Annotated in this window: 42 protein-coding genes and 1 pseudogene; 23 read left to right on the forward strand and 20 right to left on the reverse strand. The window is 67.0% G+C overall.

The window, feature by feature from the left end; translation table 11 throughout:
* Positions 1-1,322 (forward strand): excinuclease ABC subunit UvrA (uvrA, locus tag ACFE77_RS08090; protein ID WP_375421123.1); only part of this gene is annotated, 1,322 nt, incomplete at its 5' end.
* 8 nt (positions 1,323-1,330) lie between these two features.
* On the opposite strand, the gene ACFE77_RS08095 is transcribed toward uvrA, so the two are convergent.
* Positions 1,331-2,698, reverse strand: coding sequence for a hypothetical protein (locus ACFE77_RS08095; RefSeq protein ID WP_375421124.1), 1,368 nt, complete (start codon positions 2,696-2,698; stop codon positions 1,331-1,333).
* A 251-nt stretch (positions 2,699-2,949) separates the two neighbouring features.
* Here ACFE77_RS08095 and ACFE77_RS08100 point away from each other — a divergent pair, with 251 nt between their 5' ends.
* Positions 2,950-3,588, forward strand: coding sequence for an SOS response-associated peptidase family protein (locus ACFE77_RS08100; protein WP_375421125.1), 639 nt, complete (start codon positions 2,950-2,952; stop codon positions 3,586-3,588).
* 409 nt (positions 3,589-3,997) lie between these two features.
* On the opposite strand, the gene ACFE77_RS08105 is transcribed toward ACFE77_RS08100, so the two are convergent.
* The 4 genes from ACFE77_RS08105 to ACFE77_RS08120 form a co-directional block, all read right to left on the reverse strand.
* The gene (locus ACFE77_RS08105) at positions 3,998-4,297 is read right to left on the reverse strand and encodes a BrnA antitoxin family protein (RefSeq protein ID WP_375421126.1); all 300 of its coding nucleotides are present in this window, start codon (positions 4,295-4,297) and stop codon (positions 3,998-4,000) included.
* Positions 4,257-4,529: a BrnT family toxin gene (locus ACFE77_RS08110; protein ID WP_375421127.1), complete on the reverse strand. Its 273-nt coding sequence runs from the start codon at positions 4,527-4,529 to the stop codon at positions 4,257-4,259. Before ACFE77_RS08110 ends, ACFE77_RS08105 begins: the two co-directional genes overlap by 41 nt.
* A 77-nt stretch (positions 4,530-4,606) precedes the next feature.
* On the reverse strand, positions 4,607-5,623 hold the full coding sequence (locus tag ACFE77_RS08115; protein ID WP_375421128.1) for an LLM class flavin-dependent oxidoreductase: 1,017 nt from the start codon (positions 5,621-5,623) through the stop codon (positions 4,607-4,609).
* The gene (locus tag ACFE77_RS08120) at positions 5,624-6,529 is read right to left on the reverse strand and encodes a RimK family alpha-L-glutamate ligase (protein WP_375421129.1); all 906 of its coding nucleotides are present in this window, start codon (positions 6,527-6,529) and stop codon (positions 5,624-5,626) included.
* 57 nt (positions 6,530-6,586) lie between these two features.
* Here ACFE77_RS08120 and ACFE77_RS08125 point away from each other — a divergent pair, with 57 nt between their 5' ends.
* From ACFE77_RS08125 to ACFE77_RS08140, 4 genes are read left to right on the forward strand one after another with little or no spacing between them, the layout of a single operon-like run.
* Positions 6,587-7,699 carry a glycosidase gene (locus ACFE77_RS08125; RefSeq protein WP_375421130.1) on the forward strand — a complete coding sequence of 371 codons (1,113 nt, stop codon included), beginning with the start codon at positions 6,587-6,589 and terminating at the stop codon, positions 7,697-7,699.
* A complete protein-coding gene (locus ACFE77_RS08130) occupies positions 7,696-9,276 on the forward strand; it encodes an alpha-amylase family glycosyl hydrolase (protein ID WP_375421131.1) in 1,581 nt (526 codons plus the stop codon). Before ACFE77_RS08125 ends, ACFE77_RS08130 begins: the two co-directional genes overlap by 4 nt.
* Before the next feature lie 9 nt (positions 9,277-9,285).
* Positions 9,286-10,296, forward strand: coding sequence for a glycosyltransferase family 4 protein (locus tag ACFE77_RS08135; RefSeq protein WP_375421132.1), 1,011 nt, complete (start codon positions 9,286-9,288; stop codon positions 10,294-10,296).
* A 27-nt stretch (positions 10,297-10,323) separates the two neighbouring features.
* A complete protein-coding gene (locus ACFE77_RS08140) occupies positions 10,324-12,426 on the forward strand; it encodes an ATP-binding protein (protein ID WP_375421133.1) in 2,103 nt (700 codons plus the stop codon).
* Between the two features lie 105 nt (positions 12,427-12,531).
* Here the strand turns inward: ACFE77_RS08140 and ACFE77_RS08145 are convergent, their stop codons facing one another.
* From ACFE77_RS08145 to ACFE77_RS08160, 4 genes are read right to left on the reverse strand one after another with little or no spacing between them, the layout of a single operon-like run.
* The gene (locus tag ACFE77_RS08145; protein WP_375421134.1) at positions 12,532-13,368 is read right to left on the reverse strand and encodes an HpcH/HpaI aldolase/citrate lyase family protein; all 837 of its coding nucleotides are present in this window, start codon (positions 13,366-13,368) and stop codon (positions 12,532-12,534) included.
* Entirely contained in the window at positions 13,365-14,981 is a 1,617-nt protein-coding gene (locus ACFE77_RS08150; RefSeq protein WP_375421135.1) for a choline dehydrogenase, read from the reverse strand. Before ACFE77_RS08150 ends, ACFE77_RS08145 begins: the two co-directional genes overlap by 4 nt.
* An 8-nt stretch (positions 14,982-14,989) precedes the next feature.
* Positions 14,990-15,937: an NADPH:quinone oxidoreductase family protein gene (locus ACFE77_RS08155; protein WP_375421136.1), complete on the reverse strand. Its 948-nt coding sequence runs from the start codon at positions 15,935-15,937 to the stop codon at positions 14,990-14,992.
* 11 nt (positions 15,938-15,948) lie between these two features.
* On the reverse strand, positions 15,949-16,527 hold the full coding sequence (locus tag ACFE77_RS08160) for a TetR/AcrR family transcriptional regulator (RefSeq protein ID WP_375421137.1): 579 nt from the start codon (positions 16,525-16,527) through the stop codon (positions 15,949-15,951).
* A gap of 68 nt (positions 16,528-16,595) precedes the next feature.
* Between ACFE77_RS08160 and ACFE77_RS08165 the strand changes: the two genes are divergently transcribed.
* The gene (locus tag ACFE77_RS08165) at positions 16,596-18,128 is read left to right on the forward strand and encodes an acyl-CoA synthetase (protein ID WP_375421138.1); all 1,533 of its coding nucleotides are present in this window, start codon (positions 16,596-16,598) and stop codon (positions 18,126-18,128) included.
* Here the strand turns inward: ACFE77_RS08165 and ACFE77_RS08170 are convergent.
* The 8 genes from ACFE77_RS08170 to coxB form a co-directional block, all read right to left on the reverse strand.
* Complete coding sequence (locus tag ACFE77_RS08170; protein ID WP_375421139.1) at positions 18,125-19,963, reverse strand: glycogen debranching protein; 1,839 nt, start codon at positions 19,961-19,963, stop codon at positions 18,125-18,127. The two genes, ACFE77_RS08165 and ACFE77_RS08170, sit on opposite strands and share 4 nt — an antisense overlap.
* On the reverse strand, positions 19,960-21,573 hold the full coding sequence (locus ACFE77_RS08175; RefSeq protein WP_375421140.1) for an alpha-D-glucose phosphate-specific phosphoglucomutase: 1,614 nt from the start codon (positions 21,571-21,573) through the stop codon (positions 19,960-19,962). The genes ACFE77_RS08170 and ACFE77_RS08175 overlap by 4 nt, the downstream gene beginning before the upstream one ends.
* Positions 21,570-23,000, reverse strand: coding sequence for a glycogen synthase GlgA (gene glgA, locus ACFE77_RS08180; protein WP_375421141.1), 1,431 nt, complete (start codon positions 22,998-23,000; stop codon positions 21,570-21,572). The genes ACFE77_RS08175 and glgA overlap by 4 nt, the downstream gene beginning before the upstream one ends.
* Positions 23,001-23,121: 121 nt before the next feature.
* Positions 23,122-24,384, reverse strand: coding sequence for a glucose-1-phosphate adenylyltransferase (glgC, locus tag ACFE77_RS08185; RefSeq protein ID WP_375421142.1), 1,263 nt, complete (start codon positions 24,382-24,384; stop codon positions 23,122-23,124).
* A gap of 61 nt (positions 24,385-24,445) precedes the next feature.
* The gene (gene glgB, locus ACFE77_RS08190) at positions 24,446-26,599 is read right to left on the reverse strand and encodes a 1,4-alpha-glucan branching protein GlgB (RefSeq protein WP_375421143.1); all 2,154 of its coding nucleotides are present in this window, start codon (positions 26,597-26,599) and stop codon (positions 24,446-24,448) included.
* A complete protein-coding gene (locus ACFE77_RS08195; protein WP_375421144.1) occupies positions 26,596-29,022 on the reverse strand; it encodes a glycogen/starch/alpha-glucan phosphorylase in 2,427 nt (808 codons plus the stop codon). The genes glgB and ACFE77_RS08195 overlap by 4 nt, the downstream gene beginning before the upstream one ends.
* A 606-nt stretch (positions 29,023-29,628) precedes the next feature.
* Positions 29,629-31,290 (reverse strand): cytochrome c oxidase subunit I, encoded by a 1,662-nt coding sequence (gene ctaD, locus ACFE77_RS08200; protein WP_375421145.1) that lies wholly within the window; start codon positions 31,288-31,290, stop codon positions 29,629-29,631.
* A gap of 3 nt (positions 31,291-31,293) precedes the next feature.
* Entirely contained in the window at positions 31,294-32,442 is a 1,149-nt protein-coding gene (coxB, locus tag ACFE77_RS08205; protein ID WP_375421146.1) for a cytochrome c oxidase subunit II, read from the reverse strand.
* Positions 32,443-32,648: 206 nt separating this feature from the next.
* Between coxB and pyrE the strand changes: the two genes are divergently transcribed.
* The 5 genes from pyrE to ACFE77_RS08230 are packed head-to-tail and all read left to right on the forward strand — an operon-like array spanning position 32,649 to position 36,454.
* Entirely contained in the window at positions 32,649-33,227 is a 579-nt protein-coding gene (gene pyrE / locus ACFE77_RS08210) for an orotate phosphoribosyltransferase (RefSeq protein ID WP_375421147.1), read from the forward strand.
* On the forward strand, positions 33,224-33,955 hold the full coding sequence (locus ACFE77_RS08215; RefSeq protein WP_375421148.1) for a pyridoxine 5'-phosphate synthase: 732 nt from the start codon (positions 33,224-33,226) through the stop codon (positions 33,953-33,955). Before pyrE ends, ACFE77_RS08215 begins: the two co-directional genes overlap by 4 nt.
* A 36-nt stretch (positions 33,956-33,991) precedes the next feature.
* On the forward strand, positions 33,992-34,411 hold the full coding sequence (acpS, locus tag ACFE77_RS08220; RefSeq protein ID WP_375421149.1) for a holo-ACP synthase: 420 nt from the start codon (positions 33,992-33,994) through the stop codon (positions 34,409-34,411).
* Positions 34,408-35,367 carry a signal peptidase I gene (gene lepB / locus ACFE77_RS08225; RefSeq protein ID WP_375421150.1) on the forward strand — a complete coding sequence of 320 codons (960 nt, stop codon included), beginning with the start codon at positions 34,408-34,410 and terminating at the stop codon, positions 35,365-35,367. The genes acpS and lepB overlap by 4 nt, the downstream gene beginning before the upstream one ends.
* 1 nt (position 35,368) lies before the next feature.
* Positions 35,369-36,454: an AI-2E family transporter gene (locus tag ACFE77_RS08230; RefSeq protein ID WP_375421151.1), complete on the forward strand. Its 1,086-nt coding sequence runs from the start codon at positions 35,369-35,371 to the stop codon at positions 36,452-36,454.
* Here ACFE77_RS08230 and ACFE77_RS08235 read toward each other — a convergent pair.
* Positions 36,428-37,477: a glycosyltransferase gene (locus tag ACFE77_RS08235; protein WP_375421152.1), complete on the reverse strand. Its 1,050-nt coding sequence runs from the start codon at positions 37,475-37,477 to the stop codon at positions 36,428-36,430. The two genes, ACFE77_RS08230 and ACFE77_RS08235, sit on opposite strands and share 27 nt — an antisense overlap.
* A 115-nt stretch (positions 37,478-37,592) precedes the next feature.
* Here ACFE77_RS08235 and ACFE77_RS08240 point away from each other — a divergent pair, with 115 nt between their 5' ends.
* The 3 genes from ACFE77_RS08240 to ACFE77_RS08250 are packed head-to-tail and all read left to right on the forward strand — an operon-like array spanning position 37,593 to position 40,261.
* Entirely contained in the window at positions 37,593-38,534 is a 942-nt protein-coding gene (locus ACFE77_RS08240; RefSeq protein WP_375421153.1) for a hypothetical protein, read from the forward strand.
* Positions 38,531-39,049, forward strand: coding sequence for a DUF2141 domain-containing protein (locus tag ACFE77_RS08245; RefSeq protein ID WP_375421154.1), 519 nt, complete (start codon positions 38,531-38,533; stop codon positions 39,047-39,049). The genes ACFE77_RS08240 and ACFE77_RS08245 overlap by 4 nt, the downstream gene beginning before the upstream one ends.
* A gap of 9 nt (positions 39,050-39,058) precedes the next feature.
* The gene (locus tag ACFE77_RS08250; protein ID WP_375421155.1) at positions 39,059-40,261 is read left to right on the forward strand and encodes a glycosyltransferase; all 1,203 of its coding nucleotides are present in this window, start codon (positions 39,059-39,061) and stop codon (positions 40,259-40,261) included.
* Here the strand turns inward: ACFE77_RS08250 and ACFE77_RS08255 are convergent.
* Positions 40,243-41,688 (reverse strand): hypothetical protein, encoded by a 1,446-nt coding sequence (locus ACFE77_RS08255; protein ID WP_375421156.1) that lies wholly within the window; start codon positions 41,686-41,688, stop codon positions 40,243-40,245. The genes ACFE77_RS08250 and ACFE77_RS08255 overlap by 19 nt on opposite strands.
* Positions 41,689-41,852: 164 nt before the next feature.
* On the opposite strand from ACFE77_RS08255, the gene ACFE77_RS08260 reads away from it, so the two are divergent.
* Positions 41,853-43,472 (forward strand): alkaline phosphatase D family protein, encoded by a 1,620-nt coding sequence (locus ACFE77_RS08260; protein WP_375421157.1) that lies wholly within the window; start codon positions 41,853-41,855, stop codon positions 43,470-43,472.
* A 233-nt stretch (positions 43,473-43,705) separates the two neighbouring features.
* On the opposite strand, the gene ubiG is transcribed toward ACFE77_RS08260, so the two are convergent.
* Positions 43,706-44,431: a bifunctional 2-polyprenyl-6-hydroxyphenol methylase/3-demethylubiquinol 3-O-methyltransferase UbiG gene (gene ubiG, locus ACFE77_RS08265; protein WP_375421158.1), complete on the reverse strand. Its 726-nt coding sequence runs from the start codon at positions 44,429-44,431 to the stop codon at positions 43,706-43,708.
* Positions 44,432-44,483: 52 nt separating this feature from the next.
* Between ubiG and ACFE77_RS08270 the strand changes: the two genes are divergently transcribed.
* The 7 genes and pseudogenes from ACFE77_RS08270 to tolB all read left to right on the forward strand — a co-directional run.
* Positions 44,484-45,761 (forward strand): aspartate kinase, encoded by a 1,278-nt coding sequence (locus ACFE77_RS08270; RefSeq protein WP_375421159.1) that lies wholly within the window; start codon positions 44,484-44,486, stop codon positions 45,759-45,761.
* Positions 45,762-45,790: 29 nt separating this feature from the next.
* Positions 45,791-46,780, forward strand: coding sequence for an NAD(P)H-dependent flavin oxidoreductase (locus ACFE77_RS08275; RefSeq protein WP_375421164.1), 990 nt, complete (start codon positions 45,791-45,793; stop codon positions 46,778-46,780).
* Positions 46,781-46,834: 54 nt separating this feature from the next.
* Positions 46,835-47,296 carry a YbgC/FadM family acyl-CoA thioesterase gene (locus ACFE77_RS08280; protein WP_375421160.1) on the forward strand — a complete coding sequence of 154 codons (462 nt, stop codon included), beginning with the start codon at positions 46,835-46,837 and terminating at the stop codon, positions 47,294-47,296.
* On the forward strand, positions 47,293-47,985 hold the full coding sequence (tolQ, locus tag ACFE77_RS08285; RefSeq protein ID WP_375421161.1) for a protein TolQ: 693 nt from the start codon (positions 47,293-47,295) through the stop codon (positions 47,983-47,985). Before ACFE77_RS08280 ends, tolQ begins: the two co-directional genes overlap by 4 nt.
* A gap of 10 nt (positions 47,986-47,995) precedes the next feature.
* Positions 47,996-48,433 carry a protein TolR gene (gene tolR / locus ACFE77_RS08290; RefSeq protein ID WP_375421162.1) on the forward strand — a complete coding sequence of 146 codons (438 nt, stop codon included), beginning with the start codon at positions 47,996-47,998 and terminating at the stop codon, positions 48,431-48,433.
* A complete protein-coding gene (locus ACFE77_RS08295; protein ID WP_375421163.1) occupies positions 48,433-49,365 on the forward strand; it encodes a cell envelope biogenesis protein TolA in 933 nt (310 codons plus the stop codon). Before tolR ends, ACFE77_RS08295 begins: the two co-directional genes overlap by 1 nt.
* A gap of 190 nt (positions 49,366-49,555) precedes the next feature.
* Positions 49,556-49,977: pseudogene (tolB, locus tag ACFE77_RS08300) on the forward strand (Tol-Pal system protein TolB); the annotation flags it as partial.

The following is a 49,977-nucleotide window of genomic DNA, read 5'->3' on the forward strand; positions in this document are numbered from 1 at the left end:
ACGTCCTCGACGAACCCTCGATCGGGCTCCACCAGCGCGACAACGACATGCTGCTGAAGACGCTGCGCCGCCTCCGCGATCTCGGCAATACCGTGCTCGTCGTCGAACATGACGAGGACGCGATCCGCACCGCCGACTATATCATCGACATGGGCCCGGGCGCTGGCGTCCGCGGCGGCCAGGTCGTCGCGCAGGGCACGCTGAAGCAGCTCCTGAAGTCGAAGGGCAGCATCACCGCCGATTACCTAAACGGCACCCGCGAGGTGCCCGTCCCGAAGGTTCGCCGCAAGGGCAACGGCAAGAAGCTCACCGTCCACAACGCCACCGCCAACAACCTGACCGGGGTCACCGCCAGCATCCCGCTCGGCACCTTCACCTGCGTCACCGGGGTGTCGGGCAGCGGCAAATCGAGCTTCACGATCGACACGCTCTACGCCGCCGCCGCGCGCGAGCTGAACGGCGCCCGCATCCAGCAGGGCAAGCACGACAAGATCACCGGCCTGCAATATCTCGACAAGGTCATCGACATCGATCAGTCGCCGATCGGCCGCACCCCGCGCAGCAACCCCGCGACCTATACCGGCAGCTTCACCCAGATCCGCGACTGGTTCGCCGGCCTGCCCGAAAGCGCCGCGCGGGGCTACAAGCCCGGCCGCTTCAGCTTCAACGTGAAGGGCGGCCGCTGCGAAGCGTGCCAGGGCGACGGCGTGCTCAAGATCGAGATGCACTTCCTCCCCGACGTCTACGTCACCTGCGACGTCTGCCACGGCGCCCGCTACAACCGCGAGACGCTGGAGGTGAAGTTCAAGGGCCACAGCATCGCCGACGTGCTCGACATGACCGTCGAGGATGCCGCCGAATTCTTCAAGGCGGTCCCCCCGATCCGCGACAAGATGGCGATGCTGGTCGAGGTCGGCCTGGGCTACGTAAAGGTCGGACAGCAGGCGACCACGCTCTCGGGCGGCGAGGCGCAGCGCGTCAAGCTCGCCAAGGAATTCGCCCGCAGAGCCACCGGCAACACGCTGTATATATTGGACGAACCCACCACCGGCCTCCACTTCGAGGACGTCCGCAAGCTCCTCGAAGTCCTCCACGCGCTGGTCGAACAGGGCAACACCGTGGTGGTGATCGAACACAACCTGGACGTCATCAAGACCGCCGACTGGATCCTCGACCTCGGCCCCGAAGGCGGCGTGAAGGGCGGCGAGATCGTCGCCGAGGGCGTGCCGGAAACGGTCGCGAAGGCGAAGGGGAGTTTTACGGGGCGGTACTTGGCGCCGCTGTTGAAGGGCAGGGGGGTGGAGATTGTAGCGGCGGAGTGAACAATTATTCAAACAGTTTCCAAGCTGTCTTTGCCCGGATCAGCTAACTTAGCGGAGACTTTTTCAGTACCGAATGGTACAACACCTAGCAACCTTCGGGGTAATTCGATCTTGAAATCTTTGGAAATGTAGTCCTTCAAGTGATCTCTCAATAACTGCATCTTGAGATCCGTCCTCAATCTATATATGTCTTCATCGTTAATATTGCGATCGAACTCGGCCGCATTTGATATATCTTTGGCTATGATGCTTAACTTGGTTAGGCTTAGTCGCTGATTATTGATGTTGATGATCTCAGAGATAAATACACGTGCGATCTTGTAGCTTGCTGTAACCCTGGCGACAGCGATAGCGACATACGGTAAGCGCGATAGCATGATAGCTTGAATATTTATCTTCGGGTTTTCACTGATGATTATACTCAGGTCAGCCGAGCCACGCACAAGAAGAATAAACATTACCACGATAACTAAAATCGGTAATCCAGCAATTAGTGTATACTGAAATATATTCTTACTGCCTTGATTGACGAAGCCGACGATCTCAGACGGGAATAGATTAATATTTTCTCTTAGACCCTTGAGTTCTAAGGTCGATTTTTGAATGTTCGTTATCAAATTTGATTGGTTATCAGTGAGCGCTAAAGATTTAGCGTCAAGATCCGAGATGCGTGCCTTGTTAGACCTCAAGGTGTCCTCTGCGGCGCTATTCTCAGTGATTAACTGGTTCCGCTTATCGGACAGGTCGTCAATCACCTTTTTCGTTCTGCTCACAGTGGATTTGAGCGCTTGAATTTCCCTATCAATCGCCGCATGGTTTGATTCAGCGGCGTTGGCCGCAAGGGTCTTCCGGCCAGCATCTGCAACAGCGGCATCTGTAATGCCTATGATCTTTGATTTGTAAGACTCCAAATCGGAAAGAACATCTAGGGCATCTGAAATTGCGCCGTCTGGCAAGCCATATACACGAACCGAAATTATCGAGGGATCTGAGAAGAAGGCCGACGGCGGCCTGAATGAAACCTTGCGACATATTCCGTTGATTGTAGCTCGAAAAGTGTTGTTGACAGGCTTGAGCGATAACGATCGCTCATTTCCATTGGCATCCTGCCACTTAAATTCGAACTCATGAAACTCAGTGTACCCGTTAGTTGAAACAGCGATCTCGCTTATCAGAGCTGGATCTATGAACTTATATTCAAACCAGCGATGTCGCCCCTCGATTGGGGCAGATTTTCCCGATTCAGCGATAAGCTGAGTAGTTTTGTTTGTTTGTTTATCAAATAACTCAAATGGAAGCTCGACAATGTGGTCGGAGTCAACCAACTTAATTGCATCGCCCATCTTCTGAACCGTGGTAGGGTCAACCTGTGGCACCGCCGCGTCTCCTCACCTCGATATGCCCGCCTCCGTTTTGTCTTGCAACGAAGATATCAACCTATGGTAGTGCTGCTATGCCATCTTGGAAAGCATCACTGAGAGCTTCGTAAGCAGGTGAGCAGGATCTACTATCTAAATCGTCGAGGATAGGTGACGCTGCTTTTGTTGCTTCCCGCTAGTGGCAGAAGGTGGGTAGCACGAGTGGCTTCTAGGTAGCGTCGGCCACGGAGGCCAATTAACCTCTATCCATGTGCAACGAAGTCGCCCGCCGCATAGCCCTAGGCCAACTCCGCGAGGACTGGTCGCAGCTGAAGATCCCGCTGCTATTCCCCGAGGGGCTGCCGAACCTCGCGCCGCTCGATAGCATCCGCATCACCGACACCACGCTCGTCATCCGCGCCGCCGACCCGCTCGGTGTAAACGAGCCGTCCGCCGAAGCCGTCCAGCGCAGCTGGAGCTGGCCGGGGCAGGGCGGCAAGCCGGTCTACAACTACCGGTCCGACGGCCGCGACCTGCGGACCGGGCGGTGCCTGATCCCGGTCGACGCCTTCTACGAATTCACCACCCCCGTCGCCGAACCCGGCGCGCCCAAGGCGAAGCGCAAGCATAAATGGGCCTTCACCCACGCCACCGACGCGTGGTTCTGCATCGCCGGCCTGTGGCGCAGCGGTGTCGCGGGCAAGGACGGCGCCCCCGTCGATGGGCATGGCGAGGCGTTCACCCTGCTCACCACCGAACCCGGCCCCGATATCGCGCCCTATCATTCGCGGCAGGTCGTCGTGCTCCCCCGCAGCGACTGGACGGCCTGGCTCGACGGATCGGGCGACAGCCGCGCCCTCTGCCGCCCCGCCCCCGCGGGGACGTTCCGGGTCGCCCCAGCAGGGTGAGGGCGCGACCGGGCTGAAGCCGGTGGGTGATCGGCGGCAGGCGCCGTGCGCGGTTCGCGCCACCGACGGTTCGCGGCACCTGCGCCCCGCCACCGCGCGACCCGCGCCACTGGAATGGCTCACGCCGCCCAAACCCTCACGCCACCCGAAGTGCATACGCCACCCGACCGCTCACGCCACTCGGACCCTCACGCCACCCCGGCGAAGGCCGGGGCCCAGTTGGGAGACGATCGTAACGGCGCGATGCCCTCCGTTACCGCCACCTGCGTAACTGGGCCCCGGCCTTCGCCGGGGTGGCGCTTGCGCTGTCCGAGCGCCGCAGTGACGCTGAGATGCGCGCTGCCACGGGAGCGCTGCACCGAACTCGCGCAGGTTGCCGGCAACCGTTTAGTCCCAGCCTCCCCCGATCCTAAAGTCCCACCGCCTTGCGCAGCGCTTCGTTGACGCGGCTCTGCCAACCGGGGCCGCCCTCGCGGAACTTCTCGATCACGTCACCGTCGAGCCGCAGCGTCACCTGCCGCTTCGCCTCGCCGCGCGACGGCGGTCGTCCGCGCACCACCCCGTTAGGTCCGAGATAGCCCGTCGCCGGCCGGATCACCTTACCGGCGATCGAGAACTCTGCGATGTCGAACATTTCGTCGGTCCATTCCGGCGCTTCGTCCGCGGGATCAAGCCAGGCGGTGCCGGAATTTGGTTTGCTCTCGCTCATTGGCCTTCCTCATCGAAATGATCCGTCGTCCGTCATCGGAGTCTGTCCAGATGACCACAACCATGCGGGCTTCCAGCATGCCAATCGTCGAGTATCGCGGCTCGGTATAGGTGAACCGATCATCCTCGAACTCAAACACCGGTCCGGCGAACACGCGGGCCGCATCAGCGAAATCCAGTCCGCGGTCCGCAAGTGTCATTGCGCGTTTCTCAGGATCGAAGCTGACTTCCATCCGTGAACGATACCGCAGCCTCCGATTTATGTAACTACGTAATTACCGAAGTCAACGACGAAAACCTGCACGAACCCTCACGCCGTCCCCATCACCTGCACCGCGAACCGCTCCATTTCCTCGGCCTGCGGGCTCATCTGCAACAGCAGCAGGTCTAACCCCGCGGCCTCATATTCCGCGATCCGCTCGCGCAATTGCTCCGGGGTGCCGACCAGGTTCGGCCGCAGCCCGCGGTTGGAGACCGAATATTCTTGCAGCTTCATCTCGCGTTCCAGCTGCGTGCCCGACAGCCACTGGTCGAAATTGGCATAGCCCGCGGGCAGCTCGGCGACCGTCGTGATCCGCTCCAGCTCGCGCTTCGCCTCCGCCTCGCTGTCGCGGACGATCGCATAGGCCGCCATGCCGAACTGCATCGGCGCGCCCCCCCCGCGCTCGCGGCGCTCGGCCATGTCGGCGATCTTGGGCGCGATCGCCGCGGCGGGGTCGCCGTGCATGACATAGGCGTCGCACTGCGCCGCGATCATCGCCTTGGCCTGCTCGCTCTCGCCGCCCGCATAGACGGTGGGGCGCTTAGCGGGCTTGGGCGAACAGATCGCCTGGTCGGTCTGGTAGAATTGCCCGGTGAAGCTGAACCGTTCCTCGCTCCACAGCCCGTCGACCACGTCGAGCCATTCGCGGGTGCGGGCATAGCGATCGTCATGCTGGTCGAACTGCAGGCCATATTGCTTGGCCTCGTCCGCCCACCACGACGACACGACGTTGAGCGCGAGCCGCCCGCCCGATATCCGGTCGATGTTCGCGGCGGCCTTGGCGAACAGGGCGGGGTGGTGGAAATTGGGCCGCACCGCGACCATCAGCTCGACCGTCTCGGTCACCGCCGCCAGCGCCGCCGCGGTCGACCAGGCGTCGAGCGCGGGCTGTTCGACGCCCTTGATGTCGTTGAGGTTCAATTCGGCGATCAGCGTCAGGTCATAGCCCCAGCGCTCCGCATCCTGCGTCAGCCGCTTGGTATAGTCCCACGTCGCCTCCATCCCCTCGTCGGGCACGTTGCGCAGCCACCCGCCGAACACCGGAGTCCAGTAACCGTACCGCATTCAACGAGCCTTCCCGATGGTGTCGACGAGGAAATCGACGAGCCGGTCATGCGGATCCCACCCCAGTATCTCGAGCGGCCGCGCGACGAAATTGGACAGCGCATTGATGTCGTAGAACCGCGCCACCCCGTCGCGGTCGTCGATCATCACCTCGACCCCGCCGACGTCCATCCCCACCGCCTCGGCGATCCGCTCCGCCGCATCCCGCAGTTCCGCAGCAGGCTCCACCGCCGCCATCGAAATGCCCGACCCCGGCACGACGCAGGCATCCGCCGGGCACAGGTCGAACGCCCCGCCGCCCGCGACGTCGATGGCGTAGAGGAACCGCTTGTCGAGCGTCTCGATCCGCGTGATCGCGCCGCCCCTCACCGGCACATATTCCTGCACCAGCAACACGCCGTCGATGCTCCCCGGCAATCCGCCATCCGCGATCCCGGCGCGCAGCTCGTCCACCGTGTCGAACCGCACGATCCCGGCGCCCGAACCGCCGATGTTCGCCTTCACCACGATCGGAAAGCGCAAGCTCTCCGCCGCACCGAGCACGTCCGCCGCCCGGTGCACCACCCGCGTCTCCGGGATCGCCAGCCCCAGCGAGGCGATCAGCGCCAACTGCCGCGCCTTCGACGCATCGATCGTCATCGCCTCCGCGCCGTTCACCACCCGCGCGCCGAGCCGCCGCCAATGATCGAGCATCGCGATGGTGTGGAAGATCGGATGCTCGTCGGCGCGCAGGAAGCTCGACATCGCGATCCGGTTGAACATCACCGGCGCCGGCGCCCGCGTCGCCGCCGGGTTCCAGTCGCCATCGGGTGCCATCGTCACGAAGTCGACGCCGCGCCGCTCCAATGCGGCGAACAAGGGTGCGAACCACGCGGGATGCTCGTACAGAATGGCAAGATCGGTCATCGCGCCGACATGCGGCAACCACCCCGCGGCGCGCAAGCGGATGATGAACGGAACCCGATGATCGACAAGCTTATCTTCACGCCCGACGACGTCGACCTCGCCCGCTCCCCGCTCCGCCGCGGCATTACCGAGCCGACCTACGTCCTCGGCGCGTTCAACCCCGGCTTCACCCGGCTCGCAAACGGCAACCTGCTGATGATGGTTCGCATCGCCGAGGCGCTGGTGGACCCCGTCCGCGGCGACAGCGTCCATGCGATCCGCTGGACCGCGGCGGGCTACGTCCTCGACCCGCATCCGCTCGCCCAGGTCGACATGACCGACCCGCGCCAATTCCAGATCCGCGGCGGCAACCACCGCGTCCTAGCGCTGACCTCGCTGTCGTGGCTCCTCCCGGTCGAACTCGATCCCACCGGCGAGCGCATCCTCGCAGTCCACTACGATCGCGCGATCGAGCCCGCCGCCAGCTATCAGGATTACGGCGTCGAGGACGCACGGATCAGCCGCATCGGCGACACCTGGTACATGACGACCTGCTCGGTCAGCGCCGAACGCCACTGCACCACGCTCCACACCTCGCGCGACGGCCTCAACTACCGGCTGGAGGGCATCGTCCTCGATCACCAGAACAAGGACATGATCCTGTTCGAAGGGCTGGTCGGCGGCCGCTTCATGGCGCTCACCCGCCCGCTCGGCAAAGTCTATTTCGCCTATTCCGCGGACAGCCCCCATGTCGCCGGCCCCTCCATCAACTACGCCCAATCGCCCGACGCCCTCCACTGGCGCCCGCTGGACACACCCGGCATCCGCCCCCGCAAGGGCTCGACCTCGGCGATGAAGATCGGCGGCGGCACCCAGCCGATCCTCACCGATGCCGGCTGGCTGCTGATCTATCACGGCGTCAAGGCGCGCGAGAGCGTCGGCATCTATCGCAGCTTCTGGGCGCTGCTCGACCGCGACGATCCCTCGCGCATCCTGCGGATCGAGGACACCACGCCCTTGCTCGAAGCCGATCCCGCCCTGACAGCTCCGATCGCGCACCAGATGTACCTGCCGACCCCCGTGGTTTTCACCACCGGGCTGGTCGATGCAGGCGATCACTACGTCGTCGTCAGCGGCGAGGCCGATCTCGCCTGCCGGATCACCCATCTGTCGAAGGACCTGTTCGCATGACCCAGTGGTGGCAGTCCGGCACGATCTACCAGGTCTATCCGCGCTCGTACCAGGACAGCGACGGCGACGGCATCGGCGACCTGAAGGGCATCGAGGCACGGCTCGATCATCTCGTCGCGCTCGGCGTCGATGCGGTGTGGATCTCGCCGATCTTCCCGTCGCCGATGGCCGATTTCGGCTATGATGTCGCCGATTATACCGGCATCGACCCGTGCTTCGGCACGCTCGCCGACTTCGACGACCTGCTCGCCGCCGCGCATGCCCGCGGGCTGAAGCTGCTGCTCGATTTCGTTCCCAACCACAGCTCGAGCGAGCACCCCTGGTTCCAGGCAAGCCGCAGCGCGCGTACCGACCCGAAGCGCGATTGGTACATCTGGCGCGACCCGGCCCCCGGCGGCGGTCCGCCCAACAATTGGCAGAGCTTCTTCGGCGGCAGCGCGTGGGAATATGACGACGCCAGCGGCCAATATTACCTGCACCTGTTCCTGAAGGAGCAGCCCGACCTCAACTGGCGCAACCCAGCGGTGCAAGCGGCGATGCTCGACGCGATGCGCTTCTGGTTTGATCGCGGCGTCGACGGCTTCCGCATCGATGTGCTGTGGCTGGCGATCAAGCATGCCGACTTCCCCGACAATCCGCCGAACCCCGCCTGGCGCGAGGGCATGCAGGACATCGACCGCCTGCTGCCGATGTACTCCGCCGACCAGCCCGAGATCACCAAGGTGGTCACCGCGATGCGCGCGCTCGCCGACGGCTATGATGCGCGGGTGTTGATCGGCGAGATCTACCTGCCGTTCGATCGGCTCGTCACCTATTACGGGCCCGACGGCGGCGGCGTGCATCTGCCCTTCAACTTCGAACTGCTGCAGACGCCCTGGACCGCGCAAGCGATCGCCAAGCTGATCACCGATTACGAAGCCGCGCTGCCCCCCGGCGCCTGGCCCAATTGGGTGCTCGGCAACCACGACAAGCCGCGCATCGCCGCGCGGGTCGGGCAGGCGCAGGCGCGTGTCGCCGCGGTCCTGCTGCTCACCCTGCGCGGCACGCCGACCCTCTACGCCGGCGACGAGATCGGGCTCACCGGCGAGCCGATCCCGCCCGACCGCATCCGCGATCCGCAAGCGCTGCGCGAACCCGGCATCGCCTTCAACCGCGACGAGGTGCGGATGCCAATGCCGTGGAAGGACGGCCCACAGGCGGGCTTCACCACCGGCGAGCCCTGGCTCCCGCTCCAAAGCGACTGGCCCACCCGCAACGTCGCCGCCCAGGCAGCCGATCCGGCGTCGCTGCTCGCGCTGCATCGCGATCTGCTCCACCTCCGCCGCAAGCATGCCGCACTCGCGATCGGGGACATCGCGCTGATCGCGGTGGAGGGCGACGTGCTCGCGTACGAACGGACCTTCGGCGACGAACGCCTGGTCATTGCGCTCAATCTCGGCGCGCTCGACCAGCACGTGACCCTTCCCGAAGGCGAATTGCTGCTGTCGACGTTGAACGAACCCGTGCCCGAATCCGACCGCGGCGGAGAGATCACGCTGGCCTCCGACGAAGCTATCATCCTGCGCGTCAGCCGCTAAGCCCGCCCCATGAAGATCGCGATGCTCGCCCCGATCGCCTGGCGCACCCCGCCGCGGCATTACGGGCCCTGGGAACTCGTCACCAGCCTCCTCACCGAGGCACTCGTCGCGCGCGGCATTGACGTGACGCTGTTCGCCACGCTGGACAGCCGCACGTCGGGCACGCTCGCCGGCGTCGTCCCCGCGCCCTATTCGGAAGATCCGTCGATCGACGCCAAGGTATGGGAGTTTCGCCACCTCGCGCACCTGTTCGATCGCGCCGGCGAGTTCGACCTGATCCACAATCAGGCCGATTTCCCCGCCCACGCCTTTTCCGGGCTGGTCGACACGCCGATGGTGACGACGATCCACGGCTTCTCGTCGGACCGGATCATGCCGATGTACGCGCCGTACCAGCACCGCGTGAACTATGTCGCGATCAGCGACGCCGATCGCGCGCCCGGCCTGCGCTATGCCGCGACCATCCACCACGGCATCGTCCTCGACGATTTCCCCTTCGACGCGGCCGGCAGCGACGACCTGCTCTTCTTCGGCCGGATCCACCCCGACAAGGGCGCGAAGGAGGCGATCGCGGTCGCCCACGCCACCGGCCGGCGACTGCACATGGCGGGCATCGTCCAGGACCAGGGCTATCACGAACGCGAGGTCGCGCCCCATGTCGACGGTCACCGCGTCGTCTATGACGGCCCCGTCGGCGGCGACGCGCGCACCCAAATGCTCGGCAGCGCCGCCGCGCTCCTCCACCTGATCGGTTTCGACGAACCCTTCGGCCTGTCGGTGATCGAGGCGATGGCCTGCGGCACGCCGGTCATCGCGATCGATCGCGGATCGATGCCCGAGCTGATCGACGACGGCGTCACCGGCTTCCTCGTCCGCGATGTCGACGAGGCGATCGCAGCGGTCGCGCGGATCGGGGAAATCGATCGCGCCGCCTGCCGCGCGGCGGTCGCGGCGCGCTTCACGGTCGATCGCATGGCAGACCGCTACATAGCGCTTTACCGCGACATCCTTGGTCGTTAGCCGCGCTCATCAAATGAGGGACGATGCGTGGCGGAGGATGAGGGGACGAGCCACGATGGCGCCGACAGCGTCGGCAGCTGGCTATGGGACATCGTCGGCAACCGCCTGACCGCTGACCCCGCCTGCGCCGAACTCTACGGCTTCGACCTCCAGCTCGCGCGCGCCGGCGCCCCGCTCGAGGTGTTCTTCGCGAAAGTGCATCCCGACGATCTGCCGCGCGTCCGTGAACAGGTCGCGGCCGCGGTCGCTGCAGTCGGCATCTTCGCCGCCGAATACCGGATCGTCGGTGCCGATGGTCGTCCGCACTGGGTCGCCGTGCGCGGCCGCTGCGTCGTAGATGGCGAAGGCAAGCCGGTGCGCATGCCCGGCGTCAGCTACGACATCGACGAACGCCGCGGGCAGGAGGCGCGGCTGTCGGCGCTGGTCGAGCTCCACGACCGGCTGCGGCTGCCTGGCGACCCAGCCGATCTCGCCTACGCATCCTGCGAGATCCTCGGCCTTACCCTCGGCGTCAGCCGCGCTGGCTACGGCACGATCGATCCGGTCGACGAGACGATCCTGATCGAACGCGACTGGAACGCACCAGGCATCACCACGCTCGCCGGCACGCTCCATTTCCGCGATTACGGCTCGTATATCGAAGATCTCAAGCGCGGCGACACCGTCGCGGTCGTCGATGCCTATCGCGATCCCCGCACCAGCGACACCGCCGACGCGCTGAAGGCGATCGCCGCGCAATCCTTCATCAACATGCCGGTCACCGAACAGGTCGGCTTCGTCGCGCTCATCTACGTCAACCACGCCGAAGCGCGCGATTGGACCGCGGCGGAGATCGCGTTCGTCCGTGATGTCGCCGAACGGACCCGCGATGCGGTCGAGCGCCGCCGTGCCGAGATCGAGCTCGCCGCTCTCAACGCGTCGCTCGAACAACAGGTCGAACAGCGTACCCGCGATCTCCTGGTCGCCGAGGATTATCTCCGCCAGGCGCAGAAGATGGAGGCGGTTGGCCAGCTCACCGGCGGCCTCGCGCATGATTTCAACAACTTGCTCACCGGCATCTCCGGTGCGCTGGAGATGATCCAGATCCGCGTCGCGCAAGGACGCTTCAACGAACTCGATCGCTACGCCTCGGCGGCGCAGGGTGCGGCCAAGCGCGCCGCCGCACTCACCCATCGCCTGCTCGCCTTCTCGCGGCGGCAGACGCTTGATCCCAGGCCGACCGACGTTAATCGGCTGGTTCACGGGATCCAGGACCTGATCCAGCGCACTGTCGGCCCCGGCACCAGCATCGAGGTGGTCGGCGCCGCGGGGCTCTGGCCCGCGATGGTCGATCCCAACCAGCTCGAGAACGCGCTGCTCAACCTGTGTATCAACGCGCGCGACGCGATGCCTGATGGCGGGCGGATCACGATCGAGACCGCCAACAAATGGCTCGACGAGCGGGCCGGCCGCGAACGCGATCTGCCGCCCGGCCAATATCTGTCGCTGTGCGTCACCGACACCGGCACCGGCATGCCCCCGGAAGTGCAGGAACGTGCCTTCGACCCGTTCTACACCACCAAGCCGATGGGCGAGGGCACCGGTCTCGGCCTGTCGATGATCTATGGCTTCGCCCGCCAGTCGGGCGGACAGGTGCGGATCTATTCCGAAGTCGGGGAGGGCACGACGATGTGCATCTACCTGCCGCGCCACTACGGCGACGCCGCGTCGGAAACCGGCGCCGCGCTGCTCGCGGCCGTGCCGCAGGACAGCGACGGCAAGACCTGCACCGTGCTGGTCGTCGACGACGAACCGACCATCCGCATGCTCGTGATCGAGGTGCTCGAGGAACTCGGCCACACCGTGCTGGAGGCCGGCGATGGCGCCGCCGCGATGCGCGTGCTCGCGACCGGCGCACGGATCGACCTGCTGGTGACCGATGTCGGCCTGCCCGGCCAGATGAACGGCCGTCAGGTCGCCGACGCCGCGGTTGCGCAGCTACCAGACCTGAAAGTGCTCTTCATCACCGGCTATGCCGAGAACGCGGTGATCGGTAACGGCCAACTCGCGCCCAATATGGCGCTGGTCACCAAACCCTTCGCGATGGACGTCATCGCCGCCCGCATCACCGCGATGCTGCACCGGGGCTAAGGTGCCGAGGTTAGGGTGCCGTGCTCCTGCGCACGCAGGAGCCCAGGGTATCGAACAGTACCGCCGGTGGCTCTGGGCTCCTGCGTGCGCAGGAGCACGGACTCATCAACCTAGACCTACAACCCGCTCCGCCTCCGCTAAATGCAGTCGCTCGACCATCTCCCCATCTAGCCTGATCGCGCCCAAACCAGCATTCGCCGGATCGGCGAACGCCGCGATCACCCGTTCGGCCCAGACGATTTCGGCCGCCGACGGCCCGAACGCCCGGTTCGCCGCGTCGATCTGCGACGGGTGGATCAGCGTCTTGCCGTCGAACCCGAACATCGCGCCCTGATCGCACTCCGCCGCATAGCGCGCCGGATCGTCGATCGCGTTGCACACCCCGTCCAGCGCGACGATGCCGGCCCCGCGCGCCGCGGTGACGATTGCCGCCAGCGCCGGCAGCATCGGTTGCCGATCCGCCCCCGGGCGGCATCGCATGTCCTTGGCGAGGTCGTTGGTCCCCGCGATCAGCAGCTCGGTCCGTGTCGCCCTTGCGGCCGCGACGATCGTCGGCAGCGCCAGCACCGCGGCACAGGTCTCGATCATTGCCCAGATCGGCGGCCCGTCCTCGCCCAGCAGCCCGCGCGCCGCGACCAGATCATCGGCGGAGGAGACCTTCGGCACCACCGCCGCCTCTGCCCGGCTGCCCCGCACCGCCACGGCGTCCGCGACGCTCCACTCGGTGTCGAGCCCGTTGATCCGGATCGCCTGCCGCCGCCCACCGAAGCCCGCCGCCATCGCAGCGACCGCCGCGGCTCGCGCGTCCGGCTTGGCGTTGGGCGCGACCGCGTCCTCCAGGTCGACGATCACGACATCGCACGCCAGCCCGCGCGCCTTGTCGATCGCGCGTGGGTTCGACGCCGGCATGAACAGTGCGCTGCGGCTGCGAAACGCGGTCATTGCGCCGCCCCCGCGAGCGGCGAGCGCCCGGCGATCAGGTCCGCCGCGCGCTCCGCGATCATGATCGTCGGGGCGTTGGTGTTCGAACTCACCAGCGTCGGCATCACCGACGCATCGACCACCCGCAACCCGTCGATCCCGCGGACGCGCAGATCCGCATCGACCACCGCCATCGCGTCGCCCTCCGGACCCATGCGGCAGGTCCCGACCGGGTGGTAGATCGTCTCCGCGGTCCGGCGGATCCACGCGTCGATCTCGTCATCGCTGCGCACCGCATCGCCCGGCGCGAGCTCGACGTCGCGGTACGGCGCCAGCGCCGCTTGCGACACCACGTCGCGCGCGATCTTCACCGACTCACGCAGCACCCGCCGGTCTTCGCGCGTGGCAAGATAATTGGCATGGATCAGCGGATCCGCGAACGGATCGGCCGAGGCCAAGCCGATCCGCCCGCGGCTCTCCGGACGTAGCTGGCAGAGGTGCAGCGAGAATCCGTCCTCGGTCGCCTTCACCTTGGCATGATCCGCCATCAGCGCGACCACCGCATGGATCTGGATGTCGGGCCGCGACAGCCCGGGCCGTGAGGGGATGAACGCGCCGCTTTCCAGGAACTGCTGCCGCCCCAACCCCTTGCCGCTCAGCATATACTGAATCCCGATCGCCAGCTGCCGCAGCCCACGGGTATGCGAGAAGGCGGTCTTCAGCCCACGGCTGCGCCACCGCATCAAGACGTCGAGATGGTCCTGCAGATTTTCGCCCACGCCCGGCAGGTCGTGGACCACCGCGACCCCCGCCTCGCGCAGCCGATCCGCCGGCCCGATCCCCGACACGTGGAGCAGATGCGGCGATTGTACCGCGCCCGCGCACAACAGCACCTCGCGCGTCGCCGCGACGTGGCATGCGTCGCGCCCGGCCACATAGTCCACGCCGGTCGCCCGACGCTGCGCGACGCAGATCTTCGTGATCCGCGCGTCGGTGATGATCGTCAGATTGGCCCGCCCGCGGATCGGCGACAGATACGCCTCCGCCGCGCTCCACCGCCGGCCGTTCGACACGGTAAGGTCGTAGCGCCCGAACCCCTCCTGGCGTTCGCCGTTGAAGTCGTCGGTGGTCGGGTATCCGGCCTGCTCGCCCGCCGCGATCAATGCGTCGTTGAACGGGCTGTCGCTCTCGCCCGCCGAGACATGGACCGGGCCATCTGTGCCGTGGAGCTTCCCGCCGCGGTGATGCCGTTCCAGCTTGCGGAAATAGGGCAGCACGCTGTCCCACGACCAGCCCGGCAGCCCGCGCTGCGCCCATTCGTCGTAATCCTGCGGATTGCCGCGCGCATAGATCATGCCGTTGATCGCGGAACTGCCGCCGAGCCCGCGCCCGCGCGGCCACCACAGCTTGCGGCCGTCAAGATGCGGCTCCGCCTCGGTCCAGAAGCCCCAATTATGCGGCCCCTTCGCTCTGATGAGATTGCCCACCGCCGCGGGCATCCGAACCAGCATCTTGTCGTTGCGCCCGCCCGCCTCCAGCAGCGCGACGCTGACCGCGGGATCTTCGGACAGCCGCGCGGCGAGCGCACAGCCTGCGGAGCCGCCGCCGACGACGACATAGTCATACGCGTCCATCTTCTCTCCTAAACCTTGATGACCAGCTTGCCGACCAGATCGCTCGTGGCCATCGCCATGAACGCCGCTCGCCAGTCCGCCAGTTCGTATGTCTTGTGGACGCGGGGCCGCAGTTGTCCTGCCGCTGCCATCGACCAGATCGCATCGAGGTTCTCCGCGCCGAGCACCGGAAACCGCCGCCCATATTCGCCCGCGCGCACGCCGATCACCGAGAACCCCTTGATCAACGGCAGGTTGGTCGCGACCGTCGCGAACCTGCCGGAGGTGAAGCCGACCACCAGCAACCGCCCTCCGAACGCGATCGCGCGCACGCTCTCGTCGAACACGTCGCCGCCGACCGGATCGACGATCACGTCCGCCCCGCCGCCGGTGATCTCCTTCACCGCCTCGCGGAACCCGGTCGCGGGCAGCGTCGCGTCGGGCGCATGATCGCGCGCGACGATCGCAAGCTTCTCCGCGGAGCGCGATGTCGCGATCACCCGCGCACCCAGCGCCTTGGCCAGATCCACCGCCGCCAGCCCGACCCCGCCCGTCGCGCCGTGGACCAACACCCACTCGCCGGCCTGCACCCGCGCCAGCCTAACCAGCGACACATAGGCGGTCAGATACGCCGTGCCGATCGACGCGGCGGTCGCGAAGTCCATCCTCGCCGGCACCCGCCGCGCCGCCGCGGCGCTGCACGCCACCAGTTCGGCGAAGCTGCCGATGCGGGTCCCGCACACCACCCGGTCGCCCGCGACGAAATTGCCGGCACTCTCGATCACCTCGCCCGCCATCTCCATGCCGGGCACGAAGGGCAAAGGCGGCTTCAGCTGATACCCCCCGCGGGTCATCAGCAAATCCGGATAGTTGAGCGACGCGGCGCGGACCCGCACCAGCAGCTCGCCGGTACGCCGCACCGGCTCGGGCACCTCGGCCAGCGCGCAGCCCGACAGATCGTCCGACAGGGTCGTCACCAGCAGCGCCTTCATGCGGCGGGCGGATAGCAGAGGATGGCGACCAGATCCTCGAACAGCCGGTCCATGTCGAGGTGCGGCGCATGGACCTTGCTCAGCCCCAGCGTGATCAGCGCGTAACCCCGCACCCCCGCATCATGCGGCGACAGGCCGTTGGCGATCAGGCACTCGGTAAGAAAACCCAGCACGATGTCGTCATGCCGTTCCACCGCCGCCAGCGCGCGCGGATCGCTCTCCGCCCAGGCCCGCATCGCGATCGACAGCCGCGACATGCCGCGCCGGCGCACGATCTGCGCCAGCAGCCGGATCCGCGCGACCGGCTCGCGCTCGGTCCGGTTGATCGCGTCGATTACCGCGGTGATCTGCGCGTCCGCGAAATAGGTCGCGAGCCGTCCCTGATAGCTGTCGAAATCGGGAAAATGGTGGTAGAAGCTTCCGGTCGACACCCGCAGCTCGTCGGCGAGCGGCCGCAGCTTCAGCGCCTTCAACCCGCCGCGCCGCAGCAGCGATTGCCCCGCCTCCAGCCAGTCGCGCTGGGTCAGGTCCGCCGATCGCGTGGGTCCTTCCGCTCCGTTCCCCGCGCTTGACAAGCCTGTGACCATAACGAATGTTATGCCGGAAACGAGCGGCGGTAAAGCCGCCGTCGGGAGAGAGCGGCATGCATCCGGTACGTCACGCGGCGACCCATCCCGACAAGCCCGCCTACATCATGGCCGCGACCGGTGAGACCGTGACCTATCGCGAGCTCGACCGCCGTGCCGATCGTGGCGCGCACCTGCTCCGCTCGCTGGGCCTCGCGCGCGGCGACGGCGTCGCGATCATGATGGACAATTCGGCCCGCTATCTCGAGATCCTCTGGGCGGCCGAGCGCACCGGGGTCTATTGCACCTGTTTGTCCTCGAAACTCAGCGTCGCCGAGGCCGAATACATCATCCGCGACGGCGACTGCCGCGTCCTGATCGCCAGCACCGGCATCGGCGACTGCGCCGCGCTGCTCGTCCCGCGGCTTGCCGACATCGCGCTGTTGATGTGCGACGGCACGATCCCCGGCTATCGCAGCTACGAAGCCGCGCGCGATGCGATGCCCGACACGCGGTTTCCCGATCCGACCCCCGGATCGATCATGCTCTATTCCTCGGGCACCACTGGCAAGCCGAAGGGCGTCAAGCACGCGCTCCCCGTCGAGCCGTTCGGCACCAACGTCTCGCCGCTCGTGATGCTCGGTAAGGCGCTCTACGCCTTCGACGCCGACATGATCTACCTCTCGCCGGCACCCCTCTACCACGCCGCGCCGCTGCGCTGGTCGATGGCGGTGCACCAGATCGGCGGCACCGTCGTGGTGATGGAGCATTTCGACCCCGAACAGGCGCTCGCCTGCATCGAACGCTACCGGATCACGCATGCGCAGTGGGTGCCGACCCACTTCATCCGCATGCTGAAGCTCCCCGCCGAGACCCGCGCACGCTACGACATGTCGTCGCTCCGCGCGGTCTGGCACGCCGCCGCGCCGTGCCCGATCCCGATCAAGCAGGCGATGATCGACTGGTGGGGTCCGATCGTCGGCGAATATTATGCGGGCACCGAGGGCAACGGCTTCTGCGCGATCTCTGCCCAGGAATGGCTGACGCATCGCGGCTCGGTCGGCCGCAACCTGACCGCGCAGACCAGGATCTGCGACGACGACGGCCAGGAACTGCCGCCCCGCACCGAAGGCACCGTGTTCTTCGCGGGCGGGGGCGTGTTCGAATATCACAAGGATCCCGCCAAGACCGCTGAAGCCGCTAACGCCCATGGCTGGACGACGCTCGGCGATGTCGGCTGGGTCGACGAGGACGGCTATCTCTACCTCACCGACCGCAAGAGCTTCATGATCATCTCGGGCGGGGTCAACATCTACCCCGCCGAGATCGAGAATTTGCTGGTCACCCACCCGGAGGTCGCCGACGTCGCGGTGATCGGCGCGCCGCACGACGAGATGGGCGAGGAGGTCGTCGCGATCGTCCAGCCGCGCGATCCGTCCCAGGCCGGCAAAGCGCTCGCCGCCGACCTGATCGCCTTCGCCCGCGGCAACCTCAGCCACGTAAAGGCGCCACGCCGCATCGACTTCCGCGATGCACTGCCCCGCCACGAGACCGGCAAGCTCTACAAGCGCCTGCTACGCGACGAATACTGGGCCAAGGCCGTTACCTAGCGAGGCTCGATCGCGACCCGCGTCGCGGTACGATCGACGATGATGCGTCCGCGGGGCAGGCGCACCTCGAACCCCGATGCGCCTGCCCAGTCGTCCGACGTCATCGTCCGGCCATCCAGCGTGAGCCAGTCCGCCGCGGGAAATTCTACCGCATCCAGACCCGCATCGCAGCGCAGTCGCGCGAGATCCGCGACGTGATCCTCCAGCGCCACATCCCGCGCCACCCAGTCGATCCAGCCGATCGCATTATCCTGCGCATAGGCGTTGTTGTTGCCGCCTTGGCTCCGCCCGAACTCGTCGCCCGCGGTCAGCATGATCGTGCCGGTCGACGCGAACAACGTGCCGAGCAGCGCGCGTCGATCGCGGTCGCGCCGCGCCAGGATCGCGGGGTCGTCGGTCGGCCCTTCGACACCGCCGTTCCAGGACTGGTTGTCGCCGTGCCCGTCGCGATTGTCCTCGCCATTGGCATGGTTGTGTCGCCCTTCGTACGCGACGGTGTCGGCGAGCGTGAAACCGTCATGCGCCGCGACGAAGTTGATCGTCCGCGTCGCCCCGCCGCCGAACACGTCGGACGATCCCGCCAGCCGCGTCGCCAGCGCGCCGGCGGATCCGTCGCCCCGCCAGAACCGGCGCACGTCGTCGCGGTAGTGGTCGTTCCATTCCAGCCAGCCTTCGGGGAAGTTGCCGAGCTGATAGCCCCCCGGCCCAATGTCCCACGGCTCCGCGATCATCACCCGCGTAGACAGCAACGGATCGGCCGCGATCTCGGCGAAGATCGGCGCGTCGCGATCGAACCCCGGCCCCCGCGCCAGGATCGGCGCCAGGTCGAACCGGAAGCCGTCGACCCCGATCGCCGCGAAGTGACGCAGGCTGTCGAGGATCAGCGCGCGAACCTCGGGCCTGCTGCAATCCAGCGTGTTGCCGGTGCCGGTGTCGTTGATCAGCGTCCCATCGGGCGCGTGCGCATAATAGAGCGCCTCGTCCAACCCGCGCATCGACAGCGTCGGCCCATCCCGGTCGCTCTCGCCGGTATGATTGAACACGAGGTCGAGGATCACGCCGATGCCCGCCTCGCGCAACGCCGCCACCGTCTCGCGCAGTTCGGCGGCCCCGCCGGGCGCGAGCCGCGGGTCCAGCGCCATCGGCACGACCGGATTATAGCCCCAGGCGTTGCTCAGTCCGAGCGCGGGCAGGTGACGCTCGTCGATCCACGCGACGATCGGCATCAATTCGACCGCCGCCACCCGCAGCTTGCGCAGATGCGCGATGACCGTGGGGTGGGCCAGCGCCGCGATCGTGCCGCGCTGTGCTGCGGGGACGTCGGGGTGCAGCATCGTGAACCCGCGCACGTTCAGTTCGTAGACGAGCCCGCCGGGTCGAAAGAGGGGAGGGGCTGCCCCCCATCCGCTTCCCTCGCCACCCCGGCGAAGGCCGGGGCCCAGGTCGACAGGTTCCAGCGGTCCATCGCTGACGTCTCCCAACTGGGCCCCGGCCTTCGCCGGGGAACGAGGCTGAACGATCGCCCTCGGCACGAGGTGCGCCGTCTCCACACCCGGTGCGCCTAACGCCGGATCATACCGAAAAGCCCGGTCCAGCTCGACAGCATAGGGATCGACCAGCAACTTCGCCGGATCAGCCGCCGCCCGGAACCCGTAACGCTGCCCGGCCCCGACCCCCGCAACCTCCACCGACCAGATCCCGTCGGCCCCCGCCATCGCCACCCGCCGCTCGACCTCGCCATCGAACAGGCACAAAGTCACCGGCCCCGCCGCTCGCACCGCGTACCGGGTGCCGTCATCGATCACCGTCGCGCCGAGCGGCGCGGTCGATGTCACGTGATGACGTCCGGCGCCGTGCGCCCGGTGTGGCGGACGATGCCCGCGATCTCGTCCGCCGCAGCGACGATCGTCGCAAGCATCTCGCCGGTATCGCGGTCGAGGTCTTCCGCGTCGTACCGCTCCAGATACACCCGCAGCGTCGCGCCGCTGGTGCCCGTTCCCGACAGGCGGAATACGACACGGCTGCCGCCCTCGAACAACACCCGCACGCCCTGGTTGGCGCTGACCGATCCGTCAGTGGAGTCATGATACGCGAAATCGTCAGCTCGTTCGACGACGAGATTGCCGAACCGCTTGCCGGGCAGCGTCGCCAGCGACCCGCGTAGTTCCGCCATCAGCGCATCCGCCCGCTCGCTCTCCACACCTTCATAATCGTGCCGCGCATAGTAATTGCGGCCATAGGTTGCCCAGTGATCGCGCGCGATCGCATCGACCGATTGGCCGCGAACCGCGAGGATGTTGAGCCACAACAGGATCGCCCACAGCCCGTCCTTCTCGCGGACGTGATCGGAACCGGTCCCCGCGCTCTCCTCGCCGCAGATCGTCGCCAGACCGGCATCGAGCAGATTGCCGAAGAACTTCCATCCCGTCGGTGTCTCGAACGCCGCGATGCCGAGCTTCGCCGCAACCCGATCCGCCGCCGCGCTGGTTGGCATCGACCGCGCGATCCCCTTCAACCCGTCCCTATAGCCGGGCGCGAGGTGCGCATTGGCCGCGAGCATCGCCAGGCTGTCCGACGGCGTCACGAACCGCCCCTTGCCGATGATCAGGTTGCGGTCGCCGTCGCCGTCCGACGCCGCACCGAAATCGGGCGCGTCGGGGGCCATCATCGTCGCGTACAGCTCGTGCGCATGGACGAGGTTGGGGTCCGGATGATGCCCGCCGAAATCCTCCAGCGGCGTGCCGTTGCGCACAGTTCCCGCGGGAAAGCCGAGCCGCCGTTCCAGGATCTCGGTCGCATAAGGCCCCGTCACCGCGCTCATCGCATCGAACGCCATGGTCAGGCCGGATCCGCGGATCGCCGCGAAGTCGAACAGCTTTTCCATCAGCGCTGCGTAATCCGCGACTGGATCGACGATCTCGACCACCATGTCGCCGACCTTGGTCTCGCCGTCGCCGTCCAGGTCGATGGCAGGCCCTTCGATCGTCCGCCATTCGTCGATCGTGCGGCTGCGCTGGTAGATCGCCTCGGTGATCGCCTCGGGCGCAGGGCCACCATTCTCGATATTGTACTTGATCCCGAAATCCTCGTCGGGTCCGCCGGGATTGTGGCTCGCCGACAGCACCAGCCCGCCGATCGCGCCGCGGATACGGATCATGTTGCTTGCCGCCGGGGTCGACAGGATGCCGCCACGCCCGACCACGACCCGCGCGAAGCCGTTCGCCGCGGCCATCCGGATCGCCTTCTGGATGACCTCACGGTTTAGGAACCGGCCGTCGCCGCCGATCACCAGCGTCGCGCCGTCCTTGCCGTCGATCGCGTCGAACACCGACTGGATGAAATTCTCCGCATAGTTCGGCTGCTGGAAGACGCGGACCTTCTTGCGCAGGCCCGAGGTGCCGGGCTTCTGGTCGTCGAAAGGGCTGGTCTGCACGGTCGTGATCATGATTGTCCTTCGAGACTTGCGTAGAGGTCGGCGTAGCGGCGGCCGCTTTGCCGCCAGGAAAAGTCCGCGCGCATGCCGTTCTGCTGCAACGCGGACCAGATCGCCGGATCGGCATAGGCGTCGATCGCGCGACGGATTGCGTGCGACAGGCTTTGATAGCCCGCCTCGCCCAGTTGGAACCCGGTCGCGACACCCGCGGCCAGTGCGGCTTCGTTGGCGTCGATGACGGTGTCGGCAAGCCCGCCGGTCCGCGCCACCACGGGGACGCAACCATAAGCGAGCCCGTAAAGCTGGGTGAGCCCGCACGGCTCGAACCGCGAGGGGATCAGGATCGCGTCGGCACCGCCCTGCAGCAGATGCGACAGAGCCTCGTCATAGCCGATCGTCACGCCGATCCGCCCCGGATGCCGCGCCGCCGCGGCGAGGAACGCCTGCTCCAGCGCCGCATCGCTCGATCCCAGCAACGCCAGCCGCCCGCCAAGCGCGACCAGATCGTCGAGGCATTCGACGAGCACGTCCATGCCCTTCTGCCAGGTAAGCCGGCTGACCACCGTGAAAATCGGCCCGTCGCCGCTGTCCAGCGCGAACATCTTCTCGACCGCGCGCTTGTTCACCGTGCGGCCCGCCAGCGTCGTCGCCGAATAGCACCGCGGCAGCGCGGCGTCGGTCTGCGGGTTCCAGACTGCCGGATCGATCCCGTTGACGATCCCGGTCACCCGCGCACGGCGGACGTTGATCAATCCCTCGAGCCCCATGCCGAACCGGCCTTCGCGAATCTCGGCTGCGTAGGTCGGGCTGACCGTGGTGATCGCGTCGGCGGCCTCAAGTCCCGCCTTCAGAAAGCCGACGCCGCCATAGTACTCGACCCCGTCGACCGCCCATGCCTCTGCCGGCAAGCCAAGCCCGGCGAATACGGCGGCATCGAAACGACCCTGAAATGCGATGTTGTGCACCGTCATGACGGTCCGGGCGCGCGTGCCCGGACCCGGCGCGTAGCGGAGATACGCGGGTGCCATCGCCGCCTGCCAGTCATGCGCGTGAAGGATGTCGAACGCCCGACCCTTCACCACGCCCGATGCCAGATCGGCGGCGGCGCGGCCCAGCGCGGCGAACCGGCGCCAGTCGTCCGCATGGTCGTAAAGCCCGCCGATCCGCGCGAACAGCAGCGGCGCATCGAGCATCAGCAGCGGATGCCCCGCGATCGTCCCCGCCAGCAGCCTTGCCTCTGCGCCCATCAGGTCGCGCCAGCGATGTACGACCTTCGCGCCCTTCGTCAGGTCGGCAAGTGCCGGATAGGCGGGCAGCAACGTCGTCGTCTCGACGCCATGCTCCGCCAACGCCGCCGGCAGTGCGCCGACGACGTCCGCAAGGCCACCGGTCTTCACGAGCGGAAACGCCTCCGACGCGACCGACAGGACGCGGGTCATACCTTCGTTGCTCCGTCATCACCCGTGTTCCTGCGAACGCAGGAACCCAGAGCCACGAACGCCCACGCCCGCAACCCTGGGCGCCTGCGTTCGCAGGAGCACCGAAGCTCAGCCGACCCCATCAAAGGTCCAGACGGTCGATCATCGGCTGGGTGATCAGGCAGATACCCTTCTCCGTCCGGCGAAAGCGTTGCGCGTCCACCAGCGGATCGTCCCCGACCACCAGCCCGTCGGGGATCACGACGCCGCGGTCGATCACCACCCGGCGCAGCCGCGACCCTCTGCCGATATGGCAATGCGGCAGCACCACCGCTTCGTCGAGCATCGCGAAGCTGTGCGCGCGCACGCCGGTGAACAACAGGCTGCGATGAATCGACGCGCCCGACACGATGCAGTCTCCCGATACCAGGCTCGCCACCGCAGACCCCCGGCGACCGTCGATGTCATGGACGAACTTGGCGGGCGGGGTGATCTCCGAATAGGTCCAGAGCGGCCAGCTGCGATCGTACAGGTCGAGCTCGGGCACCACGTCGGTCAGGTCGAGGTTCGCCGCCCAATACGCGTCCACCGTGCCGACGTCGCGCCAGTACGCGCCGGGCTCCTCGGTCGATCGCACGCACGACGCCGCGAAACGGTGCGCCTGCGCGCGGCCGTTCTTGACCAGCCATGGGATCAGGTCCTTGCCGAAGTCGCGGTTCGACCCTTCCGTCGCGGCGTCGCGGCGGAGCTGCTCGATCAGCAGCTTGGTCTTGAAAACATAGATGCCGAGGCTGGCGAGCGCGGTGTCGGGGCTGCCCGGGATGGCTGGCGGATCGGCGGGCTTCTCGACGAAATCGATGATCCGGTCCTGCTCGTCGACATGCATCACGCCGAACGCCACCGCCTCCATCCGCGGCACTTCCATGCACGCGACGGTGACGTCGGCGCCACTGTCGCAATGCTGCTGGAGCATGATCTCATAGTCCATCTTGTAGATATGGTCGCCCGCGAGGATGACCATGAACTCGGGACCGTGGCTCTCGATGATGTCGATGTTCTGGAACACCGCGTCGGCGGTGCCCTCATACCATTGATGCTCCGACACGCGCTGCGACGCGGGCAGGATGTCGAAGCTTTCGTTGCGTTCGGTACGCAGGAAGTTCCACCCGGCTTGGAGATGGCGGATCAGCGAATGCGCCTTGTACTGGGTCGCGACGCCGATCCGGCGGATGCCGCTGTTGAGCGCGTTCGACAGCGCGAAATCGATGATCCGGCTCTTGCCGCCGAAATACACCGCGGGCTTGGCGCGGGTGTCGGTCAGCTCGGCGAGGCGGCTGCCGCGTCCGCCGGCGAGCACATAGGCCATCGCGTCGCGTGCGAGCGGTTGTCCCTTTCTGTGATCCATCCTCGTGTCTCCTGCGCTTATCGTTGCTGTCGGTCGAACTCTCGGCGGTCGTTGCGGCTCCTCATCCTTCGAACTCGAGCATGATCGTGGCGAGCGGCGGCAGCGTCACCCACGCCGCCCCGTCCTTCGCCTCGACCCAGCCGAGATTGCCGCACCCCGATCCCCAATAGGCGAGCGCATCCGAATTAAGGATCTCGCACCACCGCCCGTCGTGCGGCATCGGCACCCGGTACGGCGCTCGCGCAACCGGCGTCAGGTTGGCGATCACCACCACCGGCTTCTCGCCCGGTGCCTTGCGGACCCAGGCAAACACCGAATTGGCGGCATCGTCGCCGATCAGCCATTCGAAGCCTTCCCCCTCGCAATCGCGCGCGTGTAGCGCCGGATGTTCGCGGTAGACGCGGTTGAGATCGCGAACGAGCTTGCGCACGCCCTCATGCGCCGAACTGCCGCGCAGGTCCCAATCGAGCGCACGCGCTTCGCTCCACTCCCGGCGCTGTGCGAACTCCTGTCCCATAAACAGCAGCTTCTTGCCGGGGTAGCCCCACATGAACGCGTAATAGCTGCGCAGATTGGCGAATTGCTGCCAGTCGTCGCCCGCCATCTTGGTCAGCAGCGACCCTTTGCCGTGCACCACTTCGTCATGGCTCAGCGGCAAGACGAAGTTCTCGTCGAACGCGTAGACCAGCCCGAAGGTAATCTCGGCATGGTGATGCTGGCGGTGGACGGGCTCGCGCGCGAAATATTGGAGCGTGTCGTGCATCCAGCCCATGTTCCACTTGAAGCCGAAGCCCAAGCCGTCCTCGTGCGCCGGGCGCGACACGCCGGGCCAGCTGGTCGATTCCTCGGCGATCGTGAACACGCCGGGATGCTCGCGGTATACCGCCTTGTTCATCGCGCGCAGGAACTCGACCGCTTCCCAATTCTCCCGGCCGCCGCCTTCGTTGGGGATCCACTCGCCCGCCTTGCGGCTGTAATCGCGGTACAGCATCGACGCGACCGCATCGACCCTGAGGCCGTCGACATGGTAGCGTTCCGGCCAGAATAGCGCATTGTTGACGAGGAAGCTTTCGACCTCCCGGCGCCCGAAATTGTAGATCGCGGTGTTCCAGTCGGGGTGGAAGCCGAGCCGCGGGTCCTCATGTTCGTACAGCGCAGTGCCGTCGAACTTCGCCAGCCCGAAGCTGTCGGTCGGGAAATGCGCGGGCACCCAGTCGAGCAGTACGCCGATGCCTGCCCGGTGCGCGCCATCGACGAAGCGCGCAAAGCCGTCGTGATCCCCGAACCGTGCCGACGGCGCATACAGGCCGGTAGTCTGATACCCCCAGCTCGGATCATAGGGGTGCTCGCTGATCGGCATGAACTCGATATGCGTGAAGCCCATGTCGACGACATAGGGGATCAGCCGATCGGCCAAGGCGTCCCAGGTCAGGAACCAGTCGTTCTCGTCGCGGTCCCAGGATCCGGCATGGACCTCGTAGATGCTCATCGGCACGCGCCGGGGATCGACCGAGGCCCAGTGCGTGCGGTGATCGTCGTCGCCCCAGACATGCGCCGCGGGCAGGGTGGTGCGCGATGCGGTCGCGGGGCGAAGCTCGCTCGCGAACGCGAACGGGTCCGCCTTCAACGGTTGCACGACGCCGTCCGCGCCGACGATCTCGAACTTGTACGCCTTGCCCTCGCCGATGTCGGGAACGAAGATCTCCCATACCCCGACATCGCCGCGGCGGCGCATCATGTGGCGGCGCCCGTCCCAGTCGTTGAAGTCGCCGACCACCGACACGCGCCGCGCATTCGGGGCCCACACCGCGAAGTGCACGCCGCTCGCACCTTCGTGATCGATCGGGTGCGCGCCCATCTTGTCGTAGAGCCGCATATGCGTGCCCTGCGCCATCAGCACGTCGTCGACCGGGCCGAGCACCGGGCCGAAGCTATACGGATCGGTTACCCACCATTCCGCACCGCCACCCTGCGCCCGATAGCGGACCGGCTGCGGATCGCCTGCGATCGCGCCTTCGAACAGCCCCCGTGCGTCGATCCGTTCCAGCGTGCCGAGCGATGTACCTTGCAGGTCATGCGCCTCGATCCGGTCCGCGCCGGGGATCCACGCGCGCGCGAATGCGCCCTGTGGGCCGGCGAAGACACCCAGCAACGAGAACGGATCGTCGTGACGCCCCTCGAGCAGGGCCTTCAGGGCGCCTTCGGGCGGTTTCACATCACGCCCCAGATCTCGCGCGCATAGTCGCGGATGGTCCGGTCGGACGAAAACCACCCGACATTGGCGACATTATGGATCGTCGACCGGGTCCATGCCGCCCGGTCCTGCCACCGCGCATCGACCGCCCGTTGCGAAGCCGCGAAGGCGTCGAAGTCGGCGGCGACCATGAACCAGTCATGGTCGTACAGTCCCGCCACCAGTCCCTCGTACCGCTTGGGATCGTCGGGCGAGAATACGCCCGATGCGATCGCCGCCAGCGCTTGGGCCAGTTCGGGTGAAGCGTCGATGACGTCGCGCGGGTGGTATCCGTCGGCGCGCTTGGCGGCGACCTCGTCCGCGGTCATGCCAAAGATGAAGATGTGATCGTCGCCGACCCGGTCCTTGATCTCGATATTGGCGCCGTCGAGCGTGCCGATCGTAAGCGCGCCGTTCAGCGCGAACTTCATGTTGCCGGTGCCCGATGCCTCCATGCCCGCAGTCGAGATCTGCTCCGACAGGTCAGCGGCGGGGATGATCTTCTCGGCCAGCGACACATTGTAATTGGGGATGAACGCGGCCTTCAGCAGGTCGCCGACCGACGGGTCCGCATTGATCCGCCGTGCCACGTCATTGGCGAGTTTGATGATCAATTTCGCGTTGTGGTAACTCGATGCTGCCTTGCCGGCGAACAGCTTTACCCGCGGCGTCCAGTCACGTTCGGGGTGGCTACGTATCTGGTCGTACAGTGCCACCGTCTCGACGATGTTGAGCAACTGCCGCTTATATTCGTGGATCCGCTTGATCTGGACGTCGAACAACGCGTCGGGATCGAGCCGCAAGCCCATGCTGTCCTTGATATGTCCCGCCAGTGCCACCTTGTTCGAACGCTTCACCGCGGCAAAACGCTCCCGGAACGCGGCGTCGTCGGCATGAGCGGCGAGCGCAGGCAGTTTTTCGGCATCGTCGCAGAACGCATCGCCGATCGCCTCCCGGATCAGCGTGGTCAGCCCCGGATTGCACTGCTGCAGCCAACGGCGTGGCGTGATGCCGTTGGTCTTGTTGTTGATCCGATCCGGATACATCCGGTGGAGATCGGCGAATACCGTCTGCTTCATCAGCGCGGTGTGCAGCGCCGCCACGCCGTTGACGCTGTGCGAACCGGCGAAGGCAAGATTCGCCATCCGCACGCGGCGCTCGCCGCCTTCCTCGATCAGGCTGATCGCGGCGACCGCGCGATCATCGATGTCGGCGTTGGCCCGCGCCTCGCGCAGCAGCTTGGCGTTGATCGCGTAGACGATCTGCATGTGCCGCGGCAGCAGGCGTTCGAACAAAGGCAGCGGCCAGCTCTCCAGCGCTTCGGGCAGCAGCGTGTGATTGGTATAGCCGAAGGTTCGCCGCGTCAGATCCCACGCGGCGTCGAACGCCATATCGTGATGATCAGTCAGCAGCCGCATCAGTTCGGCGACCGACACCGCCGGGTGAGTGTCGTTCAGCTGGATCGCGGCCTTGTCCGGCAGCGTCGCGATATCGCCGAAATATTGGACGTGGCGGCGGACGATGTCCTGGATCGACGCCGACGAGAAGAAATACTCCTGCCGCAGTCGCAACTCCTGCCCGGCCGGCGTGGAGTCATTGGGGTAGAGCACCCGCGTCAGCGTCTCCGCGCGCATCTGCCCGGATAGCGCGCCTTGGAAATCGCCTTCGTTGAACTTGTCGAGCTTGATCGGATCGAACGCCTTGGCGGTCCACAGCCGCAGCGTGTTGACCCGCCGGCCGCGCCAGCCGACCACGGGCGTATCGACCGCGACAGCCTCGACCGCCTCGGCCGGGCTCCAATGCACCTGACCATTCTCATGGGCGATCACCTCGCCGCCGAAGCCCACGAAATACGCGCTCTCGCGCCGCTCGAACTCCCAAGGGTTGCCGTGAGAGAGCCAGGTTTCGGGCAGCTCCATCTGCCAGCCGTCGTCGATCCGCTGGCGGAACATGCCATTCACGTATCGAATGCCATAGCCGTACGCGGGCAGCTCCAGGCTGGCGAGGCTCTCCATGAAGCACGCCGCCAGCCGCCCGAGCCCGCCATTACCAAGGGCGGCATCGGGCTCGATCTCCTCGATCGCGACGAGGTCGACGCCGAGCGTTGCCAGCGCGTCGCGGACTGCATCGTTGTGCCCGAGGTTCGACAGCGCATCGCGCAACAGTCGCCCGATCAGGAATTCGAGGCTGAGATAGTAGACCCGCTTCGCCCCCGCGGCATGCGCCGCCTTGGTGGAGTCCATCCAGCGGTCGATGATCTCGTCGCGGATCGTCAGGATCGTCGCCGCGAGCCAGTCATGCGGCCGCGCAGCATCGCGGTCCTTGCCGATCCGGTGGATCAGCGCGTCGAGGATGCGATCTGCAAGGGGGTCGGTCGGCGTTGCGGCAGCATTGGTGGCGATCACGGTCGATCCGGCATGATGGAGGGTCCGCGGGTTAGACGACAGGGGCGGCGGAAAGTCACCGTGAAATATCGGGCGAGCGCGGTTTGGGCGCGCCGGTGGCGATCTGACCCATCACCCCGGAGTACCTCCGGCGCCTAACGACCTAGAGTCATTCGCGACCAAGTTGATACGCCATAGCCCCTCCCCTTCAGGAGTGCCGGGTGAACCGCCCCGCGCGGTTTAGGTCAGGCCGGGGGCCTGACCGACCCGGCACTGGGTTGGGGTGGGGTAGTGCCGCTATGGTGTCGCTCGCGGATGAGCCCCTTCCTCAGCCCAGTGCGGGGTAAAATTGCCCCCGGCAATTTCAGTTTGTGCTGGGAGCACAACGACCCCGCACTCCTTAAGGGGAAGGGAGAGCAAACCTGTTCGCGAACGACCCTAAGTCGCATCACGCAGCGAATCTTGGCGAAAGCCGGGCCCAGTTGGCGCGCAGGAAACAGAAGGCTGACACGACATCCAGCGAATTGCCTCGGCTTCCAACCTCGCCGAAGTCTTCATCCAGATGAACAAACGAAAACGCCCCGACTTTCGTCGAGGCGTTCTGTGGTTTGGCGATGGCGACCTGCCTCAGTCGATCTTCGGCAGCGTCTCGAACTGGTGGTAGGGCGGGGGGCTCGACAGCGTCCATTCGAGCGTCGTCGCGCCTTCGCCGTAGGGGTTGTCGCCTGCCGGCTTGCCCGCGACGAGCGACCAGATCAGGTTGACGAAGAACACCACCATGCTCAGCGCCATGATCTCGTAGCCGTGGCTCGCAAACGCGTTCCAATAGGCAAAAGCGTCAGGATAGTCGGGGTAGCGCCGCGGCATGCCCTGGAGGCCCAGGAAGTGCATCGGGAAGAACAGGATGTTCACGCCGACGAAGAACAGCCAGAAATGCACCTGGCCGAGCAGTTCGTTGTACATCTTGCCCGACATCTTCGGGAACCAATAATAGAAGCCGGCGAACAGCGAGAACACCGCACCGAGCGACAGCACATAGTGGAAATGCGCGACCACATAATAGGTGTCATGCATGTAGTCGTCGATGCCGCCGTTGGCGAGCACCACGCCGGTCACGCCGCCGACCGTGAACATGAAGATGAACCCGATCGCCCACACCATCGGCGTCTTGAATGATAGCGAGCCGCCCCACATCGTCGCGATCCACGAGAAGATCTTGATGCCGGTCGGCACCGCGATCACCATCGTCGCGGCGGTGAAGTACATCTTCACGTTCACGCTGAGGCCGGTCGCGAACATGTGGTGCGCCCACACCACGAAGCCGACGACGCCGATCGCGACCATGGCATAGGCCATGCCGAGATAACCGAAGACGGGCTTGCGGCTGAACGTTGCGATGATCTGGCTGACGATGCCGAAGCCCGGCAGGATCATGATGTAGACTTCGGGGTGGCCGAAGAACCAGAACAGATGCTGATAAAGGATCGGATCGCCGCCGCCAGCGGGGTCGAAGAAGGTCGTCCCGAAGTTGCGATCGGTAAGCAGCATGGTGATCGCCGCGGCGAGCACCGGCAGCGCCAGCAGCAGCAGGAATGCGGTGACCAGCACCGACCACACGAACAGCGGCATCTTGTGCAGCGTCATGCCCGGCGCGCGCATGTTGAAGATGGTGGTGATGAAGTTGATCGCGCCGAGGATCGACGAGGCGCCCGCGAGGTGGAGCGACAGGATCGCCATGTCGGTCGACGGACCGGGCTCACCATAGGTCGACAGCGGCGCGTACAGCGTCCAGCCGTTGCCGGCGCCACCGAAGAAGGGCGAGGCCAGCAGCAGGATGAAGGCGGGAACGAGGAGCCAGAAGCTCACATTGTTCATCCGCGGGAACGCCATGTCGGGCGCACCGATCATGATCGGCACGAACCAGTTGCCAAACCCACCGATCATCGCCGGCATGACCATGAAGAACACCATGATCAGCCCGTGCGCGGTGATCAGCACGTTCCACAGATGCAGCGACTGATCGAGGCTTGCCTCGCCGCCGTGCATGAACGCCGCCCAGCCTTGCAGATACTGGATGCCCGGATGCGCGAGTTCGGCGCGCATCAGGCCCGAGATCGCGCCGCCGATGATCCCCGCCGCGATGGCGAAGATCAGGTAGAGCGTGCCGATGTCCTTGTGGTTGGTCGACATGAACCAACGCGCGAAGAAGCCGGGCTTGTGATCGGCGTCGTGGTGCGCGTGATCGGCATGCGCCTGGAACGCGGACGGATGGAGGGCGGTATCGGTCATGGCTTACTGTCCGGCGTTGCCGGTGCCGCCGGGATTACCGGATGCACCTTGCGTGATGGTGGGGGCGGCGACCGTCGCGTTCTCGGTCGGACCGGTAGCGGTGGCGGCCTCCGAAGCAGCATCCTGCTTCGCGGCGGAGCCGTCAGCGCCCGGCTGCGGAATGACGTTGGGCGATGCCTTGCCCGGGGTCGGCATGGTGCCGCCCTTGGACTTGATCCACGCCGCGAACTGCGCGGGCGGGACCGCCTCGACCGCGATCGGCATGAACGCGTGGCGCGTGCCGCACAGTTCCGAACACTGGCCGAAATACACGCCGGGCTTGTCGATCGTGAAGCTGGTCTCGTTCAACCGGCCGGGCACCGCGTCGAGCTTGATCCAGAAGGCGGGGACCGCCCAGCTATGGATCACGTCCTGCGCCGTGGTGATCAGGCGGATCGGCACGCCGACCGGCAGCACGATGCGGTTGTCGGCAGCGAGCAGGCGGGGGCCGTCGGCATCGGTGCGATACCGCTCGCCGCGACCGACCTCGCCCTGCTCCTTCAGCATGTTGGCGGTGATCTCGATGCCGCCATTGTCGGGATATTGATACGACCAATACCACTGGTTGCCGATCGCCTTCAGCGTCACCGCCCCGGCCGGAGCAGGCTTGAACTGCGCCTGGAGCAGACCGATCGACGGGATCGCGATCAGTACCAGGATCACCACCGGCGCCAGCGTCCAGATCACTTCGATGACGGTGTTGTGGCTGGTCTTGGACGGGATCGGGTTGGCCGAGCGGCGGAACCGCAACGCCACGTAGATGAGCAGCGCGAGGACGAAGAGCGAGATCAGCGTGATCAGGGGCACGAGGATGACGTTGTGCATCCACGCCGCGAACTCGCCGTTCTTCGTCACCTGCGGCTGAATGCCGTATTGGCCATCGGTCGGCTGGCCGATGCTGGCGACGGGAGCGATCGGCGCGTCGTTCTCGGCCTTGGCGGGCGTCGATGCATTCACCGTGCCCGGCGCGGTGGCGGGATCGGCGGCGATCGCCGCGCTATTCTGCACCGGCGCCGTCTGAGCATGCGCGGCGACGCTTCCCATGCCGGCCAGCGCGAGGCCGGCGGCCAACGCGATACCCTTTACCGCGCTCTTGGACCAATTCGTGCGCATGCGTGTCGTGACCCCAGTTCTGATGCCCGTGCCTATCATCGATAGGCTTGTCGGGACGCCGGCAGCGTCCCCCTTTGCTGATGGCCTATACGCGCGGCTTTCCACGGCCTCAAGCGCCCTGTCCGCATGAATCGTGGAACGCTGCTTGGCGGCGAGGGGGCGACCTTCTATCAGGCGGCCTCCGCTGCCTGGACGAAGAGGTCCGCATGACCGACGACGACGTGCTTGCCGAATTCCGCGCTGCCGATGCGCTGCTCGAGGGTCATTTCATCCTCTCGTCGGGGTTGCGCAGCGGACGCTATCTCCAGTGCGCGCGCGTGCTGATGAACCCGGCGCGCGGGGCGCGGCTGGCGCAGGCGCTGGTCGCGCGGCTTCCCGCCGAGCTGAAGTCGGTGATCTCCGCCGTGGTGTCGCCGGCGATGGGTGGGGTGATCGCGGGGCAGGAGATGGCGCGCGCGCTCGGAGTCGAGGCGATGTTCCTCGAACGTCCCGACGGCGTGTTCGGCCTGCGCCGCGGGTTCCGGCTCGAGCCAGGCCAGTGCGTGCTGATGATGGAGGATGTCGTCACCACGGGGCTGTCATCGCGCGAGGCGATCGCCGCGATCGCGGCAGCGGGCGGGGTCACGGTCGCCGCGGCGGCGCTGGTCGACCGGTCCAACGGCACCGCCGACTTGGGCGTGCCGTTCTTCCCGCTCGTCAGGCTCGACGTGCCGACCTATTCGCCCGACGCGCTGCCGCCCGAACTCGCTGCGATCCCCGCGATCAAGCCGGGCAGCCGCGCGTGACCGATCACCTGCGTCTAGGCGTCAACATCGATCACGTCGCGACGGTGCGCAACGCGCGCGGCGCGGGCTACCCCGATCCGGTGCGCGCGGCGTTCGTCGCGGCCGAAGCGGGAGCGGACGGTATCACCGCGCACCTGCGCGAGGACCGGCGCCATATCACCGACGACGACATCGCCCGCTTGTCGGGCGGATTGCCGATCCCGCTGAACCTGGAGATGGCCGCGACCGACGAGATGCTCGCGATCGCGCTGCGCCATCGCCCGCACGCGGCGTGCATCGTGCCCGAAAAGCGCGAGGAACTCACCACCGAGGGCGGGCTGGACGCGGCGGGAATGCACGACCGTCTGGCGCCGATGGTCCGCGAGCTGAATGCCGCCGGCATCCGCGTCTCGCTGTTCGTGGAGCCCGATGCGCGGCAGATCGACGCGGCGATCCGGCTGGGTGCGCCCGTCGTGGAGTTGCACACCGGGCGCTATGCCGAGATCGACGGGGAAGCCCGCACGCAGGAGCTACGGCGGCTGTCCGACGCTGCGGCGCTGGCGGCGAAGAACGGGATCGAGGTGCACGCGGGGCACGGCCTGACCTACGACAATGTCGGCCCGATCGCCGCGATACCGCAGGTTCGCGAACTCAACATTGGCCACTTCCTGGTCGGCGAGGCGCTGTTCGTCGGCATGGCCGAGGCAGTGCGCCAGATGCGCGACGCCATGGATGCGGCGCGTGGGTAATCCTCGTGAAATCCTCCCCAGAAGGGGGAGGAATAGGTGATCATCGGGTTGGGCTCCGATCTGTGTAATATCGAGCGGATCGCGCAGTCGCTCGATCGCTTCGGCGTCCGCTTCGAGAACCGCGTGTTCACCGAGGTCGAGCGCGCCAAGGCCGCCCGGCGCCCGTTCACCAAGGCGGGTACGCTCGCCAAGCGTTTCGCCGCAAAGGAAGCATTCTCGAAGGCGGTCGGAACCGGCTTTCGCGCGGGCGTGTTCATGAAGGACATCGGCGTCGTCAATGCCGCCAGCGGCGCGCCGACGCTGGCGCTGACCGGCGGCGCGAAGGCAAGGCTTGACGCGCTGATACCGCAAGGCCACGGCGCCCGCGTGCATCTGACCATGACCGACGATCATCCCTGGGCGCAGGCCTTCGTGATCATCGAAGCGGTTCCTCTCGCGACGGGTGCGAACGAATGAAGGAAGCGGTCTTGGACGGCAATCAGGCGCCCGAACAACAGGCGGGCACGGCAGCGCCCGAGACGAAGCAGGCCGAGGGGAAGCGCGCGGGCACCGATTGGTGGGGCGAGATCAAGGGCATCTTCTGGCTCGTCCTGATCGTGCTCGGCTTCCACAGCTTCATCGCCAAGCCGTTCTACATCCCGTCGGAATCGATGTTGCCGGGCCTGCGCATCGGCGATCGTCTGGTGGTCTCCAAATTCGCCTATGGCTGGTCGTTCGTATCGCCGACCATCCCCAATCCGGTCGCGATCTTCGAAGGCGTGGTGCTCCGCCAGCCCGAGGAGAGCTGGAGCGTCGGCTTGCCCTTCATCAAGGGGCGGCTGCTCGGCAGCCTGCCGACCCGTGGCGACGTCGTCATCGTCACGCCGCCGGGCACCCGCAACGACTACATCAAGCGCGTGATCGGCCTGCCGGGCGATCGGCTCGCGGTGAAGGGCGGGGTGGTGTACCTGAACGGCGTCGCGATCAAGCGCGGGCCGCTTCACTACACCGACATTCGGGTCGACGCGAACAGCCCGTGCTCGACGCTGGAATATCCCGGTGCGCGCCTGCCGCAACGCGACGGGACGGAGATCTGCCACCTGCCGACGGTGACCGAGACGCTGCCGAACGGGCGCCATTACGACACCATCGATCTGGAGCCGGACAGCGAGGGCGACGATTACCCCGAGCGGGTGATCCCCGCCGATCATGTGTTCCTGATGGGCGACAATCGCGATCGATCGGCAGACAGTCGTTTCCGGCTGGACCAGCTCGGGCTCGGTGGGCCGGTGCCGTACGAGAATCTCGGTGGTCGCGCAGAGTTCGTCACCTTCTCGCTCGATGGCGACGCGACGCTCAATCCGCTGAGCTGGTGGTCGTCGCTGCGCGCTGGGCGTACCGGCACCTCGCTGCACCCGGCCGAGGGGCAATGATGTGACCGACGGCGTGCAGATCGTTCAGGAGCCCAGCCCCAACGAACTGCGCGACCCGCTGGTACGGACCGAATTGAAGCGCGCATCGGTGTGGCTGGGGCTCGCCTGCGCGATTGCGCTGGCGGTGCTGCTGGTCCAGCCGCTGCTGATCATCTTCGCCGGCTTGGTGTTTGCCGCGATGCTCGACGGCGGCGTGCGCTTGCTGGGCAAGGCGCTGCCGCTCGGTCGCGGGCTGCGGCTGCTGATTGTCGTGCTGCTGGTGGTGCTGTTCCTGCTCGGCACCTTCTACCTGACCGGCATGCAACTGGTCGCACAGTTCACCCAGCTGCAATCGACGCTGGTCGCGCAATTCAATGCCTTCACCGACTGGCTGTCGTCGAAGGGCGTGATGCCGGGTCAGTCCGACGTAGGTGGCATCTTGCGCCAGGCGCTCGGCTCGGTCGGACGCCTCACCTCCTGGGTCGGCACCGCGCTCGGCGCGCTCACCAGCCTGTTCATGATCATGGTCATCGGGCTGTTCGTCGCAATGGAGCCGCGGCTCTACGGTCGCGGCCTCGAATGGATGGTCCCGATCGCCAACCGCAGCGAATTCGCACTGGTGCTCGAGCGGATGGGGCAGACGCTGCGCCGGCTGCTCGCGGGACGGTTGCTCGGCATGGCGTTCGAAGGCGTGCTGACCTTCATCATCCTCCAGGTATTCGGGGTGCCGATGGCGCTGGTGCTCGGCATCATCGCCGCGATCCTCGCCTTCATCCCCAATGTCGGCGCGTTCGTTACCGGCGTGCTGATGACCGCGGTGGGGTTCAGCGCCGGGGTCGATACCGGGCTGGCGGCGCTCGCCACCTATTTCGTGGTCCAGACCTTCGACGGCTACGTCGTCATCCCGATGGTGGCCAAGCGCACCGTGGACTTGCCGCCGGCGCTGACGCTCGGCGCGCAGATCCTGGCGAGCGCCTTGTTCGGTATCCTGGGACTCGCGCTAGCCGACCCCATGACCGCGCTGATCAAGGTCGCGCTCGAGCGCAGTTCGGAGCGCGAGAGCCAGCGCCGCGGCAAGCCCTCAGGCGAGCCGATCGAACACGTCTAGGTAGCGCGCGGCCGCGTCCGCCCCCGGGGCGGGCACCGGCGCGGGGCGCGGCGCATCGATCCAGTGGCGCAACGCCGCTGCCAGGGCGGCAGGATCGTCGCGGGCGACGATGCTGCCGAGAGACGGCGAGTCGACGATCTCGGGGATCGCGACGCTCGACCCGGTCGTGACGACGGGCGTGCCGACCGAAAGCGCCTCGCGCAGCACGCCAGGCACACCCTCATAGTCGGAGGTCAACGCCACCACCGCCGCCTGCGCCATCGCGGGCAGGGGATCGGCCACGTGACCGGGAAGGATGATGCGCCCGCCGAGCCCGAGCACGGCGACCTGCCGCTCCAGCACCTGCCGAAGCTCGCCCTCGCCGAAGATCGCGAGCGACACGGAGGTGGGAAGCGACGGCATTGCCGCGATCAATCGGTCCCAGCGCTTCTGCCGGGTCAGCCGTCCGACACCGACGATCCACCGTCCGCGCGGCAGCGGCGGCGCGGCGCCGGCGGCGGGCGCACGCACCGGTGGGTTGGCGATCACGCTCGTCCGGCCCGTCATCCCGAGCGCGACCCCGTCCGAGGCGGCGGTCGCGGGGGTCATCGCGACGAGATGGTCCAAGAACCGGCGATGCTGCGCCAGCCACAGCCGGTTGGCGGTCGCGAACGCCGCGCCGCGATCGTCCCGCGCGGGGGCGTTCGACATCTTCGCAACGATCGGCGGCGCCGTGCCGCGGAGCCGCAGCTTGGTCCAGGCGGCGACCCCGGTATAGTGGTTGCCGGGGCAGAACAGGATGTCGGGCCGTTCCGCACGCACGATTGCGGGCAGCGCGAACAGCGCGCGATAGGCGCTGCTGCCGAGCTCGATGGTCGCGATCCCGTCGGGCAGCGAGGGTGCCGTTGCACCTCGCTCGCCGATCACCAGCGTCACCCGCCGCTCCGCCTCGGCCCAGCCCGCCGCCAGCCTCAGCATCGCGCGTTCGACCCCGCCGCCGCCCGACAGCGATTGCGCATAGGTCAGGATGTGGCCGGCGGGCATCGTGCGGCGCGCCTTGGCACGGCGGGAACAAAGGTGATAGCCGCGGCGTCAATAGTGGCTCGCACGGGCGGGCGCTTGCCGCTATGGCGCTTTCATTCCTCGTTCGGGCGTCCGGGTGCAGATCGACCACATCAATCAGCGTCCGGTGGTGGAGATACTGCAGCCCGCACCGGAGCTTGCGGGGCTCGAGCCGCTGAAGACGATCCGCAGCCGCTGGCCCGCGGTCATCGGCGCGGTGGTGACGATCGCGATGCTCGTCGGGTTGGGTCGCGAGTTGTTCGGGTCGGGGCTGGCGGGGCTAGGCCGCACGGTGCCGCGCAATCCGCTGTTCTACTTCGCCTTCGCGGCGCTCTACATCACCCCGCCGCTGGTCGATTACGTCATCTTCAGACGGCTGTGGAACATCCCGCTGTCGGGGTTCGTGGCGCTGATCAAGAAGCGCATCGCGAACGACGTGGTGATGGGCTATTCGGGCGAGGCCTATTTCTACGCCTGGGCGCGGGCACGCGCGCACCTCGTCGCGGCGCCGTTCGGCGCGGTGAAAGACGTGTCGATCCTGTCCGCGATCGCGGGCAACATGATCACGCTGGCCATGATCGCGATCGCGCTGCCGGTGGTCCGCGGTCTGATCCCGGGCGAGATGATGCGCTACGTCTACGGCTCGCTGCTGGTGATCGTCGCGACCTCGCTGCCGTTCTTCGTCTTTTCCAAACGCGTGTTCTCACTCACCCGCGAGACGCTGTGGTGGGTGTTCTCGATGCAATGCCTGCGCATCGTCGCGGGCGCTGCGTTGCTGGCGCTGGCGTGGCATCTGGCGCTGCCGGGCGTGTCGATCGGGCTGTGGCTGTTCCTCACCGCGGGGCGGCTGTTGTTCTCGCGGTTGCCGCTGCTGCCCAACAAGGACCTGCTGTTCGCCAATTTCGCGATCCTGTTCATCGGCCACGATCATGCGCTGTCGGAGCTGATCGCGTTCACCGCCGCAGCCGTGCTGCTGGTTCACGCCGCCTTCATCGTCGTGTTCGGCCTGCACGGGCTGGTGATCAGGGACAAGTCGTGAGGCGCATCGTCCTTGCGCTTGCTTCGGTCACCGTCGTGGCGGCCTTGCCAGCGCATGCACAGGTGATCGGCGGCGATGCGGGTGCCTGCGCGGTGGGGAACGGCCCGGCAATCCTGGCGAGCGTCGGCGGCTTCAAGGATCGGGGCGGCGTGCTGATGCTGGAGCTCTACCCCGCCAACGCGGCCGATTTCCTCGCGCCCGACATCAAGCTGATCGCGGCGGGCAAGGTGTTTCGCCGTATTCGCGTCGGGATCCCCGCCTCGGGTCCGGTCGAACTCTGCATGCGGGTGCCGCGCCCCGGACGTTACGCGCTGCTCGCGGTCCACGACCGCGACGGCAAGACCAAATTCAACTTCTTCTCGGATGGGGCGGGCTTCCCCGGCAACGCCAAGCTCGGCATGAGCCGCCCCAAGGTTGCGGCGGCGTCGATCGATGTCGGGCCGGGCGTCGTCAGCACCGCGATCCGACTGCAATATCTCCGCGGGATCAGCGGCTTCGGCCCGTTGAAGAACTGATCCGCCGCGGTGCGGATCGTCGACGTCAACGAATTCTACTCTCCGACCGGCGGCGGCGTCCGCACCTATTGCGATCGCAAGATGGCGATCCTGGCGGAGATGGGTCACGAACTGATCGTCGTCGCACCCGGATCCGAAGATCGCGTCGAGGAGCGCGCCGGGGGCGGCAGCATCGTCTACGTCCGATCGCCGCGAATGCCGTTCGACGCCAATTACGGCCTGTTCTGGGACGAAGCCGCGATTCACGCGGTGCTCGACCGCTACGATCCCGACGTGATCGAGAATTGCTCCCCCTGGCGCGCAGCGTGGTTCGTGCTCGACTGGCGCGGCCGCGCGATCCGCTCCTTCTTCATGCACAACGACAATATGGAAGCGTACCCTAAGCGTTGGCTGGGCCGGGTCGCGTCGCCAGAGCGGATCGAGCACGCGTTCGCCTGGTACGACCGCTACACCGATCGCTTCCTTCGCCGCTACGACACCGTCGTTACCAACGGCCCCGCGACCACCGCACGGATGCTGGCGCGCGGCGTGCGGGTCGATGCGACGATGACGTTGGGAATCGAGCGGCGATATTTCTCGCCGACGCTGCGCAACGAGGCGTTACGCGTCGCGCTGCTCGATCAATGCGGCCTGCCCCCTTCGGCGCACCTGCTGCTCGGCATCGGGCGTCATCATGCCGAGAAGCGATGGCCGCTGGTGATCGACGCGGTGCTGCGCGCGGGCGCGACGCTGCCGGTCGGGCTCGTCATCCTCGGCCAGGGCCTGGATACCAAGTCGCTCGAACGGCATATCGGCGACAGCCCCCATATCCGCCTGTTCCGCCCGGTCTACGATCGCGAGCGGCTGGCCGAGATCATGGCGAGCGTCGACGCCTTCATCCACGGCAACGATACCGAGACCTTCGGGCTGGTCGGCTACGAGGCGCTGGCCTGTGGCGCGCCGCTGATCGTGCCGGACGCCGGCGGCATGGCTGCGCTGGCGGGTCAGGCCTATGCCGAGACGTATCGGGGCGGCGACGGGCGCGACTGCGCCGATGCGATCCTCCGCTTCTTCGCACGCGACCCGACGAAGGTTCGCAACGCGGCGATCGATGCGGCGGCGAAGGTGCGCAGCGATGTCGATCATGCGACGCTGCTGGTGGATCATTATGCGCAGGTGATCGCGGCGAAGGGGTGCCAGTCGGACGCCTCGGTTCAGCGCGAGCGGCGGTAGACGCTGACAAGCTCGCTACCCATCGGTAGCTGCGCCGCCAGCCGGTAATCGCGCGCCATGGCTTGTGTCACCAGCCGGTGTGCCGCCGGGCGTTCGCCACGATAGGGTGGCCGGATCACGACCACCGCCGGACCCGCGGCAAGGATGCGGCGGATCTCTTGATCCTGATCGACGCCGGTCGCTCCCGCCTCGCGCGTACGGCTGAGATGCGAGGGCATGATGTAGCGCGACAGGCTGCAACGCTGCGTGGACGCGTACAGCATCGTGCTTCCCGAATAGACATACAGGCAGCCCGGCCCTTGTCCCACTGCCCGGGTCAGCGCGGCGAATTGCGTGGCGTCGCCGCGACCGGCGGACGGCGTGAGCAGCACGATCTGGCCGCCGATCGCCGCGATCGCGAGCAGCGCCGGCGTGAAGCGTTGCCGCCACCCGTCGCTGCCGAGCATCCCGGCTGCGGCGGCACAGGCGGGCAGCAGGATCGGCAGTGCATAATGATCGAACCACGGCCGGAAGATCAGGACGCTGACGATCGCCACCGCCAGCCAGATCCCGACGAAACGCCGTGCCCGCCCCGGCTCGCCCGCCAACGGTACGGAGCGGACCAGCGCGACGATCGCCGACGCGACGAGCGGTGACGTGATGAGCACGATCCGTCCGAAGTTCGATGCGAGCTCCAGCAGGCCGTCGGGATTGCGGTGGAGGATCGACAAGAAGTTCGCGTAAAGAAACTCATCCCAGTGGCCGATCGCGGCATAGAAGGCCGCGGCGAGCGCGGTCGGCAGCATCGAGACCGCGACCAGCAAGGCGCCATAACGGAGCAAAGCCGACATCTTCCGAGTTTCGCGCCATTCCGCTGCGAGCAGCCACAGGCCGAAGAAGATGCCTTCGAACACCAGCGAATATTTGATCTGCAGCCCGATCCCGACCAGCGCCATCGCGCCGACCCCCGCGCGCCACCGCGCGGCACGGGTCGCGGCCGATCGCAGGATGAGCAGCACCGCCGCGATCGTCAGCAGATTGTAGAAAACCGGCGATTGCCCGCCATGGCCGCCGAGGAGGTCGAGCCACAGGATGTAGGCGATCCCCGCCGCGGTCGCGCCTGCGGCATAGCCCGACTTCTCCGCCAATCGGGCGATCAGCCAGCCGGTGGCGACGACGGCGGCGAGCGCCAGTGCCTGATAGACCCAGATGCCGGCAGGAAATCCGAACCCCGCGGGAACCGCATAGAGCAGGAACAGCCCGATCGGCTTGCGATCCCACACGTCGACGAACGGCAGCGCCCCCGACCACATCGCACGCCCGACGGTGAAGTAGAACTCCTCGTCCACCTGGACGATCGGATTGCCGAACGTGAGCCCGCGCGCGGCGACCGCGACCAGCACGAGGATGGCCAGCCGTTGCCGACCTTGATTGCGAGACACGGGCATCGCGCGCGCTTTAGAAGTACGAAGGGCGTGCGTCGATTCGGCGCGCCAAGCCTCCGCGCCTCCGCGCCGCCGCTCGAACAATCCTTCTTCCGGCTGCGCGCGGCAGTGTCACGCTTCCACAACATTCCGCGGCCAAGCATGATCGCCTGTCCGGGAGTTTCCACATGATCATCGACCGTCGTTCTTTCGTCGCCACCGGCATGCTCGGGTACGGCGCCTTCGCGATCCCCGGGTTCGCGAATGCCGCGACCGTCGCCGGGCTGCGCGGCTTCACCCATGCGGTGGCCAGCGGGGAGCCGGGCGCCGATTCGGTGCTGCTCTGGACCCGCTACGTGCCGGCGAGCGGGGGCGAGGCGACCTTGCGGGTCGAACTGTCGGAAACCCCGGACTTCGCACGGATCGCGGGCGGCGGTGCGCAACAGACGGGCCCGTGGCGAGACCATACCGCCAAGATCACGGTCGCGGGGCTGCGCGCCGGGCAGGCCTATCATTACCGCTTCGTCGCGCCCGACGGCAGCTTCTCGCCCGTCGGCCGTACCAAGACGCTGCCCGACGACGGCGCCAGGACGTGGCGGGCGGCGATCTTTTCCTGTTCCAACCTCGGCTATGGCTTGTTCAACGCCTACGCGCATGCCGCCGCGCAGGACGATTTCGACTGCGCGATCCATCTCGGCGACTATTTCTACGAATATGCGGCGGGGACCTACCCGACCGCCAAGGACACGATGGCCGGTCGCGAACCGCTGCCCCGGCAGGAGATCGTCCAGCTCGCCGACTACCGCCTTCGCTATGCCAGCTACCGCGCCGATCCCGATCTCCAGGCCTTGCACCGGCGGCTGCCGATGATCGTCCAATGGGACGACCACGAAAGTGCCAACGATTCGTGGGAAGGCGGCGCCGAGAACCACGATCCCGCGACCGAAGGATCGTGGAGCGCGCGTCGCGACGCCGCGATCCAGGCGTATCGCGAATGGATGCCGGTATCCGACGAACCGTGGAAGGCCTACGACATCGGCCGGCTCGCCACCCTGTTCCGCACCGAGACCCGCCTGCTCGCCCGCACCCAGGCGCCCGACATCGCGCCGCTGTTCAAGCAGGCTGATCCCGTCGCCGCGCTGAAGGCGTTCCGTGATGGCGCGTGGATGGATCCCGCCGCGACGATGATGGGCAGCCAGCAGGAATATTGGCTGGCGCAGGCGATGCGCACGTCGGTGAAGAGCGGCAAGGCTTGGCAGGTCGTCGGCTTCGGCACGATCATAGGAGAGACGGTGATGCCCGCGGATGCGGCCACGTGGCTCGGCGGATCGAGCGACCGTGCGCGCGCCTATGTGTCGGCGGGCATCGCCGCGGCGAAGGCCGGGCTGCCGTTCAACTTCGACAATTGGGGCGGCTACCCCGCCGCGCGCGCGCGCTTCCTGCGTTCCGCCCAGTCGCTCGGCGGCAGCACGGTGGTGATCTCGGGCGATAGCCACAATGCCTGGGCGTACGACCTCGCGCAGGACGGCAAGCCCGCCGCGGTTGAGTTCGCCGGCCAGGCGGTCACCTCACCGGGGTACGAAGCCGGCGTCGGTACCGACCCGAAGACCGTCGCGGCGTCGCTGGTCAGGGCCAATCGCGAGCTGAAATGGTGCGACACCTCGCGCCGCGGCTACATGGCGATGACGATCGCGCCCGATCGGGTCACCAACGACTGGATCATGGTCGACACGATCAAGCAGCGCGGCCTCGGCGCCAGCATCGGCCACCGTGCGACGGTGATCCGGCGTCGGAACGTCATGGCTTGAGGGGACGCGGCGGGACACCCGCTGATTTTCTCGCGCATGCAGCCGTTCAGGAGTTTAATATCGCGAAAATCCTGTTCCCCGGCGGAGGCCGGGGCCCAGTTGCGAAGGTTGAGCGAGGAGAGGTCAGCTCTACGTTTCCGGCCTCTTCCAACCTGGGCCCCGGCCTCCGCCGGGGAACAGGTGGACAAAGACTTTCACGCGATCGAACTCTCGCTTCTCCCGAGTGCAGAACCTCAGCCGCGTACCGCGGTCATGAAATAATCCAGCGTCGTCGACTCGCTCAGCTCGAACCCGCGGGCCGGCGAGAAGGCAAGGCCGTGGACGTCGGTCACCCGCAGCCCCGCCGCCTCCAGCAGGGCGCGCAAATCGTCGGGGGTGAGGAACTTCTCCCAATCGTGCGTGCCGCGCGGGATTCGTTGGCTGCCCTCCGCGAGCGTGATCAGCGCGAGGCGGGACAGCGGGGTGCGGTTGGGGGTCGACAGGATCAGCAGGCCGCCCTCCGCCACCGCACTCGCCAGGCCGTTCACGAATGCCGCCTGATCGGCGACATGCTCGATCACTTCCAGGCTGGTGACGAGGTCGTAGCGGCCCGCGACGTCCTCAATCCCCGCCGCACGGTAGCCGATCGCGAGTCCCGACTGCGCGGCGTGCGCCGCCGCCACCGCGACATTCTCTTCTGCCGGATCGATCCCCGTCACCGTCGCACCCAACCGCGCGAGCGGTTCGCACAGCAGCCCGGCGCCGCAGCCGACGTCGAGCACGGTCTTGCTCGCCAGCGGCGTGAACCCGTTCGGGTCGCTGCCCCAATGGGCGTCGATCTGGCTGCGGATGTAGCGAAGGCGCGGCGGATTGAGCTTGTGGAGCATCGCCGACGAACCCGCCGGGTTCCACCAGTCCGCTGCCATCCGGCCGAAATGCGCCGCCTCGCGCGGGTCGATCGTGCTGCTTGCGCTTCTCATGGCCGCTACCTATCAGCACCTACCTTCCACCCCAAGGAGTTTGGGTCCCCCCATGGCGCGCATCGTGATGAAGTTCGGCGGCACGTCGATGGCCGGGATCGAGCGCATCCGCAGCGTCGCCGCGCGGGTGAAGCGCGAGGTGGAGGCCGGCAACCAGGTCGCGGTCGTCGTGTCCGCGATGGCGGGCGAGACCGATCGGCTGGTCGGCTTCTGCCGCGAGGCGTCGCCGCTCTACGATCCACGGGAATATGACGTCGTCGTCTCGGCGGGCGAGCAGATCACCAGCGGATTGCTCGCGATCGCGCTGCAGGCGGCGGGGGTGAAGGCGCGGTCCTGGATGGGCTGGCAATTGCCGATCCACACCGACGACGCCTTCGCCCGCGCGCGGATCGGCATCATCGACACCGATGCGCTGGACGCCAGCCTGGCGGACGGCGAGGTCGCGGTGATCCCGGGATTTCAGGGCGTCTCCGACGGCGCCGATGGCGCGAGGGGCCGCGTCACCACGCTTGGCCGCGGCGGTTCCGATACCTCGGCGGTCGCGGTGGCGGCGGCGATGAAGGCGGATCGCTGCGACATCTACACCGATGTCGACGGCGTCTACACCACCGACCCGCGCATCGTGCCGCGCGCGCGCAAGCTCGCCAAGGTGACCTATGAGGAGATGCTGGAACTCGCCAGCGTCGGCGCCAAGGTGCTCCAGACCCGATCGGTCGGGCTGGCGATGAAGGAACAGGTCCGCGTCCAGGTGCTCTCGTCCTTCACCGGACCGGACGCGCCGATGGCGGACACATTGCCCGGCACGATGATCGTGGGGGAAGAGGAGATCGACGACGTGGAACGCCAGCTCATCACCGGCATCGCGCACGACAAGAACGAGGCGAAGATCACGCTGACCAGCGTCCCCGACACGCCGGGCGCGGTGGCGGCGATCTTCGAACCGCTGGCGGCGGCGAACATCAACGTCGACATGATCATCCAGAACATTGCGCACAATGCCGGATCGACCGACGTGACCTTCACGGTGCCGTCGACCGATCTGCCGCGCAGCCTGGAGGCGCTGAACCAGGCGCGCGAGGCGATCGGCTTCGGCGAACTGGTCCATGACATGCGCGTCGCCAAGATCTCGGTGGTCGGGGTCGGCATGCGCAGCCATGCCGGCGTCGCGAGCACGATGTTCACCACGCTCGGCGGGCGCGGGATCAACATCCAGGCGATCTCGACCAGCGAGATCAAGGTCAGCGTGCTGATCCACGAGGACGAGACCGAACTCGCGGTTCGCGTCCTCCACACCGCCTACGGCCTCGACGCCGCGGACGTGGCGGCGTGACCGTCGGGCAGGATCGCCTGACCCGCCGGATGGCGCGCGGCGCGGCGTTCCTCGGGTCCGAGGTCGCGATCATGGCCGGTGCGATGTCGTGGGTCAGCGAGCGCAACCTCGTCTCGGCGATGTCCAACGCGGGCGGCTTCGGGGTGATCGCCTGCGGCGCGATGACGCCGGACCTGCTCGACGCCGAGATCGCGGGAACCAAGGCGCTGACCGACAAGCCGTTCGGTGTGAACCTGATCACGATGCACCCGGCGCTGTTCGATCTGATCGCGGTCTGCACCAAGCATGCGGTCGGCCATGTCGTGCTCGCTGGCGGTTTGCCGCCCAAGGGCTCGCTCGAGGCTATCAAGGAGAGCGGGGCGAAGGTGATCTGTTTCGCGCCGACCCTCGCGCTGGCGAAGAAGCTGATCCGGTCGGGCGTGGACGCGCTGGTGATCGAGGGAATGGAAGCGGGCGGTCATATCGGCCCGGTCTCGACCAGCGTGCTGGCGCAGGAGATGCTGCCGACGATCGCGGCGGACGTACCGGTGTTCGTCGCGGGCGGGATCGGGCGCGGCGAGGCGATCGCGGGCTATCTCGACATGGGCGCCGCAGGCGTACAGCTCGGCACGCGGTTCGTCTGCGCGACCGAGAGCATCGCGCATCCCAATTTCAAGAAGGCGTTCATCCGCGCCTCGGCGCGCGACGCGATCGCCTCGGTCCAGCTCGACCCACGGCTGCCGGTGATCCCGGTGCGCGCACTTAAGAACGCGGCGGGCGACCTGTTCAGCGCCAAGCAGCGCGAAGTCGCCTTGCTGCTCGACGGCAAGCAGGTCGAGATGCTCGAGGCGCAGCTCCAGATCGAGCATTACTGGGCCGGCGCGCTGCGCCGCGCGGTGGTCGACGGCGACGTCGAACACGGCAGCGTCATGGCGGGCCAATCGGTCGGCATGGTCACCAAGGAAGAGCCGATCGCGGACATCATCGCCACCCTGGTTGCGGAGGCCGCGGCGGCGCTGGAGCAACGCGCCGCGGCCTAAATCGCTATCGGCCAAGGGTTCCTTCGTCCGAACGGTTGGGTTAACGCGGCGCGGATGATGCCCGACCGCTCAGATATTCCCCTCGAAGGCTATTTCGACGGGCGCGAGCACCGGTTCGCGCTCCGGGTGTACTTCGAGGACACCGACCTGTCGGGCGTCGTCTACCACGCCAATTACCTGCGCTACATGGAGCGCGCCCGGTCCGACATGCTGCGCGTCGCTGGCATCGATCAGCGCGCGGTGTTCGAGGCAGGCGAGGGCGCCTATGCGGTCGCGGCGCTAGCGATCCGCTATGCCGCGCCCGCGCGGCTCGACGATTCGCTGGTCGTCGTCAGCCGGGTGCTCGCGGTGCGGGCGGCGAGCGTCGTCATTCATCAAACAGTCAGGCGCGGGGCGGTTGTGCTGGCGACGGCAGAGGTGACGGTCGCGCTGGTCGCCGCCTCCGGCCGCGCCAGGCGACAGCCACGCGCCTGGCTCGACATCTACGAACGCCTCATTTGGCAGGGGGACGCATGAATCCGGTCTTCAACATGGACGCGGCGACGATGTCGCCGGTCGCGCTCTTCATCCAGGCGGATTTCGTCGTGAAGGTCGTGATGGGCGGGCTGCTGATCGCGAGCATCTGGACATGGGCGCTGATCGTCGCCTTCTGGCGGCGGCTCGGCACTACCCGGCGCGAGATGACGCGGTTCGATCGCGACTTCTGGAAGGCCGAGGATATCGACGTCTTCTACAAGGCGGAAAGCAGCCGGGACCTGCCGTCGGCGCGGGTGTTTGTCGCGGGCGTGAAGGAATGGCGCGAATCCACCGTCGGCGGCGGCATCGACAAGGCGGGCACGCGCGAACGCCTCGCCACCGCAATGGGTGCGGCGGTCGCGCACGAGATCGACAAGCTGTCGGACCGGCTCAACATCCTCGCGACGATCGGATCGGTGGCGCCGTTCGTCGGACTTTTCGGCACCGTCTGGGGGATCATGCGCGCGTTCACGGGGATCGCTTCCGCCCAGAATTCGAGCCTCGCGGTGGTCGCGCCCGGGATCGCCGAGGCGCTGTTCGCGACCGCGATCGGGCTGTTCGCCGCGATTCCCGCAGTGATCGCGTACAACCGCTTCAGCCACGGCGTGAACCGGATCGAGGCGCAACTGAACCGCTTCGCCGACGGCTTCCACGCGACGTTGTCGCGCCAACTGGATGGCGCTCGGTGAGGGGAATCTGATGTCGATGAACCTTCCCTCCCAGCGTGGGCGCGGACGGCGGGCACCGATGGCGGACATCAACGTCACGCCGCTGGTCGACGTGATGCTGGTGCTGCTGATCATCTTCATGGTCACCGCGCCGCTGCTCACCGCGGGCGTGCCGGTCAATCTTCCCGACAGCCGCGCCAAGGCGCTCGACCAGGATCAGAAGCCGGTCCAGATCTCGCTCGACGAAGCGGGCAAGCTGTTCGTCGACGATAAGGAAGTCGGCGAGGCCACGCTGCCGGGCGAACTCGAACGCATCGCCGCCCTCCAGGCTGGGGGCGAGCCGCCGCAGGTGTTCCTGCGCGCGGATCGCGGGCTCGATTACGGCCGGGTGATGCGGGTGATGGGTGAGCTGAATCGCGCCGGGCTGAACCGCGTCGCGCTGGTGACGGTGGAGGGGCCGCAGCGCTGATGGATCGCGCGGAGAAGATCGGTCTCGGCGTTGCCGTCGTCGGGCACGTCGTGCTCTTCGGCCTGCTCTCGGTCGGCTTCCTGGCGACGCCCAACCCGGCCAAGCTGATGCAGCAGCCGATCGAGGTCAGCCTGGTGAAGGACGTCGGGCTCGAGGCCGCGGCACCGCAGAACGTCACGCCGCCTGCGCAGTCGGTTGCCCCCGACGAAGGCGCGCCCGAGGATTCCGCGCCGCCGCCGCCGCAGGAGGCCGCGCCCGCGCCCGAACCCGATCCCGCACCGCCGCAGCCCCAACCAAAGCCGGCCCCGCCCGAACCGGTGCGCCAGCCCAAGCCCGCGCCTGCCGCCAAGCCTGCGCCGACGCCAGCGAAACCTAAGCCCAAGCCCGCCGCGCCCGAAAAGTCCGCGGCAAAGCTCGCTCCGGCCAAGACGGCGACCGCGAGCGCCGCGGCCAAGCCCAAGCCCGCAGCGGCAACCGGTGCCGGAACCAAGGCCACCGCGACCAACGCACGGCCGCGCGGGTCGCGGCTCGGCGCCAATTTCCTCGAAGGCCTCACCGACAAGCCGTCGACCAGCACCTCGACCGCGCCGCGCGCCGCCAAGATTGACGCCCGCGCGATGGCCGGCATCGTCCAGGCGATCGCGCGTCAAATCCAGCCCTGCGCCGACCGCCAGGTCAATCCGGGGCCGGGCGCCAACGCGATCGTCACCACGCTCAACCTGCGCCTCAACGAGGACGGCACGCTGGCCGCGACGCCGCGCATGGTCAGGCAATCCGGGGTGGACGGCGAGAATGATCGCTATGCGCAGCGCGTCGTCGATCTCGGCATCGCCGCGTTCAAGGGGTGTTCGCCGCTGAAGCTGCCGGCGGAGTACTACTCGACGCCGTCGGGCGGGTGGAACAACATCAATTTTCAGTGGAAGCTGCAGTGATGCGGTTGGTCGCCGGCTCGACGTACTTGTTCCCCGGCGAAGGCCGGGGCCCAGGTGGGAAACGAATGTGGCGACGGTCAGCACTGCGCCCCGGCACCTCCGCAACTGGGCCGCGGCCTTCGCCGGGGAACCGGCTCTCGATTGTGTTATGGCGTTTGGAGCCGACACCGTGCGAAAAGGGTTTGAGAGGATGCGTATGTTCCGGTCGTTGCTAGTCGCGCTGAGCGTCACCGCTGCCGTGCCGGCCGTCGCGCAGCAGGATCCGGCGCCCGCGGCGCAGGATCAGGCCGCCGCCACGCTGGCGCAGGGCCCGGCGCCGCTGGAAGTCTCCGTGACCGGTGGCGTGTCCGCGCCGATGCCGATCGCGATCCCACCGATGCCCGCCGCGTCGGTGGTGCAAACCGCGGCGGGATCGACCGACGTTCTCGGCCGGCAATTGGCGGAGATCGTCGCCAACGACCTGCGCAATTCGGGGCTGTTCACGCCGCTCGCGCCCGGACGGCTGCGGCCGTTCGGCTTTCCCGAGGTCACCGCACCCGCGTTCGACTTTTGGGGCAGCACCGGCGCGCAGGCGCTGGTCCAGGGGTATATCCGCGCCAATGGCGACGGCAC

Origin of the sequence: uncultured Sphingomonas sp., from assembly GCF_964243315.1 — a bacterium.
Lineage (GTDB): Bacteria > Pseudomonadota > Alphaproteobacteria > Sphingomonadales > Sphingomonadaceae > Sphingomonas.

Bases quoted from the DNA above. Each gene is read 5' to 3' on its own strand.
- ACFE77_RS08100 (WP_375421125.1), top strand. From the start codon at position 2,950: ATGTGCAACGAAGTCGCCCGCCGCATAGCCCTAGGCCAACTCCGCGAG.
- ACFE77_RS08105 (WP_375421126.1), bottom strand. From the start codon at position 4,297: ATGAGCGAGAGCAAACCAAATTCCGGCACCGCCTGGCTTGATCCCGCG.
- ACFE77_RS08110 (WP_375421127.1), bottom strand. From the start codon at position 4,529: ATGGAAGTCAGCTTCGATCCTGAGAAACGCGCAATGACACTTGCGGAC.
- ACFE77_RS08115 (WP_375421128.1), bottom strand. From the start codon at position 5,623: ATGCGGTACGGTTACTGGACTCCGGTGTTCGGCGGGTGGCTGCGCAAC.
- ACFE77_RS08120 (WP_375421129.1), bottom strand. From the start codon at position 6,529: ATGACCGATCTTGCCATTCTGTACGAGCATCCCGCGTGGTTCGCACCC.
- ACFE77_RS08125 (WP_375421130.1), top strand. From the start codon at position 6,587: ATGATCGACAAGCTTATCTTCACGCCCGACGACGTCGACCTCGCCCGC.
- ACFE77_RS08130 (WP_375421131.1), top strand. From the start codon at position 7,696: ATGACCCAGTGGTGGCAGTCCGGCACGATCTACCAGGTCTATCCGCGC.
- ACFE77_RS08135 (WP_375421132.1), top strand. From the start codon at position 9,286: ATGAAGATCGCGATGCTCGCCCCGATCGCCTGGCGCACCCCGCCGCGG.
- ACFE77_RS08145 (WP_375421134.1), bottom strand. From the start codon at position 13,368: ATGACCGCGTTTCGCAGCCGCAGCGCACTGTTCATGCCGGCGTCGAAC.
- ACFE77_RS08150 (WP_375421135.1), bottom strand. From the start codon at position 14,981: ATGGACGCGTATGACTATGTCGTCGTCGGCGGCGGCTCCGCAGGCTGT.
- ACFE77_RS08165 (WP_375421138.1), top strand. From the start codon at position 16,596: ATGCATCCGGTACGTCACGCGGCGACCCATCCCGACAAGCCCGCCTAC.
- ACFE77_RS08175 (WP_375421140.1), bottom strand. From the start codon at position 21,573: ATGATCACGACCGTGCAGACCAGCCCTTTCGACGACCAGAAGCCCGGC.
- glgA (WP_375421141.1), bottom strand. From the start codon at position 23,000: ATGACCCGCGTCCTGTCGGTCGCGTCGGAGGCGTTTCCGCTCGTGAAG.
- glgC (WP_375421142.1), bottom strand. From the start codon at position 24,384: ATGGATCACAGAAAGGGACAACCGCTCGCACGCGACGCGATGGCCTAT.
- ctaD (WP_375421145.1), bottom strand. From the start codon at position 31,290: ATGACCGATACCGCCCTCCATCCGTCCGCGTTCCAGGCGCATGCCGAT.
- coxB (WP_375421146.1), bottom strand. From the start codon at position 32,442: ATGCGCACGAATTGGTCCAAGAGCGCGGTAAAGGGTATCGCGTTGGCC.
- pyrE (WP_375421147.1), top strand. From the start codon at position 32,649: ATGACCGACGACGACGTGCTTGCCGAATTCCGCGCTGCCGATGCGCTG.
- lepB (WP_375421150.1), top strand. From the start codon at position 34,408: ATGAAGGAAGCGGTCTTGGACGGCAATCAGGCGCCCGAACAACAGGCG.
- ACFE77_RS08235 (WP_375421152.1), bottom strand. From the start codon at position 37,477: ATGCCCGCCGGCCACATCCTGACCTATGCGCAATCGCTGTCGGGCGGC.
- ACFE77_RS08255 (WP_375421156.1), bottom strand. From the start codon at position 41,688: ATGCCCGTGTCTCGCAATCAAGGTCGGCAACGGCTGGCCATCCTCGTG.
- ACFE77_RS08260 (WP_375421157.1), top strand. From the start codon at position 41,853: ATGATCATCGACCGTCGTTCTTTCGTCGCCACCGGCATGCTCGGGTAC.
- ubiG (WP_375421158.1), bottom strand. From the start codon at position 44,431: ATGAGAAGCGCAAGCAGCACGATCGACCCGCGCGAGGCGGCGCATTTC.
- ACFE77_RS08270 (WP_375421159.1), top strand. From the start codon at position 44,484: ATGGCGCGCATCGTGATGAAGTTCGGCGGCACGTCGATGGCCGGGATC.
- ACFE77_RS08275 (WP_375421164.1), top strand. From the start codon at position 45,791: ATGGCGCGCGGCGCGGCGTTCCTCGGGTCCGAGGTCGCGATCATGGCC.
- ACFE77_RS08280 (WP_375421160.1), top strand. From the start codon at position 46,835: ATGATGCCCGACCGCTCAGATATTCCCCTCGAAGGCTATTTCGACGGG.
- tolQ (WP_375421161.1), top strand. From the start codon at position 47,293: ATGAATCCGGTCTTCAACATGGACGCGGCGACGATGTCGCCGGTCGCG.
- tolR (WP_375421162.1), top strand. From the start codon at position 47,996: ATGTCGATGAACCTTCCCTCCCAGCGTGGGCGCGGACGGCGGGCACCG.
- ACFE77_RS08295 (WP_375421163.1), top strand. From the start codon at position 48,433: ATGGATCGCGCGGAGAAGATCGGTCTCGGCGTTGCCGTCGTCGGGCAC.